Below are 57,167 nucleotides of genomic sequence, written 5' to 3' on the forward strand. Positions count from 1 at the left end.
AAGACACCTCACTGAGCGCGTTAGAATAACGCTTTACTGAGTGTCCGAAATCATTGAGCCACTACACAACCCCATTCAGGAAAGGGCGATTACCGTAAGGTGATCGCCCTTTTCGCATTCTGGGTTTTAGGCAGTAAAGTTTTGGGTCCGGCTCTTCAGAATCCCGTGGTGAAGTGTCTGCATCAAATTACTCGCATTTAAATGCAGTACGCCCACTATGAAGTGGGCGTACTGGGTTCCATGCTTTACATCAGGCAGGGAGTTGACTCTGGAGCTTGCTTTGCTCGGCAGACGGACCGAGTGCTCTGGTCGGAATGGCTGCCAGCCTCAGGAACAGACTGGGGGTCGACAGGACAATCGACTGCTCTTTCTTGTCGAGGAACTTCACAGCCTCTTCAATGGTTTCTGCTTCCTCTATTTTCATCGCTGCTATGGCTTCCACAGCATCAACATGCCCACGTGGTCGGGGGGGGATGCGGTCAATCAGGGCCAGATGCTGCTCAACCAGATCTGCGTGGCTGGCAAGTTGTACCAGGTTGGGGCTGCTACGCACCGTCGCGTGGTATTCGTCATAGATAGCTTCGGTATGCTCGCGAATGGCGGGCTTCTCTGCCTCTTCTGGTGTACGCATGATGCCAGCGGCTTTGAACCAGCGCCCGATACGCATGGAGCCGGTAACCATAGACAGCGGTACTGACAGCAGCATGCCTGCCAGTGCTGGTGACAGCCACGCCAGCAGGTCCAGCGAGTTAAGGTAGGCAGCCAGGGTGAGGAACACGCCCATAGTCATGTGCCAGCGATGGCGGAACAGCACATCAAGGAAGGGCAGGCTGCCATCATCCCGGCGCTGGGGATTCCAGCCACTGTCACGGCCCAGCAGAATGGAGAACACAGCACCGCTGTGTATCAGCATCATCACAGGTGCGACCAGCGCTGACAAAATCACCTCTACAACGAAGCTAATCAGTATGCGGAAGAATCCTCCTGCTGCTTTGCGCTGCTTATTGCTGGTCATAAAGGCAATCAGGCCGAGGATTTTGGGGCCAAACAGAATAGCCATGGTGAAGTAAAACAACTGGAGTGCACGTGCTGCGTCCATGCGTGGCCAGGAGGGGAACAGCGAGAACTCATCGGTGAAATACTCGGGGCGAATAAACTGCGCCTGCAACGCCAGAGCCAGGCCCGCAAGAATCAGGGCTAACCACAACGGTGATGAAAGGTAGGACATGATGCCGGTCAGGTGGTGGCTACGGCTTACCCAGTGCAGGCCTCTGGCCGTCAGCACACGAGAGTGCTGCAGATTGCCCTGACACCAGCGGCGGTCACGAACGGCCAGATCAATGATGGAGGGCGGGCTTTCTTCATAGGAACCTGGCAGGTCATCGGCAATAATAATGCTCCAGCCCGCGCGACGGATCAGTGATGCTTCGACAAAATCATGGCTGAGAATATGACCGCCAAAGGGCGGCTTGCCGGGCAGATCAGGCAAACCCGCAGCATCCATAAAGGCTTCTCTGCGGATGATGGCGTTATGTCCCCAGAAGTTACCTTCCTTATGGACCCACCATGACAAACCTGATCCCACTACAGGTCCATAGATGCGCGATGCAAACTGCTGCAACCGGGCAATCAGGGTTGTACCGTTGATGAGGTTGGGGATGGTCTGGATGAGACCAGAGTCAGGATCTGCCTCCATCCGGCGTGCCAGCTCGATGATCGTGCCCGCTTCCATCAGACTGTCAGCATCCAGCACCAGTAAGTGGCTGTATCCTTTGCCCCAGCGACGGCAAAAGTCAGCAACGTTACCCGCTTTACGTGCAATGTTCTTGCGGCGCCGGCGGTAGTAGATGCGGCTTTTGTCGCCTAGCCGCTCACGGATAGTTATCAGGCAGGCTTCTTCCTGCAGTGCGACTTCTGGGTCGGTGGTGTCACTGATAACAAACCAGTCAAAATGATTGCCTTCGCCGGTCTCGTGCAGCGAGAGTGCCATGGACTCAATCGCCGCAAAGATGCGTTCTGGCTGTTCATTGTAGGTAGGCATCAGTATGGCTGTCTGATGTTGAAGTGGCGTTTCCAGCCGGGCATGACTGCGGTTCGCTCTGCGTAGTACGCAGAAAAAGCCGACGATAGCGCTGGTGAAGGCAACCGTAATCCAGCTAAAGGTAAGGGTAAACAGCGCCAGAATGATGTATTCGATGAACGTTATCTCGCCTAAAGAGATAACCCCATACATTTCACCAATGCCATAAGCGGACAGTGCCATAGCACTACCCAGCACCAGCCAGCGACGCCAGCTGGCGGAGCGTACGCCGCCTTTGTTAACAGGTTTCCGGCGTTGCTCCGCGGCATTAAAGCGCTTCAGGTTCTGTGGGGGCATATCACCGGGGGTTTCCGGTGGCGTGCCTGGAGCGGGAGAGTTGTCCAGGTTATCCATACAACGGCTTAGTTGGTCCATCTGTACATCCAGGTTTCAGCTTTGCGGCCGTCATCGAACTTCAACTCCATGCGCAGTTCCACCAGATCGGCATCAGTTGGGTCCAGTTCAAAGCTCACACGATAACCTCCTGTCTGAGGGTTATCACGAACAACGACATTGCTCACGCTGCCTTTTGATGCTTTGACCATGGCCTGGGGGCGATTGGCTGGCATGCTGACCCCGGTAGTATTGGGGATGGTGTAATCAACCACGAACAGGCGCTTGTTGCCGGTGCCGTCAGCCTTACCGCTGCGAGTTGACTCCACTCTGGCCTCGCCGGGAGCAATCTGTGGTCCCTGCCCCCAGGTAAGACGGTATGCAAAGCTGTATTCTGAGCCTGCGGTAATTGGAGAAGTGGGTGCCCAATAAGCAATGATGTTGTCATGAATTTCGGCACTGGATGGTATTTCGGTCAGCACCACTGCACCTTTTCCCCAATTGCCAACAGGCTCAACCCAAAGGCTGGGGCGCTGCTGGTATTCAGCGTCAAGATCCTGATAGTTGTTGAAGTCGCGGTCGCGTTGCATCAGACCGAAGCCAAGGGGAGCAGTATCCTGGAAAGCGCTGATTTGCAACTCCTTGGGATTGGCCAGCGGACGCCAGAGGCGTTCGCCGCGGCCATTGACCATCAGCAACCCATCCGAGTCATGGACTTCGGGGCGGAAGTCATCGACATCCTGACGGCCATTGGCTGAGAACAGATACATGCTGGACTCTGGAGCCAGGCCGATCTTGCTCAGATCGACACGAGGGAACAGGGTTGCTTCGACGTCCATGGTGGTATTGGTGCCAGGGCGAATAGTAAAGCGATAGGCCCCTGTCACACTCTGGCTGTCCAGCAAGGCATAGATGACGATGGAGTTACTTTCCTTGCTGGGCTTCTCAATCCAGAAGGCGCGGTAAATAGGGAATTCCTCACCTTCGGGATCAGCTGTCTTCAATGCCAGTCCACGGGCTGACAGGCCATAGACTTCGTTTTTACCTAAGGCACGGAAGTAACTGGCGCCCTGAAATACCACGGTTTCGTCATAGAAGTCCGGTCGGTTGATCGGGCTATGCAGATTGAAGCCAGCAAAGCCTATGTCATCGATAGGCAGCGGCCTGGTCATGACATCACCCGTCTTGAACAGCGTGGGTGAGTAGGCAAGATGGCGCGCGGTGCCGTCCTCTACAATGGCGACTTCAACAGGATCCTTGTAGTAGGCGCCCCGATGGAACATCTGCATCTCGAACGGTAAGCCCTCATTGGCCCAAACGGCCTGGGTAGGGTCAAACTGGATGTCACGATATTCGTCGTAGGAGAGAGACTTTAAACTGTCTGGCAGGGCTGATTTCGGCGGAGAGTAAGGGCTGGCAGCCAGCTTTCTGGCAAGATCGACGACGGTATCACGGTTGAACTTGCTGTTCACTGCGTAGTTCTCTGCCTTGTCGGCAGCGAAGGAGGGGGCGGAAATCAGAAGCAGGATTGCCAGGCTGGGTATCATCCAATTGACTATCCCGGCGCTCAATGGGCGACCACTACTTTCCTTCTTTCGAAACATCAGCCATACCTTAATGTGAAAAAACAAACAAATCGTTGCCACTTAGCCGCTTTTTATTAAAGCAGTATTTCAGTGCTTCGATAACATGGTTTTTTTGCTTTATATTTCAGTGTACTGCCATCACCGCCGAGCTTGCCGCCCGCACCTGCAGCAAAGTCTCTGTCCAACTCGATTCTGATCTTATTCCTGACACATTAGTGCCCACTGTGAATAACCAGTGTTTTAGCTATGGCAGGAAAAAGTAAGAAAGCAGGAAGGCACGTTACGTGTGACCGGAGTAACTGTCAGGCGCCGGTTTCTTTTCCCTAAGACGTTGTAACGGTTCAAGGCGAAGCCCCAAACACCGTGGATTATAGCAATCGCCCAGATGCTTACTCAATTCCCAGATGACAAAGCCTTTACTGATCTGTTGCCTTCCAAAGCGTGCCTGAGCGTTTTCTGTGCAACGCGACGAATGGTTATATTGCGTTGGGAATAAAGACTGCTAGGGTAAAGCGATTAAATCGTGAATTGAGTTCATTTAAATGGATCTGGATAAATACTTTGCTGATGTACGTGTCCATGATGAGCGGTCAATCGTAAATATGCCTGAAGGATGGGGGCAGGGGCGTGCGGTGTTTGGCGGCTTGGTTGCTGCAGTGATGATGCATGCTGTGGCGCAGAGGAGGCGTGATGGTGAGAGGGTGCGTAGCATCTTGCTAAACTTCATTGCTCCAGTGCAGCCTGGGCAGCTTGATATCTCTATTACATGTTTGCGCCAGGGCAAATCTGTATCGTTCTATAAGGTTGAGGCGGGTCAGGACGGTAACATAGCCGTTATCATGCAAGTCACTCTGGGGCTGGCGCGTGATGAGCAACTACAGATGCAGGCGTTACGACCTCATAACCTCACCTCGCCTGAATCGGCCATGGTGCTGCCTTACCTCCCGGGAGTAACCCCAGAATTTACCCGGCACTTTGACTACCGATGGGCTGAAGGCCCTATGCCCTATACCTCTTCCAAGGAAGCGCATATTAGTGGTTGGATCAGGTTCCGCCAACCGCCCGGGACAATACTGCCCGCCTATTTACTGATGCTGTCCGACGCCTGGCCACCGGCTTGCCTGAGTCTGTTGTCAGCACCTACTGCGGCCAGCAGTATGAGTTGGTCTATGGATTTTCCTCAGCAGACCTCTGTACTTCCGGGGCAGGACTGGTTGCGCTATCAGTCCAGACTTGATTATGCCGAGGAGGGCTTTGCCTGTGTGGATGACGCACTCTATGCCCCTGATGGACAACTGCTGATGCGTTCGAGGCAGGTAGTTGCCGTCTTTGTAAAGTAAGAGTGGCCAGAGGCGAAGAAAGCGCAGGTGCTATTCAGGTCTTGTGGCTATCAGCGTGCAGACTGAACATGCTCGGTATGTATATACAGACAAGCCCTCCGAAGAGGGCTTGTCTGTTGCTGCGGTGGATTAATGTCCGCCGAGGTAGGCGTCGCGCACTTCTGGATTGACCAGCAGCTCCTGACCTGTACCGGTCATTCTGATCTGACCGTTAACCATGACGTAGCCACGATCAGACAGTTTCAGAGCATGGTTTGCATTCTGCTCAACCAGGAAGATAGTCATGCCAGTGCCCGACACATCTTTCAGGATAGAGAAGATCTGTTTAACGATAATGGGCGCCAACCCCAGGCTGGGCTCATCAAGCAACAGCAGGCGAGGGCGGCTCATCAAGGCACGCGCAATCGCCAGCATCTGCTGCTCACCACCCGACATAGTGGAAGAGCGCTGATTACGGCGTTCCTTCAGGCGAGGGAACAGGTTGAACATGTGCTGAATGTCTTCATCAGCATGAGCCATCCCAATGGGTATGGTGCCCATCAACAGGTTTTCCTCAACGGTCATGTCGGGGAAGACGCGGCGTCCTTCGGGAGACTGGGCGATACCGTTGGAGGCGACGAAGTGGGCAGATTTCTTGGTTATTTCCTGACCACAATAGATGATCTGTCCAGCACTTGCGCGAGGCTGACCGAAGATGGACATCAGCAGTGTGGATTTACCCGCACCGTTGGAGCCAATCAGACTGACAATCTCGCCTTTGTTGATGTGCATGGACACCTGGCGTAATGCCTGAATCGGACCGTAGAACACGTCTACGTCTTTGAACTCCAGCATCTTTTCGGAGGCTACGTTACTCACAGGGTGACCTCCTCATCGTCTTCTGCACCAAGGTAGGCGGCGATAACTTTCGGATTGGACTTGATGTCATCGGGGCCGCCGCGGGCGATAACCTCACCGTGATCGAGCACCACAATGTGCTCGGAAATATCCATTACCATTCCCATATCGTGTTCGATCAACAATACCGTAGCGTTATGTTCTTTCTGCAGAACGCGAATCATGCTGCTAAGAGCGTGAGTTTCTGCAGGGTTCAAACCGGCAGCAGGTTCGTCAAGGCAGATCAGTTCAGGGTTGGTGCACATGGAGCGGGCAATTTCCAGTCGGCGCTGCTGGCCATAGGACATGCTGCCTGCCAGTTTGTTGGCGTGATCAACCAGATCCATTACCTCCAGCCAGTAGAAGGCGCGCTCCAGAGCACGGCTTTCTGCCTTGCGATAGCCTGGGGTATTGAAAATACCCGCGAGCAGGTTGCGATTGACCTGCATGTGCTGGGCTACCAGCAGGTTTTCCACTACGGACATTTCTTTGAACAAGCGGATGTTCTGGAATGTACGAGCCAGACCGGAGCGGTTCACCAGATGCGAGCCACCGAACATCTTGTAGCGCAGTCGGCTGGCAAAGGCGGCTGGATTGACATAGTCGGATGACTGGAAAGGCTCACCCAGTACCTTGCCCACACGGGTCTGTTTACCATTGGCAAACAGCGTGATGGCACCACCGGTAGCCTTATAGAAACCGGTCAGGCAGTTGAATACCGTGGTCTTCCCTGCCCCGTTGGGGCCAATCAGGGCGGAAATAGAGCCACGTTTAATTTCAAAGTTAACGTCGTTCAGGGCTTTGATACCGCCGAACTGCATCTCCAGATGCTCAACGGTGAGGATGTTGTCCTGCTTCATTTATGCGACCCCTTTCCGAACAGCAAAGCCAGTACGAGTGATGCGTACCAAACCACGGGGACGCCAGATCATCATGACTACCATCAGCAGACCAAAAATCAGTACACGGAAGTCTGCTACTTCACGCAGCATTTCGGGGGTTACAGTCAGAACAAAGGCGGCAATAACCACACCCACGGTCGAACCCAGACCACCCAGTACCACGATGGCCAGAATCAATGCGGATTCGAAGAAGGTGAAGGAGGTCGGGTTGACGAAGCCTTGATAGGTCGCGAAGAACACCCCGGCCAGACCGCCCGTCGAGGCGCCCATCATGAACGCTGACAGTTTGATCAGGACGTGGTTGAGGCCCAGTGAGCGACAGGCAATCTCATCTTCACGCAGGGCTTCCCAGGCGCGACCGATAGGCATCTTGACCAGGCGGTGCTTGATGTACAGCACGGCGCAAACCACCATGAACAGAGACAGGTAGATGAAGACATACTTCAAGCCTGAATCGTACGGCAGATTGAAGAACTCATGGAAAGGTGTGCCGCCTTGTTTGGCGCGGCGCTCAAACTCCAGACCGAACAGCGTGGGCAAGGGAGCGTACACGCCGTTGGGGCCGCCAGTGAAGCTGGTCCAGTTGGTCAGGATCAGGCGAATAATTTCCCCGAAACCCAGTGTCACGATAGCCAGATAGTCACCGTGCATGCGCAGTACCGGGAAGCCCAGTATGGCTCCGGCAACGGCAGCCATGATGGCTGCCAGAGGCAGCATCGACCAGAAGCCAAAGCCCAGATACTGGTAGCCCAGCGACAGGCCGTAGGCACCAATAGCGTAGAAGCCGACGAAACCCAGGTCCAGCAGACCCGCCAGGCCAACCACGATGTTGAGGCCAAGGCCCAGCAGTACGTAGATCAAGCCGAGAATCAGTACGGTCAGAATGTATTTGGTGGCAACGAAAGGAGCAACCAGACCAATGATGATGGCGATGGGGACAATGTAGACCATTTTGGATTTATGGCCGGGAGGCAGAACGATAACGCCGTCATCATTGTTCTGATGCTTGTACAGCATCATCTGGCCTTTCTCGCTCTGCACGAACAGGGAGATGGCAAAGCGCCCAACCATAACGATAGCCACCATGGTCAGCAGCAGCGAAGGGCGGGTGGTAAAGTCGTAACCGTCGAGCAGAATGCCGATAACGGGACCGAATACAATCAGTGACAGCAGGCCTGCCAGCAGGGTGTCTATGACACTCTTCTTGATATTGATAGATGAAGACATGGAGTTACACCTTTTCTACTGCAGGTTTGCCGAGCAGACCACTTGGGCGGAAGATCAGGATGGTGACCAGCAGACCGAAGGCAAACACGTCCTTGTAGTCGGTATTGACCAGACCCGAGAACAGTGACTCGGCGAGACCCAGAATGACCCCCCCCAGCATGGCACCCGGCAGTGATCCGATGCCTCCGAGAACGGCTGCGGTGAAGGCCTTGACGCCAATGACGAAGCCAACAAAGAAGTCAAAGCTGCCGTAGTCCAGAGTGATCAATACACCTGCCAGGGCTGCCATGGCTGCGCCGATAACAAATACGTAGGAAATGATGCGGTCGGTGTTGATGCCCAGGATGGACGCCATCTTGCGATCTTGTTGGGTCGCACGGCACATCCGGCCCAGAGTGGTTTTCTGGATGATGTAGGTCAGGATGCCCATGCCGGAGAAGGCAGCAACCAGAATGAAGACTTTCATGTAGGTGAGCTGTACGTAGCCATCACCAATATGCATGCGCAGGGTGCCGTCCAGCAGGGTAGGAACACCTTGTGAACGTGCGCCCTGAGCAATCTGTACGTAGTTCTGCAAGATCAGCGACATACCGATAGCAGAGATGAGCGGAGCCAGACGAGTGGAGTTGCGCAGTGGACGGTAGGCAACGCGTTCAATGGTCCATCCATAAACGCCGGTAATGATGATGGTTAAAAGTAGTGTGAAAAGAATAACCACCGGAAAGGAGTGGATGCCAAAGAAGCTTAGCAGTGCAAGAACAATGGCTGTGATGTAAGCGGACACCATGTAGACGTCGCCATGGGCAAAGTTAATCATGCCGATGATGCCGTATACCATGGTGTAGCCAACGGCGATCAGTCCGTAAACGGACCCAAGCGTCAAGCCGTTAACCAGTTGTTGCAGAACAATGTCCATTGTCTGACCTCATGTACCTTATAGTAATTCTGTAACTAAAAACCCTGCCCGCCTGAGGCGTGGCAGGGTCTTGTGCTGCGGCGTATTAGTTAGTGGTTTCGGTGTACTTGCCGTCAGCGTGCCACTCGTACATTACATAGTCAGAAACAGTCAGGTCGCCTTTGGCGTCGTACTGCTTGTCACCCATTACGGTCGGAACGGTGTTGCCGTGGATCCACTCAGCAACCTTGGTCTTGTCGCCGTTAGCGCCTTTCAGGCCAGCAGCCAGTACCTGCAGAGCAGCGTAGGAGTACAGCGTGTAACCTTCAGGCTCGTAACCAGCTGCACGGAATTTGGCAATAACGTCAGCACTGGCTGTGTTGTTGCGTGGGTCAGCACCGAAAGTCATGTATACGCCGTCGACGTACTTGGGGCCGCCTGCGGCAGTCACGAACTCTTCTGAAGTGATACCGTCACCCGACATGAAACCACCGGTGAAGCCCTGATCGCGCAGCTGGTGAACCAGAGCCCCGGCTTCGGCATGCAGACCACCGAAGTAAACTACTTCAGCACCGGATGCACGGATTTTGGTTACCAGAGCGTTGAAGTCTTTTTCACCACGGGTCAGACCTTCATACATAACTTCGGTCACGCCGCGTTTGTTCAGCTGTGCTTTGGTGGCATCAGCCAGGCCCTGGCCATAGGTGTCTTTGTCGTGAATAACGGCCACTTTGGTGGCTTTCAGTTTGTCGATGATGTAGTCAGCCGCTACGGTACCTTGCTGGTCGTCACGACCACAGGTACGGAACACGCCAGGCAGACCGCGCTCGGTGTACTGAGGGTTGGTGGAAGCTGGGGTGATTTCGCTGATGCCGCCTTCGTCATAGATTTCGGAAGCAGGGATAGAAGAAGAAGAACAGAAGTGACCGATTACACCGGCAACCTGGTCCGAGTCGACCAGACGGTTGGCTACAGATACGGCTTGTTTGGGTTCGCAAGCATCGTCAGCTTTAACCAGCACCAGTTTCTCGCCGTTGATACCACCCGCTGCGTTGATGTCTTCCGCTGCCTGAGATGCACCTTTCCACAGCTGCTCACCGAACGCAGCATAGGCCCCAGTCATGGGGCCGGCGATACCGACTTTGATGTCGGCGTGTGCAGCGAAAGCTGCAAAAGAAGAGGCTACAGCAAGAGAAACTAAGGTTTTCTTCAGAACGGATTTAGACATGAGAATAACTCCAACAGGTTGTTCCGTTTCTTTAATTAAGCACCTTCTACTACCGTCAGTAGTGCGTAGCAGCAGTAGTACGCTTTAAGTTTAGCAAGAACTATTCCAGTTTTTTTCAAACTGTTTTGTTCGAATGCGTATTTAGTTGTAGCAGAAAAGCTTTATGGCTGCCGATGCGAGAGTGAGATTCTTCACCGGAGTATTTTGTTGAGTTTGTGTCGTGAAAATGTGTGTGCTCGGTGCAGTGAAATGAATTGCTGACTTTCTTTGTTAAATAAAATCAACAAATTGTGCGCGTATGTGGTGCGAGTAATTGAAATATGCACCATCAGCGGTTGTGCTTGATTATCTGGATGTATTGATTTTTTTATGGTGATTTCACGGTGTAAAAGTTAAAAAAATAGCGATTACCTCTTTTTTGAAATGTTTAAAAAAATGCAATTTTTAGCCAAAGGTGGACTTGATCCTGTAGTTCTTTCCGGTGTATTCGCGGTATTAACCAGGGGGTGGGGAGTTTTGGTAACAAGTTGTCGAAGTCGGGTGTGTAGTTTCAACTCTCTGCTGAGTTGCTCCTTTTGGTAACACGTAGAAAGTAACACCTTGGTGCTAAGGTGGTATTCCTTTCACTTTTTTAGGTTATATCGATTTTTAATCGTTCAACGATTAATGGTTTAAGAGGTGCAACCTTTATTGCGGATGGTGCAACTTCATGAATGGCGCGATTTGTTCTGACCGATGTGTATAGCTTATGAAGCCTGGGTCAGACACGGTATTGGGATTGGCGCAGGGGTTAGTTTGTCGCCAATATGGTGCAGCGTCGGTGTTGTGTGTGCTTCTTTATGAGGCGTAATTGTATCGAGTAATACGCTGGCCTTTACTTTTTGCGGAGGGCTCACAAGTAAAGGCCATTGGGTTATGTGAGTATTTGACTTGGCACCTGTTCACGATCTCAGATAAGGCACTGCCTGGCGTGATATACCCGTGCCCCGGTTTCATAGAACGCGTGACGTAAATCTCGCCAGCTTATGGTGTCAACGCTGGTAGGGGAGATTGGCATGGCGTCCTTGTCGCCAAGCAGGTAGCCTGCCATCGCTTTGCCCAATGTAGTGCCCGGACCAATGCCGCGACCACTGTAGCCCATACAGGTGTAGATACCATCAGCCAGCTGATGGAAGTGGGGCAGGTGATCATTGCTGTAGGCAATTTGTCCGACCCAGCGATAGTCCCACGCTACTGGTCCCAGCCAGGGGAACAGTTTGCTCGTCATGCGATCACTCCAGTGCCGCAGTTTGTCACCTTGCAGCAGGTTGCCCATGCTGCCTAATACTAACCGACCGGCCTGATCCATGCGGAACGAACACATGACGGTTCGGGTATCCCAGCAGCCCTGGCGCTCGGGCAGGATGCGACTCAGCTGCTGCTCCGTCAGCGGTTTGCTGGCGTACTGGAAATAATAAATGGGGACAAAGCTCTGCTTCAATTCCGGGAACAGCAGCTCTGTATAAGCATTGGTAGCAATGACAACCTTGTTCGCTTTGACCTGCCCTTGTGGGGATTTAAGTAACCAATGTTCACCCTGGCGCTGAATATCGGTAACCGGACTCTGGGTAAAAAGCTGCGCGCCAGCACCAATAGCGGCTGTTGCCAGACCACGGGCATAGGCCAGAGGCTGGATAGTGCCCGCTCGAGGGTCGAACAGTGCTCCCTGATACAGGGGAGATCCGGTCAGGCGCTGGGTTTCGGCTCGGTCCTTCAGTTCAACTGGCGCGCCACGAGCCACCAGCTGGCGGTGGCGTCGTTCCAGTTCCTGCACTCCTTTGGCGGAATGGCCCAGATGCAAGGTGCCATTGCGGACTGCTTCACATTGAATCTGATGACGCTCAATCAGCCCGTACACCACATTGGGCGCATCGGCGAGAAAGCGATACAGCCGATCAGCAGCAGCCTTGCCCAGTGCAGCATCCATCTGATCAGGTTCGAGCCACAGACCTGCATTGGCGAGGCCGACATTACGACCTGAGCCACCATGTCCAAGGCCCTGGGCTTCCAGTATCGCAACCTTGCTGCCCTGCTCAGCCAGATGCAATGCGGTGGAAAGGCCGGTAAAGCCCCCCCCGACAATGGCGACATCTACATCAATGGACATGACTAGAGGGCTGGTTGCTGGCGCAGCAGGAGCGCTGGCAGACCAGAGTGAAAGCGGGCTTTCTGTAACACCTTTGAACATCGATTGCTTCCGTATCTCGAGATGCTGGCAGCAGGTCTGGCCAACCTGGGTCGCAGGTGATTGCGACAAATGAGGTGAGGTGGTCAAAAACCTTATGGGATATGTCCACTCTAGCGTTATCGGGATATAAGCGCTTATACAGATTTTCTGCGCTGGCTCTAGTTTATGGCTATAGCGTCCATCCACTGCCAGACCACTTTTCGTGAACGATGGTCGACTAATGAAGTCGTTGAGCTGTCGTGTTTTGTTGTGTTTATGGCATGGTTTCTGCTCGTGTCAGATTGTTGAGCAAATAATGCATGCAATTTGTGGTCTGACGTTACAAAGCGTCGCTGCCAGAGATGTGGGCGGCGCTGTCAGCTAAATCTGTCCAACCGGTGGCGCGTTTAGTTAAAGGCCAAGAGCCAGAAGCTGCACCAAGAGGTGTCGCCGATACTCCCGATGATTATCAACGTAGTGACAGAGAGGGAAAATTTGTGAAGAGCAGCACAGCAAAAAAAGCCGGAAAGGTGTTGTTGGGTGCCGTTGGCGTTCTGGCGATCAGCGTGAGCCAATATGTCTGGTCGGCAGATACCTGGGATATGCCGTTGGCGTATCCGGCAACGAACTATCACTCTGAAACAGCTGCCGCTTTCGCCAAAGAGGTGAATGAAAAAGCGGGCAGCGAAATCAACATCGTTACCCATCCTAATGGTTCGTTGTTCAAGGGCGGTGAAATTTTTGGTGCTGTTCGTCGTGGGCTGGCACCGATTGGTGAGCGCCTGATGTCTTCTCTGGGTAACGAAGATCCTATCTTTGAAATTGATGCGGTGCCCTTCATTGCGACCAGTTTTGATGCCAGCTGGAAGCTGTATCAGGCCTCCAAGCCTGCACTGGAAAAAGTGATGGCAGAGAAGGGGGTCAAACTGCTTTACACCGTACCCTGGCCACCACAGGGTTTGTACACCAAAAAAGCACTGACCTCGCTGGATGACATGAAAGGCGTCAAGTTCCGTGCTTACAGCCCGATGACTGATCAGGTGGCCCAGCTGATGGGAGCGGTACCGACCAAAATCGAAGCAGCTGAAGTTTCACAGGCATTTGCCACTGGTGTTGCTGAAAGCATGATTTCTTCCGCTTCGACCGGTTACGACACCAAATTGTGGGAGTACGTTAACTACTGGTACGACGTGCAAGCCTGGCTGCCGAAGAACATGGTCTTCGTCAACCTGAAAGCCTGGGACAAACTCAGCCCCGAAACACAGAAAGTGATGCAGGAAGCGGCTGATCATGCGGAAAAGGCTGGCTGGGACAAAGCCAAAGAGCTGACCGGCTGGTACAAGGACCAGCTGAAAGCCAATGGCATGCAGACGCTGGCAGCACCTGAGGCTGTGACTACCGGCTTCGAAAAGATTGGTAAGGAAGTGCTGAGTGACTGGCTGAAAAAGTCCGGCAGCAATGGTCAGGAAGCGATCGACGCTTACAACAAGATGTAATCCTGGTAGCCCCATCAGTGATATCAGTCGTCGGTGATGGGGCGTGGTATTACGTTCTCAGGCCGTGTTTGGGGGAGCTGTGCTTTCCTGACATCAATACGGTGCCTGCCTCCAGAATCACTGGACATGTATCAGCTTAACAGCAATACAGGCTCCAGAAAGGGGGGGGCGGGTATCTGCATCGCGCTTCAGTCTGCTGGAGCAAGAAGACGGGAGAGCGCCCATGGGGTGGTTGTGCCGGGTCCAGTCAGTACTGGATGGGTTCTATCGTTTTTGCGGCGCATTGGCAGCCCTGTGTCTGATGGGCATGGCGGCGTGCGTCATCATCAGCATCATCGCGCGTATCTTGGGTAGCTACATCGGTGGTATCACCGAATATTCGGCCTATCTTATGGGCGCAGCCAATTGTCTGGGCCTGGCCTATACCTTCCGCGCCGGAGGGCACATTCGCGTCAGTCTGGTAATTGAGCGTTTTGGCAGTCAGACGCAGCGCTGGATCGAGCTGGGCTGTCTGGCCTTCGGCAGTGCCGCTGCACTTTATCTCGCCTGGTATCTGGTTAATCTCTCCTATATGTCCTGGGATTTCGGTGAAGTCAGTGAGGGGGGGGATCAGATGCAGCTCTACATTCCTCAGGCCGTTACCGCTTTTGGTGCGGCGGTGCTGGCTCTCAGCGTCGTACATTCCTTTTTCGAGCATCTTTGCCGGTTGATTACCGGACGCTTTGTTGGCTCGCAGCTGACTGCCGCTGAAGCGGAGTTGCGCGCCCATGAAAAAGCCATCGGAGGTTAATACATGAACGAAGTCATGTTGACGGTGGTGTTCCTTGCAGCACTGTTCTTTTTGTTGGGTTCCAGCGTGTGGGTGGGTTTCAGCCTGCTGGGATGCGCAGTCGTAGGTATGGAGCTGTTTACCAATCGTCCGGTGGGTGACTCCATGGCCATGACCATCTGGGGCGTCAACTCCTCATGGACGCTGACCTCGCTGCCGCTCTTTGTGTGGATGGGGGAAATCCTGTTCCGCTCCAAGCTGTCAGATACGTTATTCAAAGGGCTGACGCCGCTGATGAGCAGGCTGCCTGGTGGTCTGCTGCATGTGAATGTCGCGGGTTCGGCAATTTTCGCCGCCATTTCGGGCTCGTCTGCAGCAACGGCGGTGACTGTCGGCAAGATGTCCATCCCCGAGCTGCGTCTTCGTCATTATCCTGAGGGCATGATCGTCGGTACGTTGGCCGGTGCCGGTACCCTGGGGCTGCTGATTCCGCCTTCCATTACCATGATCATCTATGGTGTTACGGTTAACGAGTCCATTGCCAAGCTGTTTATGGCAGGTATTCTGCCGGGCATTATGCTGGCGGCCCTGTTCATGAGCTATGTGGCAATCAGTGCCTGGCTCCGTGGAGATCAGTCCAATCGTGAAGAGCTGGCCTTTACCCTGAAAGACAAACTGCTTGGCCTGTATCATCTGCTCCCGGTGTTTGCCCTGATCCTGATGGTCATTGGTTCTATCTATACCGGTGTAGCTACGGCGACCGAGTCGGCGGTGCTGGGGGTAGTCGGTGCTCTGATCATGGCCACATTACAGGGCGGCTTCGGCTGGGAAGGATTTCGCCAGTCCCTGATGGGGGCGGTGCGCACCAGCTGCATGATCGCCTTTATCCTGATGGGCTCCAGCTTCCTGTCGCTGGCCATGGGTTTTACCGGACTGCCTCGCAATCTGGCAGAACTGATCGCGGGCATGCATCTGTCACCACTGATGCTGATCGTGATCCTGACGGTGTTCTACATCATTCTGGGCTGCTTCCTTGATGGTATTTCTTCCATTGTGCTGACCATGGCCGTTATCGAACCGCTGGTGCGACAGGCTGGTTTTGACATGATCTGGTTTGGTATCTACCTGATGCTGGTGGTGGAAATGGCGCAGATTACTCCGCCTGTGGGCTTTAACCTGTTTGTGCTGCAGGGCATGACGGGGCATGACATGGGCTTTATTGCGCGCGCAGCCTTCCCAATGTTCCTGCTGATGGTGCTGGCGGTGGTGTTACTGGTGTGGTTCCCGGGTATTGCTACCTTCCTGCCCAAGGCCATGTAGTACAGGGGCTGATGGCGTGTGATGTGTAAATAAAGCAGGGCAGCTCATACGCTGCCCTGTTGCTATGAGCGTTAGCCTTTGGCCGCCAGAAGCCAGTGGATGGCCTGAATCAGATCGAACACAGGCAGGCCGCTATGCTGGCGGATAGCCTCGATATAGGGTGATAAATTGGTGCACTCCAGTAACAGGGCGGCTGGATTATGGTGCAGCAGGCGATCCACCGCAGCGAGGACGTCCGCTTCTGCCCGCAGAGGGTCAAGCGCTGGCAAGTCCTGGCTGATGACCCGGTGCAATTCCTGCCCGCCTTCAATTCCCTCAATATCGATCCATTGATCATGATGGCCGTTGAAGTGCAGTGGCTTGAGTTTTCGGCTGTCGAAGGTCAGGACTCCTAGCCTTGCCTGACGACCGAATACATTGCGTAGCAATGGCACGAGCATCAGTGAGCTGCTGAGCAGTGGCGTATGGGTGCGTGATTCGATGGAGCCCTGCAGCTCACCGAGAAAGCCGCAGGAAGTGACGATCAGCTCCACGCCTTGCTGTTCAAGCTGTATGGCTGCCTGCAGGATTGCCTCGGCGACATCTGGTTGCACCCCCTGAGCACTGATGACCCGGTCCACGGTAGCTGTCTGGACGCGGACATACTGGCTGGGGAAGGCAAAGGTCTGCGGATTGCCAACGTCGCCAGGTAGTCGCGGAAAGTGGGTGTTCAGCATAATGACCCCCAGACGGGGCTGGGTTGCACCTTCTGGAGTGGTGATACTTCCGAAAGGTTGGCTGGGCTCGATAGTTATCATGGCGGAGTAGTCGTCATTAGGGAAAATAGTGGGTGGCTGAGACAAAATGCCAGGGAAATGGCATGCCTGGAACGTGAGGACGTTCTTCGGGGTCAGGATGACTCAAGACAACGCGTCACAGCCAGCAGGCCGACCTCATGCAGGGCGCCTTCCAGGATGAGACAGGGTGTAGGGCAATAACCGACAGTAGCGGTTCAGGATTCCAGGTGCAAATGAAAGGAAAAGTGGTAGTCATTGGTGGCGGCATGGTGGGTGTGTGCTGTGCCTGGTTCTTATTGAAGCGTGGCTGGCAAGTGACGCTGGTGGAGCGGCGTGAAATTGGCGTAGAAACCTCCTATGGCAATGCCGGAGTGATTACCCGAGGCTCTATTCTGCCGTTGAATAATCCACGACTGTGGAAGAGCTTGCCCGGCTATCTGGGGAACCACTCTGCGGCGGTACGTTACGACCCCCTGTATCTGGCTCGCCACAGCTGGTGGCTGGCACGTTTTCTGGCCAATGCCCGTGATGAACAGACATTGCGCGCTGCGGCAGCGCTGAATGAGCTGATGACGCGTGCCTTACCAGTTCATAAAGCGCTGATGCAGGAGGCGGATGTGTTGCCACGCCTGCGGGAAAATGGCTGGCTCAAGCTCTATCGCCATGCCGAACGTTTCGACTCCAGTGCCTACGAGCGCCGGATCTACGATCATTTCGGCGTCAGCTATCAGATCGTGGAACGCGAACAGATCCAGGCGCTGGAACCTGCGCTACAACCGATTTTCAACAAGGGCATTCTGGTGACCGATACGGCTTCCGTGGATAACCCGGGCGCGGTGGTTCAGGCCTATGCCGCTGCGTTTGTAGCGCAGGGCGGCGTGATACGACAGGGGACGGTGACCGATGCACGACAGGTCGGCGGGGAGTTCGTCGTATCCATCCAGCAGGGGGTGAACAGTTTTGCCGAGCACGCTGACCAGCTGGTGCTGGCTGCCGGCCCATGGAGTAATCAGCTGCTCAAGCCTTATGGCTGGCAGTTGCCGATCTGCTACGAGCGCGGTAGTCATTATCACTATCTGCCCCAGGCCGGTGTGTTACCCCATCGACCGTTTTATGACGTCGAGTCTGCTTATGTGATGACGCCGACCGACAACGGTGTGCGGGTGACTTCCGGAAGCCATCTGTTGGACATCGCCAGGCAGGCAGAACCCTTGCAGTTGCAACAGGTATTGCCACGAGTGCAGGAGGCTTTGCCTCTGGCGTCTCAGCCGGTTTCACCGCTCTGGCAGGGAAACAGGCCATCAACGCCGGATGCTTTGCCCATTCTTGGCGCCTTGCCGGGTGTGCCGGGCGTCTGGCTGGCGACGGGGCATCAGCATGTCGGTTTCAGTACCGGCCCTGTCAGTGCCAAGGCGCTGGCTGCATTGATTGATGGTGAGCAGCCGGAGTTTGACATGCGACCGTTCTCACCATCGCGGTTTCGGTTTTGAGACCGGCCAGGTCTGAAGGGTAGTTGCGTGTCTGTAATACAGATGTCTGCCAGGTAGGGAGTGGTCGTCCGTGAACCAGGGAGTGACAGGTATGCGCAGGCAGGTTGCCGCCTACGCTATTTTTGCCGGGATCGTCTTGAGTTGTCTCAGCGCTTGGCCGGGATCGCCAGTGCCGATCTGGACTGCCGGGCTGTGCCTGTGGGGAGGAGCGCTGTTACTGGCTGCTAATGTCGCCTCCCGCAACTTGCGCCAGTCGCTGGTGCTGATGGCCGTCGGCCTCGCGGGGATAGGATATGGCGCGCTGCATGGTCAGCCTCTGACGCTGGAGACCTTTCTGTCGGCCAATGTCAGTCTGGTAGGTATGGTTGCGGCAGTCAGCTTTCTTGCCCTGATCGCGCCGACCAGCACGCTAGTACGTCAACCCGGTCAGGGAAGGAGCATATTCACAACGTTGCTCGGGGTACATCTGTTCGGTTCGGTCATCAACATGTCTGCTGCCTTTATTTTTGGTGACCGCATGGCCGCAGGTGGCAAGCTTAATCTCGGGCAGTCACTGATTCTCAGCCGGGCATCCTCACTGGGAGCATTCTGGTCGCCGTTTTACGCTGCCATGGCGGTGGGGCTCAGCGTAGCGCCACATGCCAATGTCTTTCAGGTAATGTTAACGGGTATTCCGCTGGCGATATTGGGGATGGGGCTCTCCTTCTGGCAGTTGCAGCATAATGCCGAGAGCATGGATATTCAGGGAGTCCCCGTTTCCTTTGCGGCTCTGGCCCTGCCCATGAGTATGGCCGCTGCGGTACTGCTGCTACATCATTGCTACCCACCGCTGCCTATTCTAACTCTGATTACCTTGCTTGCTCCGCTCATGGCCGTGATGGTCGGGCTGCACAGAAGTGCTGGGCAGGTGCGGGTGGTAGTGCAGCGTGTCAGCGGCCATATCGAAGACAGGCTGCCACGGATGGTGAATGAAATACTGCTGTTCCTGTCCGCCGGGTTGCTGACTCAGGGCGGGAAGGCGGTCATCGCTGGCTTGGGCGACTGGCGGCTGTTTGACAGCTTTGCTGGTGTGCAGGCGGTCATCATGTATCTGGCTATTGTTGCCAGCTCATTACTCGGGCTGCATCCGATTATCGGCATATCCATGTTTGCCGCGATGCTGAATGGTCTGGATGTCGATCCCAGCCTGCTGGCGCTGGTGTCCATCTGCTCGTGGGCGGTGGGGACTGCGGTCGGGCCTCTGTCGGGGATCAATCTGGCGCTGTATGGCCGCTATGGTATTGATACCTACCAGATTACCCGTCATACCCTGCTGTATGCACTGGCTATGAGTGTGCTGGTTTCGGTCATGCTGTTGTTGGTCAGCTAAGGTGTTTCAGCGAAGGGGAGCGCTACAGCAAGCCTGCAAGCAGGCTTGCTGTACAAGGCAACTGATCAGCTCAACGCTTCCTGCAGTGATGTAGCCAGCTCTTCAGGGGTAACGACCACACCATCTTCATCATCACCCGGGAATACTGCCAGCAGGGTGCCATCTTTCTTCATGCCGGGGATCCAGCGCGTCATCCATTCGTCCAGTTCGATAGCTTTGGGCTGACAATCGGCCCAGTCACCGGTCGCCCAGGCTGAGGCATAGTCAGGATGTGGCCAGATGGGCAGACAGGATTCGTCATCCTCGGTCATCAGTACGACCCAGCCATCCTCGCTGTACAGGCTCCATACCTCACCAAAGTCGGCCACCTTGTCGATCAGGTGCTGGTAACGCTGATCGGCTTTCATGCCGAGCACCTTGGTGTAGTCTTTTTTGTTCAGGGGATATGCCATGGGATGATCCTGCTGGAGTTAAAGTGTGGTCTGACAGCCGGTCTGATGCCGTCACAGGCTAGCAAATGCTGCTGAGTGTGCGGGAGGCGCTGGGGTATGGCAAGGAGTTCATCGGGGTGATCCGCTGCATGGCGGATCGATATACGGAAGTGAGCTATGGTAGAGTGCCAAAATCAGTGCTGTAGCCGATCCTGACCATCTGTTATTTCACGTTATAAAAAGAGTGTCTTATGACTATTTTCAGCAAAATTATCGCCCGTGAGATTCCCGCCGACATCGTTTATGAGGATGACCACGTACTGGCCTTTCGCGATATCAACCCACAGGCTCCCCTGCACCTGCTGATTATTCCCAAACAGGAAATCCCTACGATCAACGATATTGAAGAGCAGCATGAAGTGCTGATTGGCAAACTGTTTACGGCTGCTGCCCGCATTGCCAAAGCGGAGGGCATTGCCGAGGACGGCTATCGTGTGGTGATGAACTGCAACCAGCATGGTGGCCAGACGGTTTACCACGTGCACCTTCACATGCTGGGCGGTAAGCCGATGGGGTGGCCACCTTATACCGAGCACATGAAGCAGGGCTGAAGAGTGATGGCTCAGCGGAGCCGGATCAAACGCTGAGCAAATTATATTCATCAATGGCACCGTCGGGGCTTGATGCCCGACAGGTGCACTTGTACTCTAGTTGTGCGTTGCACAATAGAGAGGTTGTGCGTTGCACAATAGAGAGGTTGTGCGTTGTACAATAGAGGCAGTTTGTAACGTTTTTGATCGATCCAGAAGTACCGGGCGTTATGCCTACCTCCCCCGCCACCTTGTGTCTATGGGAGTACGTATGTCCTTCAGTATTCTTAATGCTCCGGCCCATGGCCAGCTGGAGTATTTCATTGATCTGGCCAGACAAACGGCCCCCATGCCCACTGCCATTATTCATCCGGTGGATGACAACAGTTTGCAGGCCGCCCTGGAGGCTCATCAACAACGCCTGATTGAGGCTGTACTGGTCGGGCCGCGGCAGAAAATCGAGGCCTGTGCCGAGCGCTGTGATCTGGATATCTCGGCACTGCGGCTGGTCGATGTGCCACACAGCCATGCTGCCGCCGCAGAGGCCTGTACGCTGGTGCACCGGCAGGAAGTCAGGGCGCTGATGAAAGGCGGGCTGTCTACTGACGAGGTGCTCAGTGCCGTACTCGATAAAAGTAACGGCATTCGTACTGATCGGCGCCTCAGCCATCTGTTTGTGTTCGATGTCCCGCTTTATCCCAAACCCCTGTTTCTCACCGATGCCGCCATCAATATCAGCCCTTCCCTGGCAGACAAGAAAGACATGGTGCAGAACGCTATCGATTTCTGTCTGGCCCTCGGTATCGCTCAGCCCAAGGTTGCCATTCTGGCTGCGGTAGAGAAGGTTAATCCCAAGATGCAAAGCACGCTGGATGCAGCGGCACTGTGTAAGATGGCTGACCGTGGTCAGATCTGTGGTGGGCTGCTGGATGGCCCGCTGGCACTGGACAATGCCATTTCTGCCGAGGCCGCCGCAGACAAGCATATTCGCTCAGCGGTGGCGGGAGATGTTGATATCCTGCTGGCACCTGATCTTGAGGCGGCCAATATGCTGGGCAAACAGCTGATCTATCTGGCAGGGGCCAAGTCAGCGGGACTGGTGCTGGGAGCGCAGGTGCCACTCATTCTTACCAGTCGAGCAGAGAAAACCCAGGGGCGTCTGGCTTCCTGTGCTCTGGCCGCGTTGTTTATGCAGCCAAAGGAGGCAGCATAATGCGAATTCTGACTCTCAATGCTGGCTCTTCCAGCGTCAAGGCGAGCCTGTTCGTTTACCGTGACCAGCAGTGGTTGTGTGAGCTGACGTACCAACTCAGCCAGCTCAACGACAGCCCACGGGTACGCTGGCATTGGCATGACCAGGTGGAAAATAACCAGCTGTTGTCATGGAAGAGTCTACCGCTGGAAATGCGCCACAGTGCTGCGTTGTCGCAGGTGATCGGGCTGGTTAAGGACGCCGGACTGTTGGAGGAAGTGGCAGCCGTAGCTCATCGGGTCGTGCACGGAGGTAGCCAGTTCACCAGGCCTGTCATTGTGGATAAAGAGGTCATGCAGCAACTGGGGGCACTTGAGCCTCTGGCCCCGCTGCACCAGCCCTACAATCTGAATCTTATTCGACTGGCACAGGAAGCGTTGCCGAATGTGCCGCAGGTTGCCTGTTTTGACACCATGTTCCATGCCGGACAGCCCCGCATGGCACGACTGATGGCCATTCCGCGCAAGTATCTCGATCAGGGGGTGCTGCGCTATGGCTTTCACGGCCTGTCCTACGAGTACGTCTATTCCCGATTACAGGAACTGGCTTCCCGTCAGGCGGACGGACGGGTGATTATTTGCCATCTGGGCGCTGGATCCAGTATGTGCGCTATCCAGCACGGGCAAAGTGTTTCGACCTCCATGGGCTTTACTGCACTGGAAGGGCTGCCGATGGGTACCCGCTGTGGCCAGATTGATCCGGGGGTGCTGGTACATCTGCTGCGTGAGGAGCAGTGGGATGCTGACCAGCTGGAGCGTTTTCTCTACAAGGAGTGCGGTTGGCTGGGACTGTCTGGGGGCATCAGTAGCGACATGGTCAAACTGCATCAGGCGGGCGTGCCTGAGGCCGAGGAGGCCATCGATTATTTCGTGCATGCCTGTGTGAAGGAAATAGGCAGTCTCACCGCCGTGTTGCGTGGACTGGACGCCATCGTGTTCACTGCCGGTGTGGGTGAGCATGACGCCGTGATCCGGGAAAAAATTCTCTCGCAATTAGGCTGGCTCGGTGTCGATTGGGATACGGACGCCAACCAGCAGCATCGACACTGTGCTCACAAGCCAACCAGCCGGGTCGGTGTGTGGATCATACCAACCAACGAAGAAATGATGCTGGCAGAGCACGGCAGTCGGGCAGTCAAGGCGTTACGCCTGTTCAAGTGATCTCCTGACTGCTCTTCATTTAGCGATAGCCCGGTTGTGCGCGGGTTGTTGTTGAACATCTGGCCTCTTTCAATCCCTCGCTCGCCAGCTACAATCAGGTGACCTGTTGTTGGCCGTCATGCGTGAACATGTACGATGACCGCCAACAAAATCTGACGATGCATATTGGCTGATGCTTCTGCCCTGCGCCCAGTGTGATTCAGGAGGGGAAGGGGGCGGATAAGCCAGCGCTCAAGGTATGCGTCACCTTGCCAGGATGCCCAGACCAAAATGAATTATCCATCGAGTAAACTGCCCCAGGTTGGTACGACCATCTTTACCCGCATGTCACAGCTGGCGGCAGAGCAGGGTGCAATCAACTTATCGCAGGGGTTTCCCGATTTCGATGGCCCGGCACTGCTGAAGGAACGGGTCTGTCACTATCTGCTCAATGGTCACAATCAGTATGCGCCGATGACGGGTGTTCCTGCCCTGCGTCAGGCCATCGCCAGCAAGATCAAGTCGTTATACAGCTACAGTGCCAATGCAGACAGCGAAATCACGGTGACCTCTGGGGCGACGGAGGCTATCTTTGCCGCCATTGCTGCCCTCGTTGGCCCGGGTGATGAAGTCATCGTGTTTGACCCAGCCTATGATTGCTATGAACCAGCGATCAGCCTCAATGGTGGCATTACCCACCATCTGCCCTTGCTGCCCCCCCATTTCGTCATTGACTGGGATCGCCTGAAAGACGCGCTGCACCGCAAAACGCGTATGGTGATTGTGAATAACCCTCACAATCCGACCGGAGCCGTGTTCAGCCGTGCGGATCTGGATACGCTGGCCGAACTGCTGCGTGGCAGTGATACGCTGCTGCTGGGCGATGAAGTCTATGAGCACATTGTGTTTGACGGCCAGCCTCATCTGAGTTTGCTCTGCCATCCAGAGCTGGCGCAGCGTTCGGTGGTCGTGTCGTCATTTGGCAAAACCTATCACACCACGGGCTGGAAGGTAGGCTATGTCGTCGCCCCCGCGTTATTGTCGGCCGAGGTGCGCAAGGTGCATCAGTACCTGACGTTCAGCACCAGTACGCCGTTCCAGCTGGGGCTGGCCGATTTTCTGGAGGCGGAGCCGGATCACTATCTGCAGTTGCCGAACTTTTATCAGGCCAAGCGTGATGAGTTCTGTCAGCTGCTGGCGGGGAGCCGATTCAGGCTGACACCCACGCGGGGGACATACTTCCAGTTGCTCGATTACAGTGCCATCAGTGACAGGGTCGATGTCGAGATGGCTGAGTGGCTGACTCGTGAAGTGGGGGTGGCGGCTATTCCGATCTCTGTCTTCTATTCGCAGCCACCAGCCGATTTGCGCTGGTTGCGTTTCTGTTTCGCCAAGGGTTCTGAAACCCTGCAGAAAGCCGCGGAGCGTCTATGCAAGATTTAACGACTCAGACTGACGGGCGTCAGGATCTGCGGATTGCCATAGTGCAGTCTGCTCTGGTGTGGCAGGACTGGGCTGCTAACAAAGCGCAGTTCACTGCCAGAATTGAGTCACTGGCGGGGCAGGCCGACGTTATTGTTCTGCCGGAAATGTTCACCACCGGATTCAGCATGGATACGGCCACCAGTGCACAAAGCATGGATGGCGACGCGGTGAACTGGATGCGGGCTATGGCAGAAAGCAGTGGTGCGGTGATTTGCGGCAGCATGGTCATGGAGGAGCCGGGAGTAGGCTTCACCAACCGTTTCCTGTGGATGCCGCCTGCCGGAGCTTACAGCTACTACGATAAACGGCACCTGTTCCGCATGGGGGCAGAGCACCAGCATTACCAGAGTGGCGACCGGCGTGTGGTGATCGATTATCGCGGATGGCGAATCTTGCCGCTGGTCTGTTACGACCTGCGTTTCCCGGTGTGGAGCCGTAATCGTCAGGATTACGATCTGATGGTGCTGGTTGCCAACTGGCCAGCCAAGCGCAGTATGCACTGGAAGGTGTTGAGTCAGGCGCGTGCCATCGAGAACCAGGCCTATGTCGCGGTGTGCAATCGCGTTGGCGAGGATGGCAATGGCTGGTCGTTCAGTGGTGACTCTCGCATCATTTCGGCTGAAGGAGAAATCTTGGCTGAGCTGGAGCCAAATGCAGACGGGGTATTGCTGCACACACTGAGCAGTGACAAGCTCACACAGTATCGGGAAGGCTTTCCCGCCTGGCAGGATGCCGACAGCTTCACGCTGTCCTGACAGGAGCTACCTTGAACCATTGCTGGCAGTAACACTGCCAGCAACCTTCTTCTTAATATCCGCCTGTCGCAGAGCGTGTTCACGCTTTGCTGTGCGTTGTGACACGTCGCAGAGATCGATCTCCGCTGTGCTCATTCGGGTATGCTGGCTCATGATTTTCCAGCCGCAAACGCCGCTTCGTGTTGGGCCACTCAGCGAAAGACATCCAGATGCAAACTACTGGGCTGGCCTAGCCATGAGGCGTGTGCCGTGTGATCCAGCAGATTGTCGCCAGTGACACCGTGCACCAGTACATCCAAACCCTGACGATGTTGCTCCAGCCACCGGATCACTTCTTCAAAATTGTGCTTATCGAAGGCCAGCTGGCAGCTCCACTGAGGGTGAGGGCCTACTAACTTCTGATGAATGCGCCCCACCTGTACTGCCAGCTCGGCACCCGCTTGCTGAACCAGTGCTGTTGCTTGCGCCAGTGAGCTGGAATCAAAGTAGACATGGGCATGGTAGTGGTCGAAGTCATTTCGCGGGCGAGGGATGACTTGCGCAGAGGTGGTTGAGGCGCTCATGGCTTGGAAGTTTCTTCATTTATGGCGTTGGGTAAGTATGGCTGTGAGAGGGGAGCAGACCAAGGCCAATGCAGGAAAGGCACTATTGCACAGCAATGAACTAATGGCAGAAATAGTAACGGCCGGAAGTCCGGCCGTTCCCAGAGGTTGCAAACAGCGATAGCGTTCCTGAAAACGCCGGTTACTGCTGTTCTTCGCGGGCAATGGCACGCCAGGCAATATCAGTACGGAAGAACATGCCTTCCCAGCTGGTCTGGTGTACCAGCTCATAAGCACGTTGCTGAGCTTCCTTGACGCTGTTCCCCATGGCCGTCACACACAGTACCCGGCCACCGTTGGTGACAGGCTGACCATTTTCCAGTCGGGTACCCGCATGGAATATCTTGGTTCCCTCGGGCAGAGTTGCGGGCAGACTGATGACATCCCCCTTGGGATAAGAGCCGGGGTAACCTGCTGCGGCCAGGACCACACCAATGCTGGCCCGTTCGTCCCACTCGGCATGGGTCTGATCCAGACGCTTATCCAGCGCGGCCTGACACAGTTCCAGCAGTGAGGATTGGAGGCGCAGCATGATGGGCTGGGTTTCTGGATCACCGAAACGGCAATTGAATTCGATCACCTTGGGTGTGCCGTCGGCGGTAATCATCAGGCCCGCGTAGAGGAAGCCGGTGTATTCATTGCCTTCGGCGGCCATGCCTCGCACGGTAGGAAGAATCACTTCGTTCATGGCGCGCTGGAAAACGACGTCGGTAACTACCGGGGCTGGGGAGTAAGCTCCCATGCCGCCTGTGTTGGGACCGGTATCACCATCACCGACACGTTTATGATCCTGGCTGGTGGCCATGGGCAGGACATGTTCGCCATCGACCATGACGATAAAGCTGGCTTCTTCACCTTCGAGGAACTCTTCAATCACTACCCGGCAGCCTGCTTCACCAAAGGCGTTACCTGACAGCATATCGCGCACGGCTTCTTCGGCTTCAGCCAGCGTCATGGCAACAATGACGCCTTTGCCTGCGGCCAGACCGTCGGCCTTGATAACAATGGGAGCACCTTTTTCACGCAGGTAAGCCAGCGCAGGCTCGACTTCGGTGAAGTTCTGGTATTCCGCAGTAGGAATCTGATGGCGGGCAAGGAAGTCTTTGGTAAAGGCTTTGGAGCCTTCCAGCTGCGCAGCCCCTTTGGTCGGGCCAAAGATGGGCAGATCACGTGAGCGGAACAAATCCACTACACCTGCTACCAACGGCGCTTCGGGACCAACAATCGTCAGATCGACATTATTCTGTGCAGCAAAATCTGCCAGTGCATCCAGTGCCAGCACGTCGATGGCGACGTTTTCTAGCTTGGCTTCGAGTGCTGTGCCCGCGTTTCCGGGGGCTACGAAGACTTTCTCTACCTGCGGATGCTGAGCTACCTGCCAGGCGAGGGCGTGTTCACGGCCACCGTTGCCAATTACGAGTACTTTCATCTGTTTGCTCTCTTCAGCAAGACAGCGGGAGGCAGAGTCTGCCTCCCGCAGGGTGGATTAGTGACGGAAATGACGCATGCCGGTAAAGACCATGGCAATGCCATGCTCATTGGCTGCATCGATCACTTCCTGATCACGCATTGAACCACCGGGCTGGATGACGGCAACGATGCCTGCTTTGGCTGCTGCATCAATACCATCGCGGAAGGGGAAGAAGGCATCGGAGGCCATCACTGAACCGGGAACGGTCAGACCTTCGTCTTCTGCCTTGATACCCGCGATACGGGCACTGTACACCCGGCTCATCTGTCCGGCGCCAATACCCACGGTCATGCCGTCTTTGGCGTAAACAATGGCATTGGACTTGACGTATTTGGCGACTTCCCAGGCGAATAGCAGGTCACGCATTTCCTGCTCGCTGGGCTGACGCTTGCTGACGACTTTCATATCTGCCAGTTCAACCATGCCCAGATCGCGATCCTGAAGCAGCAGACCGCCGTTGACTCGTTTGTAATCCAGCTCTGGCGCACGGTCACTGTCCCAGTCGCCACAGGCCAGCAGGCGCACGTTTTGCTTGGCTGCGACGATAGCGCGGGCTTCGCTGCTGACACTGGGAGCAATAATCACTTCAACGAACTGACGGTCGATGATGGCCTGAGCGGTCTGGGCGTCCAGCTCACGGTTGAAGGCAATGATGCCACCAAAGGCAGAGGTCGGGTCGGTTTTGAAGGCGCGGTTGTAGGCATCCAGAAGGGTATCGCCAATGGCAACGCCACAGGGGTTGGCGTGCTTGACGATGACGCAGGCCGGATCCTTGAAGGGCTTGACGCATTCCAGAGCCGCATCGGTATCCGCCACGTTATTGTAGGAAAGTTCCTTGCCTTGCAACTGATTGGCGGTGGAGACACTGGCTTCCTGAATCACTGGCTCAACGTAGAAAGCGGCACGCTGATGAGGGTTTTCCCCGTAGCGCATATCCTGCTTTTTCACCAGCTGAGTGGAGTAGGTGCGAGGGAAGTCGCTGACCTGAGTACCCATTTCGTTACGCGCACCGAGGTAATTAGCAATCATGCCATCGTAGCGAGCGGTATGTTCAAATGCCTTGACGGCCAGATCATAACGCAGGGCCAGGGTCAGCTGATTGTCGTTGCTGTCCATATCGCTGAGGATGCGATCATAGTCGGCAACATCGGTGACGATAGCGACATGGGCATGGTTCTTGGCAGCTGCACGAACCATAGTGGGGCCACCGATATCGATGTTCTCGATAGCGTCTTCCCAGCTGCAGTCAGGACGGGCTACGGTCTGGGCGAAGGGGTAGAGGTTGACGACAACCATGTCGATGGGGGCAATGTTGTGTTCTGCCATCACTTCGTCATCCTGGCCACGGCGACCGAGGATACCGCCATGCACTTTAGGGTGCAGGGTCTTGACGCGACCATCCATCATTTCCGGGAAACCGGTATGGTCAGAAACTTCGGTCACTTCTACACCGGCCTGTTTCAGCAGCTTATAGGTGCCGCCTGTCGACAGCAGGGCGACGCCACGTGCCTGCAGGGCTTGGGCAAACGCCAACAGTCCGGTCTTGTCGGAGACGCTGAGAAGAGCGCGGCGAACAGGAGAAAGATGTTGGTCAGACATGGTATGCAATCCAGATTCTAATGGGGCAGCAAGTAAAAGCATGGGGTGACTGGCTGGGCTGGCACTGCCCGGCAGTGGAACAATCCACTATGTGCAGTCAAATTTGACCAAAAGGTCAAAAAGAAAAAAGGCGGACAATGCCGCCTTTCTACTTACAGTAATCCGTACTGTTTGAGTTTCTTCCGCAGGGTGCCGCGGTTCAGGCCCAGAACCTGTGAGGCTTTGGTCTGATTGTCCTTGGTGTAGTGCATAACGGTCTCAAACAAGGGCTGTTCGATCTCCGCCAGCACCATCTCGTACACATCGCTTACGGGTTGGCCATCTAACTGTTTGAAGTAGTTATCCAGAGACCGTGCCACGGTATCACGCAGGGTCTGGGCAGTTTCCTGAGGAACCACTGCTGTATGCACCTTGGTGGGCGATTCATTGAGCGTGTCTTGGGTATTCAGTTTAGTCAGTGCCATATTCATTTAAGCCGCTACCTCGTTATCGGCATCTCGCTCACTAAAGAAGTGCTCGAGCGCCTCTATTTGCGCTTCGGAGGTTTCTATCTGATTAAAAAAACGTCGAAATTCGTTACCGCCTGGCTGAGCTGCCAGGTACCAGCCAACATGTTTTCGCGCTACACGCGTTCCAAGCACGTCACCGTAAAAGGTGTGTAGCCCTCGCAGGTGCTCAAGTAAGATCGAGTGCAACTCTGCGAGTCGGGGTGCTGGTAGTGCCTTCCCAGCACGAAGAAAGTGATCAATCTCGCGAAAGATCCAGGGCCGTCCTTGCGCTGCCCGGCCAATCATCACCGCATCGGCTCCGGTATGCTGGAGCACCTCACGGGCTTTGGTCGGGCTGTCGATATCGCCATTGGCAAATACCGGAATACGGACACTCTGCTTGATCGCCGCAATGGTGTCGTACTCGGCATGCCCGGTAAATTTGTCCTCACGTGTCCGGCCGTGCACCGCCAGAGCCTGGATACCCAGGTCTTCAGCCAGTCTGGCAATGGTCATGCCATTGCGCAGCTCCTGACTCCAGCCAGTGCGGATCTTCAACGTCACAGGAACGTCAACGGCAGCGACTACGGTCTGCAGAATCTCGGCAACCAGCCTTTCATCTTTCAGTAGTGCCGAACCTGCCGCCTTGTTACATACCTTCTTGGCCGGGCAACCCATATTCAGATCAATGATCTGGGCACCCTGTTCCACGCTCAGGCGGGCGGCATTAGCCATACTTTCAGGGTCACCACCTGCAATCTGCACGGAGCGAGGTGCTGGTTCATCAAGATGAATCATACGCAGCTGCGACTTGCGCGAATGCCAGAGGTGATGATTGGCCGTCAACATTTCAGAAACCACCAAACCCGCGCCCATACGCTTGCACAAAGTCCGGAACGGTAGATCGGTAACCCCTGCCATGGGGGCCAGGATGACCCGGCTATCAATGGTATAGGGACCAATTCTGAACACGTATTTTTCCCGGATAGATAAGGCTGGCTAAGCGCCTGAAAACCCCAAAAAATGAGGGTCAGGTGGGCAGTTTCTGAACAAGGGGGGCTATTCTACTCTTTCAGGCTTGGGTGGGAAAGAGGGAATTCGGGCGTCTGCCGCATAGAGGTGCAGGGCATATCCGACCGAGGGGGCACCCGGATCCTGCAGGGTAAAGCTGATGTTGACCGGCGTGTTGACGGGCATTTCCTTGGCGTCTTCCAGATCGCCACCCAAATAGTCAGTGGAGGTGATATAACGCTGTGCGCGTGGGTGTCCCTGCAGATCATAAAATACCAGTCCGAGTACTGGGTAGGGCTGGGTATAACTCGCCTGATTAAGCAGCGTCAGATTGACCTGCAACAGATTACTGTATTCCTGATGGTCGCGAATGGATAAGGCTGTGCTGCTGATCTTGTCGACATCACTGCGAGGGTGCAACTGGCAGGGAAGTGAGCTACAGCTCCATTGAATAAAAGCCCCAAGGGGGGGCTGCCAGGCCAGCTGCTGACGCTGCCACCAGATCCATTGCAGAGGGAGTGCCAGCAGCAATAGCAGGGTCCAGGCCAGCAGGCCGTTACTCAGTTTGGGCACGGGTTCATGCCAGTGCAGATGTTCCTCGTCATGCAGATTTTCCAGCGCCTGCAGGGGGCTCAGCGTCAGCACATCACTGTCTGGTCTCGAGCTTTGAGTATTGTTCGGTGCAGGAATGCCTGAACTGACCTTTGCCGCTGCGTGCGAAGCAGTCTCAGCCATGTTCTGGCGCCGCGTCGGCGCTGGTTTGCTGTTAGCCGGTATCGCCGTTGGGTGCGCGGGTGCTGCAGGCTGTGCCTGTGCTGGTGCGGGTCGCTTGTCATCGTGCACAGGTGTCGACTGTGCTGATGCTTGCGGCGAGGGTGTGGCTGCAGCGTCAGGTTCTCTGGATTTGGGGGCCACCACAACGTGATGCAGACTGGGTCGATCTGCTGATGGCCTGATGGGAGGACGGCTATTGGCCTGGGGCGTGGCGCTGGCCGGTTCTGGCTGGCTGCTCAGCATATGCTGAGCAGCCATGAATACATGATGGCAGACGCCGCAACGGACTCTCCCCCCGGCCTGCTGCAGTTGCCGTTGTTCCAGTTTAAAGGCGGTCTGGCACGCCGGGCAGCGGGTAATCAGGTGGGAGAGTGGCATCTCAGAAGCGTATTCCTTCCAGGCGACCCCAGTCTTCCACAATCACTGGGGGCGACATTGTGTAATAGGGCTGGTAGGCAGCACTGACCTCTTCTGCCTGATGAGAAAGAATGCCTGACAGCACGATCTTTCCTTCAACATGACACAAGGCGGCCAGGGTGGGCGCAAGGCTGACCAGCGGACCTGCGAGAATATTAGCTACCACAACATCAGCCTGCAATTCCGGCATCTGCTCGGGGTACAGTGTCATCAGTCTGGAGGAGTGAATGCCATTGCGCTGGGCGTTGTCGCGAGTAGCTTCCAGTGCCTGTGGATCAATGTCCACGGCATAGACCATGCGCGCTCCCAGTAGTAGTGCAGCGATGCCGAGTATGCCTGAACCGCAGCCATAATCGATCACTACCTTGTCTTTCAGGTCCTGAGCTGCGAGCCAGCGCAGGCACAAGGCTGTGGTGGGGTGGCTGCCGGTACCAAAAGCCAGGCCAGGATCGAGAATCAGGTTGGCTGCTTCGGGATCAGGTGTGGGCTTCCAGCTTGGGCATACCCAGAAATGCTCGCCAAACTGAATGGGCTCAAAGTGCTCCATCCATGCACGTTCCCAATCTTTGTCTTCCAGAATTTCTACTTTGTGTGCAGGGAATGTCTGGCCAGGGTGGCCTGCCAGGTAGTGTAGCTGCAGGGTAGTGAGCGCTTCTTCGATATCCGTATCGGCAGTGAACAGGCCAGTCAGTGTGGTATTGCTCCACAGTGGAGTGGATCCTAGTTCGGGCTCATAGATAGGTTGGTCCTCATTATCCTGAAAGGTGACTGATACGGCACCAACGGCCAGTAGCAAATCTTCCAGTTCTTCCGCTTGCTCAGGTTTGATTTCCAGACGAATCTGAAGCCAGGACATGATTAGTCTCCTGTAAAAAGAAAAAGCCTCTTTGCCACCGCAGTAGCAAAGAGGCGGGAGGCTGGACTGCGCAGCATCAGCATGATGCCAACAGGCCAGGGGCTCCAGGAAATACCGGAATCAGTGTTCTGAGCCCAGCTTCTTCTCTAGGTAGTGAATATTGACACCGCCTTTGGCGAACTGGCTGTCACGGACCAGATCCTTGTGTAGCGGGATGTTGGTCTTGATGCCGTCAACAACCATCTCATCCAGTGCAACTCGCATACGTGCCAGGGCGGTTTCACGGTTGTCACCGTGAGTGATCAACTTGGCAATCAGCGAATCGTAATAGGGTGGGACGGAGTAGCCACTGTACAGGTGAGAGTCGACACGCACACCGAAACCGCCAGCAGCATGGTAGGTTTTTACCAGACCGGGGCAGGGCATGAAGGTGCGTGGATCTTCTGCGTTGACGCGGCACTCAAAGGCATGACCCTTGATCTTTACTTCTTCCTGACGGAACGACAAGGGCATGCCGGAGGCAATGCGCAATTGTTCCTTGACGATGTCGATGCCAGTGATCATCTCGGTAACGGGATGCTCAACCTGAACACGTGTGTTCATCTCGATGAAGTAGTAGTTGCCATCTTCGTAGAGAAACTCGAAGGTGCCCGCGCCGCGATAACCGATGGTGATACAGGCATCCACACAGGACTGCAGCACAGCCTGACGTGCGGTTTCATCTACCAGTGGTGCAGGAGCTTCCTCCAGCACTTTCTGGTGACGACGCTGCAAGGAGCAGTCACGGTCATACAGATGAATGGCGTTGCCCTGGCCGTCAGCCAGTACCTGCACTTCAATATGACGTGGGTTCTCGAGGAACTTCTCCATATACACGGTGCTGTCGCCGAAAGCCGCCTTGGCTTCGGTCTGGGTTACGCTGACTGAACTCAGCAGATCGGCTTCGGCGTGCACCACGCGCATACCGCGACCACCACCGCCTGCTGCCGCCTTGATGATGACAGGGTAGCCAATTTCGAGAGCAATCTTTTTCACTTGCTCAGCGTCGTCTGGCAGAGGGCCATTGGAGCCGGGAACGGTGGGGACACCAGCTTCTTTCATGGCTTTGATGGCCGAAACCTTGTCACCCATCAGACGGATGACACTGGCGGTTGGGCCGATAAAGACAAAACCGCTTTTCTCTACCATTTCGGCGAAGTTAGCGTTTTCAGCCAGAAAGCCGTAACCGGGGTGAATGCCGGAGGCATCGGTAATTTCCGCCGCCGCAATCAGGCGAGGAATATTCAGATAGCTTTCCGTTGATGAGTTCGGGCCAATGCAAACGGCTTCGTCTGCCAGACGAACGTGTTTCAGATCACGGTCGGCTTTGGAATGGACAGCTACTGTCTTGATGCCCAGCTCTTTACAGGCTCGCAAAATGCGCAACGCGATTTCGCCGCGGTTCGCAATCAGGACTTTTTCCAGCATGAGCGTTTCCTTTAGCGGTAGCGTGTATTAAGCAATAACGAACAGGGGCTGATCGAACTCAAGTGGCTGGCCATCTTCCACCAGAATTTCCACAATGGTGCCGGCCTTGTCTGCTTCGATGTGGTTCATCATCTTCATGGCTTCGATAATGCAGATCTTGTCGCCAGCATTGACGCTGGAGCCCACTTCCACGAATGCCTTGGTGCCTGGCGCTGGTGAGCGATAGAAGGTGCCTACCATTGGGGAGGTCACAATGTGACCCGCGGCGATTGCCTTGCCGGCTTCAACAGGTGCTGCAACAGGTGCAGGTGCGGCAGCCTGGACTGGCGCGGCCTGCACAGGCATTGGCGCGGGCGCGTAGGCAGGAGCATAGGCTGCGGCAGGTACTACATTGGAGACACGGCTGATGCGTACCGACTCCTCGCCTTCTTTAATCTCGATCTCGTTGATATCGGATTCTTCCAGCAGTTCGATAAGCTTTTTTACTTTACGGATATCCATGAGCATCTTTCTCATTCAGGGAACGTTAGTCCCGCTCCAGCATTGACAGTGCAGCTTGCAGGGCGAGGGAGTAACCTTGAGCACCCAGTCCGCAGATCACCCCGACCGCCACATCGGAAAAATAGGAATGATGACGGAAGGGTTCACGTTTATGCACGTTGGACAGGTGAACCTCGATAAAGGGAATCGCAACGCCACTCAGGGCGTCTCGGATGGCAACACTGGTGTGGGTGAAAGCCGCCGGATTGATCAGAACAAAGTCGACCTTTTCCGTGCGTGCCTGGTGAATACGCTCTACCAGCAGGTGTTCAGCATTGCTCTGAAAAAAGTCCAGGCTGTGGCCGCTGGCTGTGGCCTGGGCTTCGAGCATGGCTTGGATATCGGCCAGCGTGGTGTAACCGTAGACCTCCGGCTCACGTGTGCCGAGAAGATTAAGGTTGGGACCGTTGAGGACCAGAATCTTTGCCATAAATTCGCCGTTCCTGACATGCATTAGAACATCACCTGCACCTGACGGGGAGACTGTGGGTCTTCAATCAGGCAGAGACGTTTGCCAGCATTGCTGATATTAGTTAATGAGCTGCACCAGATATTGCTACTGCAACCTCCTGGAGCCGGGGCTTCCGAGGTTGCGTCACACCGTTGGCCTAGGCCGATGCGAATTGGCGGACTAGTTTGCCGAAAATTATCTTTATAGTCTAGTTACGCCTAATTTCACTTCAATGTTTGGCTGTTTCCTTGCAAGTTTCTTATTATTTTCCCCACGAAGCGAGGTTGGAACTGAGCAGAAGGGCTGTATTCTTGGAAACTCTGAAACAGTATTTTGGCGCGGATGGCTATATCAGTCCGGGTGATGGCAGACGTGTAAGTCTGTCGCGCAGGGGTGTGCAGTCAGCTGCAGTGTTCTATAGTTGCTGTGCCTATATTTAAGCTTTCCCTCATTTCAAGGCGGTTGTGCGCCTGTGTATGGGGTAAGGTTGCTGATCAATGCTGAGTCAGCCAGTTAGTCTAATCTAAGAGCAGCGTGTAATGACGGATAGCGAGATCAAAATGGTCGAGGATGGAAAGAGGGGAGCAACAGGAGGAACCCATGAGTTTGCGTAATGTGCTGTTCTCGTTCCTGGCCGGGGTGATGCTCGCGTTGTTGGCTTTGACCCTGTTTTCTGCGGTGCAGAATTATCGCAGTTATCTGCAGGCTCAGTTGCAGGCTCATGCCCAGGACGCTGCCACTTCTCTGGGGATTGTGCTGACCAACTCTGCGGCGTCCCAGGATGAAGTCACCATGCAGCAGATGATTGATGCTGTTTTTGATCGCGGTTACTACCAGCGTATCGAGTATCTGGATGTCAACGGTGAATCAAAGATCGTCAAGCAGACAGGCGGTGGTGTAGATGATCTGCCGGATTGGTTCGTGCGTTTTGCTGATCTGCCAGCGCCCATTGCGGAGGCGCATGTGACTAACGGCTGGATGCAGCTGGGGATGGTGCGAGTGCAGAGTCATCCGGCCGAGGCTTATCACGATCTCTGGGACTATCTGCAGAAGGTGTTTTTCCAGTTTCTGGCGGCGTTGGTGGTGGTGTTTCTCATCATGCGCTGGGTGCTCAATCGCGTTGTTATTTCTCCTCTGCAAGTGCTGGAACAGCACAGTAGTGCCTGGGCCGAGCGGCGCTTCAGCACTATCGATATCAAACCCTCTACACGTGAGCTGTCCAGTCTGGTCGGTGCCATGAATCGTATGGTCAAACGGTTGGAAAGCATTTTTTCTGAACAGTTGGGGCTGATTGAGCATTTACGCCGGCAGGTCAGTGAAGATGGCCTGACGGGGTTGCTCAATCGCTCTGCCTTTGATCAGCGTATCAGGCTGATGCTGAGCCTTTCCGAAGAAGGGGCGCGCAGTGGCGGTCTGATGCTGCTGCAGGTGCGGGGTCTTGAAGAGCATAACGTCCGCTATGGTCGGGAAGCAGGCGATGACATGCTGAAAAGGATTGCGCTACGCCTGCAGGAAGGAGTGCAAGCTTATGATGGCGCCCTGTTGGCACGGCGCTCCGGGACAGATTACGCGGTATTTATACCCGGATTGGCAGAGAATGATTTTGCCAGCCATGTGGAGAAACTGTTCAATCACGTTTCACGCATGGAGTCGGTTACTGCACCTGAATGGCGTGATCGGCTGCATTTGGGGGCGGTTTATCTCTATCCACAAACTACATTCGATTTGGGTGCAGCCTTCTCCGAAGCTGATGTGGCGTTGAGGGAGGCGCAGCAGAAGGGGCTGAATGCATGTCATATCAGTCGTTCACAGAGTAATAGTCGCTCTGCCAATGAGTGGCGCCACTTCCTTGAGGGGGCTATTGCCCGGGACGAACTGCTGCTCTATTACCAGCCTGTGTACTCGGCGAAAAAGGTTGTACTGCATCATGAGGTCTATGTGCGGCTGCAGGATGAGCACGGTGTGCTGGCCGCTGGTGAATTTCTGCCCATGGCTGAGCAGTTTGACCTTTTGCCGGCACTGGATCGTCAGGTGCTGCACAATTTGTTGCGACGCATGAGTTCCAAGGATGATGATGGTGCAGCTGCTTACTGCGTCAACATTTCCATTGCCTCATTGCAGGATGAAGGCTTCTGCTCCTGGTTGAAGGAGACTTTTCAGAGCCGCGCCAACGAAGCTGCGCGTATTGTGTTGGAAGTACCAGAGTATGCCTTGCGGCAGCATATGGATCTGCTGTTGTCGCGCATGCATGGACTGCGCTCGCAAGGTGTACGCTTCTCCATCGATCACTTCGGTGTTGGCGGGGTGCCTTTCGCCTATCTGAAGACAATGTCGCTGGAGTACGTCAAGGTGCACCGCAGTTTCGTACAGAATGTTCAGGACCGGCGGGAAAGTCAGTTCTTCGTTATTTCCATGGCTCAGATTGCTCATGGGCAGGATATTATGTTGCTCGCTGATGGTGTTGAAACTGAGGCGGAATGGCAGCAATTGCAAAGTCTTGGAGTCGATGGCGGTATGGGGTATTTCCTCGGCAGACCGCAAGCTCAGCCCAGTTGAGGGGCAGTAATGCCAACTCATCGGGTGATGTGTACTGGATACTGTTTGGATAAAAGGAAGTCTTGATGTTGGATCGTTTGTTGGTGTGGTTGTTTCCTGAGGAGGGACGCCTGTGGCTGCGCTGGGGTATCGCAGCAGTTGCTATTTATCTGCTAGGAGCTGTACTGGTCGGTTTGTACTGGTCTGCGAATCCTGACAGCTTTGACCCGGTGGCAGAGGCCAAGGTCATGGCTGAACAGCGTGGGCAGGAAAAGGTAGTCAATGGCTATACGACTACGGCGACTCTAATCAACGTGGCGGATATCCTGCTGCATAAACCTGGTGGTTACTTGCACAATGACATCTTTCCGCCGGGAGTATGGCTGGACAACACCCGTGCCTGGGAGTTCGGTGTGGTCGTGCAGGTGCGCGATATGGCTCGTGCATTGCGCAAGGACTTTAGCCGTTCGCAGTCACAGTCACGCGAGCAGACCGATCTGACCGTGGCCGAACCTCAGTTCTCTTTCAGCACCGATAGCTGGATGCTTCCTTCTACTGAAAGTCAGTATCAGGAAGGTATTAACGCGCTGTACCGCTATCTCGACAAGCTGAGCAATCCTACCAACGGTAACGCCGAATTTTTTGCTCGTGCAGATAACCTCAATAACTGGCTGGGTGATGTCTCTACGCGGCTGGGCAGCCTGTCACAGCGTTTGTCTGCCAGTGTTGGTCAGCGCGTGGTCAATACTGATCAATTGGAGCCGGGCAGTGATGAAGTGGCGACCGAAGATCAGACAGTGAAAACCCCCTGGCTGGAAATCGACAACGTATTCTATGAAGCGCGCGGAACGACCTGGGCATTGCTCGAATTCCTGCGGGCGGTTGAGCACGATTTTGGCCCAGCGCTGGCCAAGAAGAATGCACTGGTTAGTCTGCGTCAGGTAATTCGTGAGCTGGAGGGTACGCAGGAAACAGTTTGGAGCCCGATGATATTGAATGGTTCAGGCTTTGGCTTATTCGCTAACCACTCTTTGGTCATGGCAAATTACATCTCTCGAGCGAATGCTGCGATCATTGATTTGCGCGAGCTGTTGTCCAAAGGTTGATTGCAGATCCACACGGGGCCTCATTCGAGGCCCTTGTTGTATCTGCTGTTGGCGGCTTCCAGTCGGTCCAATCATTGCAGGTAATGCTGCGCCAATGTTATTTCTGGCAGTACGGGTGAGGGATGGAGGGGTCATGAAAAGGGTTGTCTTCAACCAGAAGGGTGGAGTGGGTAAATCAAGTATTGCTGTCAATCTGGCGGCAGTTGCTGCGCAGCAAGGGCGTCGCACGCTGGTGATTGATCTTGATACGCAGGGGAATGCCAGCCACTACCTGCTGGGCCATGACTACCTGCAGAAGGAGGAAGAGGGGCGGCATTCGTTATTTGACTTCTTTGAGTCCACGCTCAGTTTTCGCCTGCACGCTCCCACGCTGGATAGCTGTGTGTGGCCCACAGGCTACGACAATCTGTTTGTGGTGCCTGCGCATCCTGAGCTGCCGTCCTTGCAGTCCAAACTCGAAGCCAAGCACAAGATTTATAAGCTCAGGGATGCCCTGAATGACTTGTCGGGCTTTGACGAAATTTTTATTGATACACCGCCGGCTTTGAATTTTTTCAGCTTATCCGCGTTGGTCGCGGCAGAGGGGTGCCTGGTGCCCTTTGACTGTGACCAGTTTGCCCGGCAAGCACTCTATACCCTGCTCGACAATCTGCAGGAGACCCGAGCGGATCATAATCCACAGTTGGCGCTAGAAGGGATCGTTGTTAATCAGTTCGTGCCGCGGGCCAGCTTGCCGAAAAAGCTGGTGGCCGAGCTGAAAGGGGAGGGGCTGCCTGTTCTGGAGACAACCTTGCCCAGTTCAGTAATGATGCGTGAGTCGCATCAGTCGGCCGTGCCACTGGTGCATTTGGCTCCCAGGCATAAGCTGACTCAGGCGTTTGTGGGCTTGTGGCAGGATTTACAGCAGGGTTGAGCGGGGCTCTGTGTAGCGCGAGCGGAAGCAGGTTGGTATATGCGGACACGAGTGTAATCAGAAAAACAGCCCAGCTATATCTAGCCGGGCTGATAGCCTGTCTCTGTCGGTCTGCGGGAAGTATCAGCAGCCGTCAGAAAACCCAGGCGGTTATTACTGCTTGGCTTCGTAGTTCTTGACTGAGGTCAGAATAGCCTGGCGTGCAGCTTCGGCATCTGCCCAGCCATCAACCTTGACCCACTTGCCTTTGTCCAGGCCTTTGTAGTTTTCAAAGAAGTGCTTGATCTGCTGCAGCTGCAGTTCGGGCAGGTCAGCGATCTCTTTCACTTCTTTGTACAGCGGGCTCAGTTTGTCGTGTGGCACGGCTACCAGCTTGGCGTCTTCACCGGCTTCGTCGCTCATGTTGAGGATACCAATGGGACGGCAGCGAATCACAGAGCCGGGAACGACAGGGTAAGGAGTGATGACCAGCACATCCAGGGGATCGCCATCATCAGCCAGGGTGTTATTGATATAGCCATAGTTGGCTGGATAGAACATGGGGGCAGACATGAAACGGTCAACAAAGAGTGCATCGGCATCTTTGTCGATCTCGTATTTGACCGGGCTGCTGTTGGCGGGGATCTCGATGATTACGTAGATATCATTGGGCAGGTCTTTGCCAGCCGGTACGTTTACAAAGCTCATGGATGTAGCCTTCTGTGGTTAGCGGGTTTTGAACCCTGTACAAAAACATTTACAGAAACTGGGTGGGCAGTGATTATAAAAGGCCGTGGCGGGAAGACCAATACGACCTCTGGCTTTGTTATTGCTGTCTGCCTCTGTTTTCCTGCCTTTTCTCGTCCAGGCCTGAAGTTGTTGAGCATTTTGCTATGCCGGTTTGGTTAAAAACGATCGTTCTTATTACCCTGGCGGTATGTGCTGTTGCCTTTGTTTTGTTGTGGTGGCTGCGCCATCGTCGACAAATGCAGGCACGTCAGGCGACGTTGCGTTTTTACCTGAAATATCACCCCTTGTTAGTTGATGCTCTGGATGCCTTGCATGACTGTACGGTTGATCGGCGAGTTATTGAGCCCTATCGTCAGGCTTTGCAGCGATTAACCCAGGCACTGCGCCAGTACGGCCAGTTGACTGATGCCATGGAACGTGAGGCGGTAGATGTTATCAACATGGAGGTGCTGGAAAAGGACGAGTGGTTGTTGCTGGCTAAACACTCGCTACGGGAAGTGGAGTTTTATTCGCAACGTTTTCAGCTTGGTCTGAAAGCGCTGATTGCAGTCAGTGGCCAGGTTGGAGCCAGCCGGGAGGAGTTGATCCCGCTCAAGCGCAGTCTAATTCAGCTCACGTCAAAAATGCGGGTGTGTACCCTGATGCAGGTTGCGACGCATCTTGAGCATGAGGGCAAGCTGGATCAGGCATTGAACTGTTTTCATCAGGCGCAGCGCGAACTGAGCCGCTGGCGGAATCCGGATGCCATGCTGCGTGAGCAGTCGCGACGGGTAATGGAGGCATTGCAGCGATTACGCGATGTGGTAGATCAGAGCAATCCGCTGCTGCAGGCACTGCAGAAAGAAGAGCAGGGGGACGGTCTGCCGCAGGCTGCTCCCTATGATCTTTGAAGCCTTACAAGCTTCAGCGAAGAGGGGGCGTTTCGGTGGAGCAGGGTTAAAACGTCATGAATAGTAAGAAGGGAGCCAGGGCTCCCTTCTTACGAGTGTGTTTCCGCTTAGTCGCCCTGCTGGCTGCCAGCCAGACGGCGGTGGTAATCCAGAGCGATGTTTACTTCTTCTTTTGAACCGAGCACAACAGCGACGCGCTCGTGAATCCCTTTAGGCTGGATGCCCATGATATGGGTATAGGCATTGGTGCTCAGCCCGCCTGCCTGTTCAATCAGGAAGCTCATGGGGTTGCCCTCATACATCAGGCGCAGTTTGCCGGGTTTCTTCGGTTCACGGTAATCGTAGGGGTACATGAAGATGCCGCCACGTGTCAGGATGCGGTGCACTTCTGCAACCATGGAGGCAACCCAGCGCATGTTGTAGCGCTTGGCCAGAGGGCCTTCTTCACCTTTGAGCATGTCATCTACATAGCTCTGCATCGCATGTTCCCAGAAGCGCTGGTTGGACATGTTGATGGCAAATTCCTTGGTTGTAACCGGTACCTGAACCAGCTCGCGGGTCAGGAAGAAGTCGCCGGTATTGGCCAGGGTAAACATGTGGGTGCCCTTGCCCGTGGTCATGACCAGAATGTTGGAGGGGCCATAGAGCACATAGCCTGCGGCGACTTGTTTGCTGCCTTGCTGAAGGAAGGCACTCTCGTCATCGCCAGCCAGGTCAGTGGGTGCCTGCAGAATGGAGAAAATGGTACCGACAGATACGTTGACGTCGATATTGGAGGAGCCATCCAGCGGGTCAAAAGTCACCAGATATTTACCGTTGGGGTTGCCAGCAACGGGAAAGTCTTCCTCTTCCGAGGCGATGCCCTTGACCAGACTGCATGATAGTAAGGTCTTTTTCAGCAGATCGTTGGACAGTACATCCAGCTTCTTCTGAGTCTCTCCCTGAATGTTTTCTGCCCCGGCAGAGCCTAGAATACCGGCCAGTGCACCCTGCTTCAGCAGGTAGGCGACTTCTTTACAGGCCACCAGGAGCGTATCGATCAGCTCTATCAACTCCGGGGAGGTATGTTGTTCGCGCAGAAACTGATGCAGCCTTTTCATGCAATTTATTCCCTGTGTGTCCTGAGTGAGGCAGTATGTGTTCGAGTGCGGTCTTGATGGGCGCACTATCATACGTTATTAACATGCAATTTTCATGTAATCCCAAGGACGCTTTCTATGTCGGAGCAGCTTTCCGCTCATCCCGAAGTTGATCAACCAGTTATGAGCACCTCTGCTGCGCCCGGCATCGGGCAAGCCAATAAGCCCTTGCATATACATATTCTTGGCATCTGTGGCACCTTCATGGGGAGCCTTGCTGTGCTTGCCAAAGCGCTTGGCTATCAGGTCTCTGGCAGTGATGCCAATGTTTACCCGCCCATGAGCACCCAGCTTGAAGCCGCAGGCATTGCTCTCAGTCAGGGCTACAGAGTAGAGCATCTGCAGCCAAGGCCGGATCTGGTTATTATTGGCAATGCGTTATCCCGGGGTAATCCTGCGGTAGAAGCGGTGCTGGACTTGGGCATTCCCTACATTTCCGGCCCGCAGTGGCTGGCTGAGCACGTGTTACCGGAGCGCTGGGTGCTGGCCGTTTCAGGTACCCACGGTAAAACTACCACGGCGTCGATGCTGGCCTGGATTCTTGAGCATGCCGGCATGGCGCCGGGCTTTCTTATCGGCGGTGTGCCGCGTAATTTCAGTCAGTCAGCGCGTCTGGGCGATACTCCTTTCTTTGTTATTGAGGCTGATGAGTACGACAGTGCTTTCTTCGACAAGCGTTCCAAGTTTGTCCACTACCGTCCCCGTACCTTGATCATGAACAACCTCGAATATGATCATGCCGATATCTTTCCTGATCTTGAGGCGATCCAGCGCCAGTTTCATCATCTGTTACGTACGGTGCCTGCATCTGGGCGACTGATTTTTCCTGCTGAAGATGAAGCCTTGCAACGGGTGCTGACAATGGGGTGCTGGAGTGAGCAGGCTGCCACGACGATGGCTGCTGATCCGCAGAGTGGCGCCGTCTGGCGAGCGGAAAAACTGCGTGCTGATGGCGGCCATTTTCGGGTCTGGCATCAGGGGCAGGATGTGGGAGAGGTGCAGTGGTCGCTAACAGGTGATCATAGTGTCAGTAACGCGCTAAACGCAGTGGTCGCGGCGCACCATGTAGGGGTGTTGCCGCAACAGGCTTTGCTGGCGCTGGCAGAGTTTCAAACGCCGAAGCGGCGAATGGAAGTGCTGGGGGCGCCAGGTGGTGTAACGGTTTATGACGATTTTGCTCATCACCCTACGGCCATTGCGACCACCTTGCAGGGGCTGCGCCAGCGTATCGGTGAGGCCCCCCTGCTGGTGCTGATTGAGCCTCGCTCCAATACCATGCGTATGGGCGTGCACAAGGCCAGCTTGCCTGCATCAGTCAGCACTGCTGATGTGGTCTATTGGTATCAGCCTGAAGGATTGGACTGGCAGCTGGATGACGTGGTGGCCGCATGCCCGAATGCGGCTTCCCTGCTGCAGGACATTTCTGCCTTGGTTGAGCGGGTTGCCGCTGAGGCAACCCCCGGAAGTCATGTCGTTATCATGAGTAACGGCGGATTTGGTGGGATTCACGGCAAGCTCCTGTTGGCATTGCAACAGCGCTTCGCCGGGCAGGAGTGTTAATGATGTGGCAGCCAAACCCATCTATCATCACTCTGGCTATGACAGGGGCCTCGGGGTTGCAGTATGGCCTGCGCTTGCTGGAGTGCCTTGTAGCAGCGGATAAGCAAGTGTTTGTCATGGTTTCCAAGGCGGCCCAGGTCGTTGCCGCGACGGAAACCGACTGGTCGTTGCCGGGGCAGAGTACGGCGCTGGAAAACTATCTGATCTCACGTCTCAGCGCCAGGTCAGGGCAGATTCGTGTCTTCTCCCGTGAGCAATGGATGGCGCCGGTTGCTTCTGGTTCAGGGGCGCCAAGTGCCATGGTGGTTTGTCCTTGCAGCACGGGTACGCTGTCTGCGATCGCCTGCGGCGCCAGCAATAACCTGATTGAGCGGGCTGCCGATGTGGCGCTGAAAGAGCGTCGTCAACTTATACTGGTACCACGAGAAAGCCCATACTCCGAAATCCATCTTGAGAATATGCTCAAGCTGACACGTATGGGCGCAGTTATCTTGCCTGCCAGCCCCGGTTTCTATCACCGCCCGCAGTCTATCAATGACCTTATCGACTTTATTGTTGCTCGTATTCTCAACCAGTTAGGTATTCCGCAGCAGTTGATGCCAGGCTGGGGTGCAGCTTTACATCATGATGAGCTGGAAGAATCCCAACATGAGCCCCATGAATGATGGCATAGCGATCAGGAAGTGAAGTGCTGAGCTATGGATATTTTTCCAATATTTCCATTGAGAATGACGGCTTTCCCTTACGCCAACCTGAGTCTGCGCGTTTTTGAGCAGCGTTATCTGCGGATGACCTGCGAAGTGATGAAACGGCAGCAGTGTTTTGTCATTACCCCGTTGCTGGATGGTGCAGAAGGGAGTCCTGATGAGCAGCAGTTCGCTCAGGTAGGTTGTCTGGTCAGGGTCGATGACTTCCATAAGCAGGCCGATGGTTTGCTTGAGTTGGAGGTGCAGGGTCTGGAGCGTGTCAATATAGGCAGGCGCTGGCAGGAGGCCGATGGTCTCTGGCGAGGGGAGGTGGAGCGGTGGCCTGAGGCAGAGGAACCTCTGGGGGTTGATCACGGCTGCCTTATCGAGTTGTTTGAAGCCATGTGTGCTCACCCGCTGATTTCCCGCGACAGTCCGGTGCGATGTCAGCAATTGCCTAATGCCAATGTCCTGAGTTGGAAGCTGGGAAGCTGCCTGCCGTTGCCGCCAGTCTGCCAGCTGCAATTGCTGCAGGCCGAATCGGCAACGCAGCGACTGGCACTGATACATAGCTGGCTGGATCATGACATGGAGTGTTGAGCACTTGAGGGAGCTGTTCGGAGTAGTCCAGAGTGCTTTAGTAACATCATGACGGATGGAGAGTGAGTTGTCCTCAGGCTATAATGGCCGATTCTTGAGGACAGGGCGGGTATCCCTGTCTGAATGCCGGACGAGTTGAGTGCCATCATCAATAAGGTGATGGGCTCAATACGTCACTTTGTCAGCCGAGGAATGCCGTTCCATGAACGCGAATGAAGACCGCTCATCCCTGAGCGTGGAAAGTTACATGCAGTCTGTGGGTCAACAGGCCCGCACCGCATCCCGTGCGATGGCACGAGCGGAAACAGAACAAAAGAATAAGGCCCTTCTGGCCATGGCAGAAGCGGTTGCCAGCAAGCGCGATGAGCTGATGCAGGCCAATGAAGAGGACCTGCAACGTGGTCGCAGCAATGGCCTGGATGCCGCAATGCTGGACCGTCTGGCACTGACACCGGCCCGGATCGATAACATGATCGAAGGCTTGCGTCAGGTTGCGTCCTTGCCTGATCCCGTAGGCGAGATTTCTGACATGGCTTACCGACCTTCCGGCATTCAGATCGGTAAGATGCGTGTCCCTTTGGGTGTCATCGGCATCATTTATGAGTCCCGCCCTAATGTCACCATGGAAGCAGCCAGCCTGTGTCTGAAGTCTGGCAATGCAGCTATTCTGCGTGGTGGTTCAGAAGCTATTGCCTCAAACCAGGCACTGGCTGCCTGTATTCGTCATGGTCTGCAGGTTGCAGGGCTGCCAGCAGAGGCTGTGCAGGTCATCGAAACTACGGATCGCGCGGCGGTTGGCTACCTGATCACCATGCCCGAGTTTGTGGATGTCATCGTCCCCCGAGGCGGCAAGGGCTTGATTGAACGTATCAGTCGCGAAGCGCGTGTCCCTGTGATCAAACATCTGGATGGTATCTGTCACGTTTACATTGACAGTGAAGCGGATCTGACCAAGGCGATCAACATTGCTATCAATGCCAAGACCCATCGTTACGGTACTTGCAATACCATGGAAACCCTGCTGGTAGATGGCATGGTCGCAGACGTTGTATTGCCTCAGCTGGCTGAGCGCTATCACGAGCTGGGGGTGGAATTGCGCGGTTGCTCCCGTACCTGTGCCATTCTTGGCGATATACAGGCGGCCACCGAGGAAGACTGGAGTACTGAGTATCTTGCCCCTGTGCTGGCCATTCGTATCGTCGATGGCCTTGATCAGGCGATGGATCACATCAATACCTACAGCTCTCAGCACACCGACGCGATTGTTACTGAGAACTACAGCAAAGCACGTCGTTTCCTGCGTGAGGTGGATTCCAGCTCAGTCATGGTCAACGCTTCTACCCGTTTTGCTGATGGCTTCGAATATGGACTGGGGGCTGAAATCGGTATCTCCACCGATAAAATCCACGCCCGTGGCCCGGTTGGCCTGGAAGGTCTGACATCCCAGAAATATATCGTGCTCGGCGATGGGCAAATCCGTCGCTGAGTCTGCCATTGTGCTGCTGGGAGGGACGTTTGACCCAGTGCACAATGGTCACCTGCGCGTTGCCATGGAGTTGGCCGACGCGCTGCCTGAAGCCCAAATTCGTTTGTTACCCTGCCAGCAGCCTGTGCATAAGGCGGCCACTGGTGCTGATCAGCATCAGCGGGTGGCCATGTTGCAACTGGCCATTACAGGTGAGCCGCAGCTGTTAATCGATCAGCAGGAATTGCAGCGTCAGACGCCGTCTTACACGGTACTGACGCTGGAAGCGATGCGGCAGCAGGTCGGTAATGAGCGTTCGCTGTGCTGGGTGATCGGAATGGATTCGCTGCTGTCGCTGCCTCGCTGGCATCGTTGGCAGGAGCTGCTTGAACTGGCCAATTTGATTGTTGTGGCCCGCCCCGGATGGGAATGGCCGAGTCAGGGTGAAGTAGCAGAATGGCTGCACGGTTGTGCAGTGCATGATATGGGAGCCGTGCCACTGGCAGCTCATGGGCAGGTTCTGCGTTTGACCATGCCGACACTGGACATCAGTGCTACCTATATCAGAAACCTAATTCGTCTGCGGCGCTCGGCACGCTTTCTGCTGCCGGATGCGGTGTGGTCGTACTTACAACAACAGCGCCTGTATGGCGCTGAGCCCATGTAATCAGAGGCAAGATGGAAACAACAGTTTTACTCAGCGAGATTGATAACCTGCTGGCCGATATGAAGGCCAAAGAAATCAAGGTATTGGATGTCCGTGGTCTGTCCAGTGTGACTGACTATATGGTGATTGCTTCCGGTACATCAAACCGTCACGTCAAGGCCATTTCCGAATACCTGACTGAAGAGGTCAAGAAGCGTGGTCTGCAGCCTATGGGTGTGGAAGGGCGTGAGGCTTCAGAATGGGTACTGGTTGACCTGGGTGATGTGGTGGTGCACGTCATGCAGCCACAGGCTCGTGCCTTCTATGATCTGGAGCGTCTGTGGGCACGTCCTGAGGGCGCTGCACACTAATGAAGATTCGCCTGTTGGCCGTAGGGTCGAAGATGCCTGGCTGGGTTGAGCAGGGCTATCAGGAATATGCCAAACGGCTGCCGGCGGAGATGTCACTGGAGCTGATTGAGCTGCCTATGGGGCACCGTGGCAAGAACGCCGACCTGGTGCGGGCGATTCGCCAGGAAGGCGATGCCATGCTTGCCGCCATCGGTGCTCAGGACCGGGTCATTGCGCTGGATGTCAAAGGTAAGCCCTGGAGCACCGAAGATCTGGCGCAGCAACTCAGTGACTGGCGCATGGAGGGGGTTAACATCAGTTTGCTGGTCGGTGGCCCTGACGGACTGGACAGCCGCTGCTTGCAGCGAGCTGATGCCAAATGGTCGCTGTCGGCGCTGACTCTACCCCATCCTCTGGTCAGGGTGGTTCTGGCGGAACAACTGTATCGCGCCTGGACCATTCTGCAGGGTCATCCCTACCATAAGTAAAGGTTTATGCCCGGCTCCTTTCAACGCGATCAGCTGACAATACGCAATCACGGACAGGAGAAGCGCCTGTTCAACAGCCGGGTAGTGACTGCCTGGCTGCTGATCATGGTGCTTATCCTGGTGTTGATCGGGCGGCTGCTTTATCTGCAGGTCTACCAGTACGACCGCTTCGTCACGCTGTCTGATCAGAACCGGGTACAGCTGGTGCCTATTGCCCCCACCCGTGGACTGATTTATGACTCCAAGGGCGATTTGCTGGCGGATAACCGGCCGAACTTTACTCTCACCGTAACCAAGGAAAAGGCGGATGACATTGATCAGCTGATCGATGACATCGGTCATATCATTACGCTCGATCAAACTGACGTGGACCGCTTCAAGCGTCGCATGAAGCTGCGTCGCCGGCCCTACGAGTCAGTACCTCTGAAGCTGTCACTCAGCGAAGAGGAAATCGCGGCCATCTCTGTGAATCAGTACCGTTTGCCGGGCGTTCAGGTTGAGGCTGATCTGGTGCGGCATTACCCCTATTCGTCAGATATCGTTCACGCCATGGGGTATGTCGGGCGAATCAACGAGCGTGAGCTGCAGCAGGTTAATGCTGAGAATTACAGTGCCACCCACTACATCGGTAAGCTGGGTGTTGAGCGTTACTATGAAGATGCCCTGCATGGCCAGGTCGGTATGCAGAAGGTTGAAACCAATGCCCGTGGACGCATCCTGCGGGTACTGGAAAAGGAAATGCCCAAGCCGGGCCTGGATCTGACGCTGTATCTGGATCTGGATCTGCAGCATATGGCAGAAAAGGCGCTGGCAGGGCGTCGTGGAGCGGTAGTTGCTCTGGATCCTAAGACTGGCGGTATTCTGGCGCTGGTCAGTGTGCCGGGGTATGACCCCAATGAGTTTGTCACGGGGATCAGTTTCAACCGTTACAAGGCCCTGCAGGATGACCCGGACCTGCCCTTGTTCAACCGTTCTCTGACCGGTCGCTACCCACCTGCTTCTACCGTCAAGCCGATGATGGGTATTGCTGCCAACGAGTCAGGTACCATCAATCTGGGCTACAAGGTGTTTGACCCGGGCTGGTATCAGATTAATGGCAAGGGACGTAAGTACCGTGACTGGAAGCGCTGGGGGCACGGCCTGCTGGATCTTGATCAGGCGATCGCGCAGTCCTGCGACGTTTTTTTCTACGATGTCGGCCACAAGATGGGTATTGACGTCATGTCCGACTGGTTCCATCGCTTCGGCTATGGTCAAGTGGGCAGCCTTGACCTGCCTGAAGCCAGCAAGGCCATCTTGCCTTCCCGTGACTGGAAGCAGCGCATGTATAAGCAGGCCTGGTTCCCAGGGGACTCGGTCAACATGAGCATCGGTCAGGGGTATTTTCTCGCGACGCCGATGCAGCTTGCCACTTCCACTGCGATTATTGCCAACCGCGGCAAGTGGGTCATGCCACGCATGCTCAAGCATTTTGGCGACCCGGAACATGTGATCACCGCGGATATGGACCCCATGGTGGCAGAATATGAGCGCCGTGCTGCGGAGCAACGGGCGCAGCTGCCACCGGATATCGATCTGAAAAATCCGCAGCTGTGGGACTACATCACCAATGCCATGGTCAACGTGGTCAATGGTCGCACCGGGACTGCCCGTAAAATCGGTAAAGATGCGGCTTACAAGATCGCAGGTAAGACCGGTACTGCGCAGGTAGTGGGGATCAAGCAGGATGAGCGCTACGACGCCAGCAAGCTGGATGAGCGCCACCGCGACCACAGTCTGTTCATTGGTTTTGCTCCGGCGGATGATCCCAAGCTGGTCGTTTCCGTCATTGTAGAGAACAGTGCCGGGGCGGCAGCAGGTGTTGCCAGGCAGGTGATGGATGCCTATCTGCTGGGTAAAGACCCGGACGACAATCCCATCGGCGATATTCCTCATGATGCTGACTGAGCCAGCATCATGAGTCGTTACAGTAAGCCTCTGGCGGCAAAGGTAGTGCTATGAAACAGGTGGACTTTCAGCGGTCATTGCAAGGCGGTGCAGATGGTTTTGCACCGCCTCCGACAATCTGGCAGAAGCTGCACCTGGATCCTTGGCTGATGCTGCCTTTCCTGCTGCTGATGGGATATGGCCTGATCATTCTCTACAGTGCCTCGGAAGGCGACATGGGATATGTCGAGCGTCAGGCGCTGCGTTTTCTCATGGCCTTTATGGTGATGTGGGGGTTTGCCTGGATACCACCGCGTTACCTTCGCAATATTGCGCCCTGGCTCTATGTCTTTGTCGTGGGATTGTTGCTGGCAGTGCTGCTGGTCGGTGTGGGGGCCAAAGGCGCGCAGCGCTGGCTGGAGATCCCGGGCCTGCCACGCTTTCAGCCTGCCGAGTTGATGAAGCTGGTACTGCCGATGACCATTGCGCTGTGGCTGTCGAACAAGAAGATCCCTCCGCGCTTCAGTCATATCATTATCGGCCTGCTGATTATTGCTATCCCGGTGCTAATGATCGCCAAGCAGCCTGACCTTGGAACATCGATCCTGATTGCTGCATCCGGGGTCTTTGCCATTTTGCTGGCAGGCGTCCCCTGGCGCTGGGTGTTACTGGCGCTTGGTGCTGCTATCTCTGCTTTGCCTGGGTTATGGATGGTGATGCGAGAGTATCAGCGTCAGCGTGTACTGACCTTTCTTGATCCTGAAAGCGATCCTCTGGGTTCTGGCTGGAATATCATCCAGTCGAAAACGGCTATTGGTTCCGGCGGCCTGTTTGGCAAGGGCTGGATGGCTGGGACTCAGTCACAGCTGCACTTCCTGCCAGAAAGTCATACTGACTTTATCGTGGCGGTATTAGGTGAGGAGTTTGGCTTCGTTGGTATTGCCCTACTGCTATGCCTGTACATGATGATTCTGGCGCGTGGACTGTATCTGTCGACACAGGCAGAAGATCTGTTCGGCCGGCTGCTGTCGGGTAGTCTGGTGCTGACATTCTTCGTCTATATCTTCGTTAACATCGGCATGGTCAGTGGTCTGCTGCCGGTAGTAGGTGTCCCCTTACCGCTGGTAAGTTATGGCGGGACCTCGGTGGTTACTTTGATGACAAGCTTTGGTATGGTGATGTCCGTGTATTCACACCGCTCGCGGCAGGGATTAATGCATAAGTAGCGACCACAGGCGGTGCTGTTTATTCTGCCAGTCTGGCGGTTGCCCAAAAGGCACGGAACGGCAGGTTCGCAGGTAGCAAGCGCAGGAGCAGTCGTTGCAGTAACGGCTCAGAACAAGCAAAAGGTTTTTATGGGAAAGGCACGGTTATACGCAGGTATGGTTCTGGCCCTGTCACTGATGGGCAATGCCTGGGCAGATGGATATGCAGACTATCCCGAAGCGCAACAGATGGCGCAGCAGCTGGATAAAGAAGGGATCCACAAGGACTGGGTACTTCAGGTGTTGTCTCAGGCGGAACGTAAGGACAGCATCCTTGAAGCCATCAGCAAACCGGCCGAGCGCCGTCTGAACTGGTCGGAATACCGTAAGATCTTTCTAACTCAGGCCCGCATCAACAAGGGGGTTGCCTTCTGGAATGCCAATGAATCCGCCCTGAGTCGTGCCGAAGCCCAGTATGGTGTGCCTGCCGAAGTTATCGTTGCCATCATCGGTGTAGAAACCAGTTATGGCGGCAATATGGGTAATTACCGTGTGGTTGATGCGCTCTCAACACTGGGCTTTGACTATCCGAAACGTGGTGAGTTCTTCCGCAAGGAGCTGGCCAATTACCTGCGTATTACCTACAAAGAAAAACTCGACCCGCTGGCCTTTAAAGGGTCTTATGCCGGCGCGATGGGTTACGGGCAATTTATGCCCAGTAGCTACCTGCAGTATGCCGTCGACTTCAATGGCGATGGCGTTCCTGATATATGGGAAGATCCTGTCGATGCCATTGGCAGTGTAGCCAACTACTTCGCTGGTCACGGTTGGGTCGCTGGTGGGGTGACCGTATTGCCGGTAATGCCACCCGCAGGTGAGGGCTGGAAGTCACTTGTGCAGACGGGGCTCAAACCGAATACGCCACTCAACCAGATACGTCAGGCCGGCATCCGTGTCCCTGATTTTCTTGGCAATCAGAATGGTTTGCTGATGGCACTGGAAACAGACAAAGGGCAGGAATACTGGCTGGGCCTGGATAACTTCTATGTCATTACCCGCTATAACCATAGCCGTCACTACGCTATGGCGGTCTATCAGTTGGCTCATGAAGTAAAGATGGCGCGTGACGCCGCTGGAGAAAAAAGTAAATGAGGTGGTTGCTCGTTCTTTTGAGCATAGTGTCGGCATTGCTGGCGGGTTGTTCATCAACTGGTACGCGCACTGAAAATGCTGGCCGCTATTCCATCAGTAAAGATCGTGGACCGAGCGAATATCGCGATGTGGCGCAAATCCCCGATGCCGTGCCACAGGTCATGCCCTATTCCAAGTGGGGCAATAAGACTCCTTATGAAGTCTGGGGTAAAACCTACACCGTCATGCCCAGCCATATCGGTTATCGGGCTGAAGGTCTGGCCTCCTGGTATGGCGAAAAGTTCCATGGTCATCGCACGTCCAGCGGTGATGACTACGATTTGTATGGCATGAGTGCTGCGCACAAGTCTCTGCCTATTCCCAGCTTTGCCAAGGTAACTAACCTTGACAATGGCCGCAGTGTTATTGTCAAAGTCAATGATCGTGGCCCCTTTCACGAAGACCGTCTGATTGATTTGTCCTATGCGGCTGCGGCCAAGCTGGGTTATGCCGATAAGGGCACCGCTCGCGTGAGGGTTGAATCCATTGATGCAGCCAAATGGCAGCGTGATCACTACCACTCCAGTGTCGCCACTTCGGAACCTTTGGAGACCTCTACGGGTCTTACCGCTGTAACGCTGGAGTCCAAGCCGGTCGCGCCTATCAAAACTTCTGCGACACCGCGTATGGGGAGCAGCAGTGCGAGCAGCCTGCCAGCAGTGTCCTCTACCCGTGTAGTCGGAGCGCCTGCACCTGTTGTGGCGAGTAGCAAGCCCACGTTATCTGCGACCTCTGCGCCACTGGCAGCGGGAAATTATTTGCAGGTAGCCGCTTTTAGCTCGGCGCAGGCAGCTGATCAGCTCAGTCAAAGATTGAAACTGGAGTTGGGGGAGCAACGTGCTAAAGTCGACCCCGCCGAAGTGAATGGCCAGACGCTTTACCGTGTGAAGATTGGTCCACTGCGTGAGGGTGAGGATGTTTCCTCGCTTTCGGCAGGCCTTGAGGGAATCGGTTTAAGTCAGCCCTACCTTGTGAAGTTGCCTTGAGGCCCACAAGGGCGATCAGGGTGAAGGTGCCGAACGCGCCCTCACTCTGAGCGTTGCTGGAGGGCTTTCCGGTTAAATTGTTGTTCGTCAGTGAAATCCAAAGACCGAACCTGTCATGTTGAATACAGTACGTACCCTTAGTGCAAGTTTCCTCACCGTTCCTTTGCTGTTTTCCGCCGTGGGAGTGCATGCCGAAACCGTGCCTCTTCCTACTCCTGCACCTGTCAATCAGGTAATGGTGCCTGCTGCGCCGGACATCGCTGCCAAATCCTATATTCTGATGGAGGCCACGACCGGCCAGATTCTGGTGGCCAGTAACGAGCACGAGCGACTTCCTCCAGCCAGCCTGACCAAGTTGATGACGGCTTACATTGCTGAGTCAGAGATGGATCGTGGCCGTCTGAAGCCCAATGATCTGGTCAATATCAGCGTCAATGCCTGGAAGACAGGCGGCTCCCGCATGTTCGTTCGTGAAGGGACTCAGGTACCGGTCATGGACCTCATGCGCGGTATCGTCATTCAGTCAGGGAACGATGCCACGGTGGCCATGGCGGAACATATTGCCGGCAGTGAAGATGCTTTTGCTGATCTGATGAACCAGATGGCTCAGCGCCTGGGCATGAAAGATACCCACTTCATGAACCCTACGGGCTTGCCCCATCCCAATCACTACTCCAGCGCTTATGATATGGCAATTCTGGCGCGCGATATCATCCAGAACTACCCCGATCACTATGCTCTGTATGCTGAGAAAGAGTTCACCTACAACAATATCCGCCAGCCTAATCGCAACCTGCTGCTGGATCGCGATCCCAGCGTTGATGGCCTGAAAACCGGTCATACCGATGAGGCCGGTTATTGCCTGGTAGCGTCTGCCAAGCGGGATAATACTCGTCTGATCGGCGTGGAGTTTGGTACCGACAGCATTCAGGCTCGCGCTCAGGAAATGCAGAAGCTGCTGGCTTACGGCTACCGCTACTATGAAACTCAGCACCTGTACGATGCCAAACAGTCTCTGCAGAGCCTGCGCATCTGGGGTGGTGATGTTGACCAGCTGTCAGTGGGTCTGGCGACGCCGCTGAATGTTGTAATTCCTCGTGGTCAGGGGGCAAACCTGCAGGCCTCTCTGGAAGTGAACCATGCGCTGGAAGCACCGATTGCCGAAGGTGAGCAGATGGGAACTGTCAGCATCAAGCTGGGTGATCAGGTGGTGCGCCAGGTGCCGCTGGTTGCGCTGAACAAAGTCGAAGAAGGTGGCTTCTTCAAACGTATGAGCGATAGCGTGATCCGTAAGGTTCAGGGCTGGCTGTAACCTATAGATCCGCTCCCCGTGAGTAAGACTTTGCATTTAACTGGGGGAGAATGGATTCTCTTTTAACCGTAATAAATAACTCCCTTCATGCCTTGGCATGAAGGGAGTTATTTTTTTGCCTGATCGCAGGTATCAGCACTGTGTGCTGGCCTTCAACAGCTGAAGCTGGAATGACGATGAGAGGAGAGTGTCCATGTCGACGGTATACCTCAATGGAGTCTTTATGGCGGCGGAGGAAGCAAAAGTCTCGGTATTTGATCGGGGCTTTCTGTTTGCCGATAGCGTCTATGAGCTGATTCCTGTCGTCGATGGTCAGGGACTGGAGATGCAGGCCCATCTGCAGCGTTTCGCCAATAGTCTCAATGCTATCGGGATTACTGTTGAAATGGACTGGCAGCAGCTCTGTCTGCAGCTGGTTGAGCATAACGGCGGTGGCCATCAGGCCGTTTATATCCAGGTATCCCGTGGCAGTGAAGGTCGTCGAAGTATGACCTACAGCGCGGCCATTCAGCCGACGGTATTTGCCTGTTGCCAGCCCATCCCGGCTCCTCTGGCCAGGCCAGTTGAACAGGTCAATGGCGTCAAAGTAGTGTTGACTGAGGATGTGCGCTGGGGGCGTTGCGACATCAAATCGACCATGCTGTTGCCGAACATACTGGCCCGACAACTGGCGCAGCGCGCCGGTGCGGAAGATGCGTTGCTGGTCAAAGGGGGTCTGGTGCTGGAAGGGTCGAGCTGTAATCTCTTTATTGTTCTCAATGGAGAGATTGTGACCCCTCCACTGAGTCCCCATATCCTAGGGGGGACAACCCGGAGCCTTTTGTTGCAGCTGGCAAGGCAGGCAGCGATGCCAGTTTCTGAAACGGATATCAGCGTGGCTGAGCTCTACAGTGCAGAAGAAGTGTGGCTTAGCTCCTCGTCGCGCGGTGTGCTGCCAGTGGTGAAAGTGGATGAGCAGCCTGTTGCAAATGGACAACCGGGCCCCGTTTGGGCAAAAATGGCTGCCCTCTATCAGCAGCATACGGGTACCTATACCCAGCCTTGAGTTTCCGGACTCGCAGGCTCTGTTATGACTGGCATTGTCTAAGATCTATTAGCAGGACAGACGGCATATGAAAGAAAGCGATCCGCAAGCGCCAAAGATCGAGTTCCCTTGCCCCAATTACCCCATCAAGGTGATGGGAGATAACGTACCGCACTATAGCCGGGTCGTTATTGAAATTATTGAACGTCACGCCCCCGGTTTTGATCAGACCATCATTCGCGAGAGCGTTAGCCGTAATGGTCGTTTCGTATCTCTGACCATGGAAATTACCGCCACGGGCACCGCCCAGTTGCAGGCCATGTTTGATGATCTGAAAGGTACTGGACTGGTGAAAATGGTGCTCTGATGCAGGATAGCGAGAAGACTGACTCTGCTGTGGAGCCTACCAGGTCACTGACTGTTCGGGACCTCGGCGTGCAACCCTATGAGCCGATCTGGAAAGCCATGCAGCGCTTTACTGATCAGCGTGGACCCGAGCAACAGGATGAGATCTGGATCGTTCAGCACTCACCGGTGTTTACTCAGGGGCAGGCGGGTAAAGCTGAGCACGTTCTGGCTCCAGGCGATATCCCGGTAGTCAATGTGGACCGTGGTGGCCAGGTCACCTATCACGGCCCCGGTCAGCTGGTGTGTTATTTACTGCTTGATTTGCGCCGTAATCATATTGGTGTCAGGGAACTGGTGACACTGATGGAAAGCGCGGTGGTGACGGTGTTGGAGCAGTATGGCATCAGCTCTTATCCCAAGGCCGATGCACCTGGCGTCTACGTCGATGGCGATAAGATTTGCTCATTGGGGCTGCGTGTACGTCGCGGCTGCAGTTTTCATGGCCTGGCACTCAATGTAGACATGGATCTCAGCCCCTTCCTGCGTATCAACCCTTGTGGCTACAAGGGGCTGCAGATGACACAAGTGGTGGCGCATCGCCCCGGCACCACAGTGTCCGATGTTTCTGCTGCGCTGCAGAAATACCTGACTACAAAGTTAGGCTATACTCACACCTCTTTTTACCAGCATCTGGACCACGTTTATGTCTGAGCATGTACAGCCCCTCGTTGCGGAACCCCACACTGCGGCCAGTGACGCTGCCGTAGTTGTTGAACCCAATACTCCCAAGCGGGTTGAACAAGGCGTCAAACTTCGCGGTGCCGATAAGATGGCGCGTATCCCGGTC

At 54.9% G+C, this 57,167-nt stretch carries 53 protein-coding genes (1 of these 53 running past the window's edge); 31 read left to right on the forward strand and 22 right to left on the reverse strand.

The annotated features are described in order from the left end of the window. Positions 1-250: 250 nt before the first annotated feature. Together mdoH and WH50_RS15545 are read right to left on the reverse strand one after the other, a co-directional pair. A complete protein-coding gene (mdoH, locus tag WH50_RS15540; RefSeq protein WP_207780334.1) occupies positions 251-2,455 on the reverse strand; it encodes a glucans biosynthesis glucosyltransferase MdoH in 2,205 nt (734 codons plus the stop codon). Next, on the reverse strand, positions 2,443-4,017 hold the full coding sequence (locus WH50_RS15545; protein ID WP_207780335.1) for a glucan biosynthesis protein G: 1,575 nt from the start codon (positions 4,015-4,017) through the stop codon (positions 2,443-2,445). The genes mdoH and WH50_RS15545 overlap by 13 nt, the downstream gene beginning before the upstream one ends. A gap of 524 nt (positions 4,018-4,541) precedes the next feature. Between WH50_RS15545 and WH50_RS15550 the strand changes: the two genes are divergently transcribed. Then, positions 4,542-5,339 carry a thioesterase family protein gene (locus tag WH50_RS15550; RefSeq protein ID WP_110188135.1) on the forward strand — a complete coding sequence of 266 codons (798 nt, stop codon included), beginning with the start codon at positions 4,542-4,544 and terminating at the stop codon, positions 5,337-5,339. Positions 5,340-5,468: 129 nt separating this feature from the next. Here the strand turns inward: WH50_RS15550 and WH50_RS15555 are convergent, their stop codons facing one another. From WH50_RS15555 to WH50_RS15580, 6 genes are all read right to left on the reverse strand, one after another. Beyond that, positions 5,469-6,173 (reverse strand): ABC transporter ATP-binding protein, encoded by a 705-nt coding sequence (locus WH50_RS15555; protein ID WP_110188193.1) that lies wholly within the window; start codon positions 6,171-6,173, stop codon positions 5,469-5,471. A gap of 20 nt (positions 6,174-6,193) precedes the next feature. Further along, positions 6,194-7,075, reverse strand: coding sequence for an ATP-binding cassette domain-containing protein (locus WH50_RS15560; RefSeq protein ID WP_104151971.1), 882 nt, complete (start codon positions 7,073-7,075; stop codon positions 6,194-6,196). Beyond that, on the reverse strand, positions 7,076-8,344 hold the full coding sequence (livM, locus tag WH50_RS15565) for a high-affinity branched-chain amino acid ABC transporter permease LivM (protein ID WP_110188136.1): 1,269 nt from the start codon (positions 8,342-8,344) through the stop codon (positions 7,076-7,078). A 4-nt stretch (positions 8,345-8,348) separates the two neighbouring features. Next, positions 8,349-9,260 (reverse strand): ABC transporter permease subunit, encoded by a 912-nt coding sequence (locus WH50_RS15570; RefSeq protein WP_110188137.1) that lies wholly within the window; start codon positions 9,258-9,260, stop codon positions 8,349-8,351. An 85-nt stretch (positions 9,261-9,345) separates the two neighbouring features. Beyond that, entirely contained in the window at positions 9,346-10,467 is a 1,122-nt protein-coding gene (locus WH50_RS15575) for a branched-chain amino acid ABC transporter substrate-binding protein (RefSeq protein ID WP_110188138.1), read from the reverse strand. Between the two features lie 949 nt (positions 10,468-11,416). Further along, positions 11,417-12,613 (reverse strand): NAD(P)/FAD-dependent oxidoreductase, encoded by a 1,197-nt coding sequence (locus WH50_RS15580; protein ID WP_243410126.1) that lies wholly within the window; start codon positions 12,611-12,613, stop codon positions 11,417-11,419. Positions 12,614-13,170: 557 nt separating this feature from the next. Here WH50_RS15580 and WH50_RS15585 point away from each other — a divergent pair. From WH50_RS15585 to WH50_RS15595, 3 genes are all read left to right on the forward strand, one after another. After that, the gene (locus tag WH50_RS15585) at positions 13,171-14,169 is read left to right on the forward strand and encodes a TRAP transporter substrate-binding protein (RefSeq protein ID WP_207780336.1); all 999 of its coding nucleotides are present in this window, start codon (positions 13,171-13,173) and stop codon (positions 14,167-14,169) included. A 223-nt stretch (positions 14,170-14,392) separates the two neighbouring features. Next, positions 14,393-14,959, forward strand: coding sequence for a TRAP transporter small permease subunit (locus tag WH50_RS15590; protein WP_110188140.1), 567 nt, complete (start codon positions 14,393-14,395; stop codon positions 14,957-14,959). Between the two features lie 3 nt (positions 14,960-14,962). After that, a complete protein-coding gene (locus tag WH50_RS15595; RefSeq protein ID WP_110188141.1) occupies positions 14,963-16,258 on the forward strand; it encodes a TRAP transporter large permease in 1,296 nt (431 codons plus the stop codon). Between the two features lie 71 nt (positions 16,259-16,329). Here the strand turns inward: WH50_RS15595 and WH50_RS15600 are convergent, their stop codons facing one another. Continuing rightward, positions 16,330-17,055, reverse strand: a complete 726-nt coding sequence (locus WH50_RS15600; RefSeq protein ID WP_110188142.1) for an aspartate/glutamate racemase family protein — start codon at positions 17,053-17,055, stop codon at positions 16,330-16,332. A gap of 137 nt (positions 17,056-17,192) precedes the next feature. On the opposite strand from WH50_RS15600, the gene WH50_RS15605 reads away from it, so the two are divergent. Both WH50_RS15605 and WH50_RS15610 read left to right on the forward strand, forming a co-directional pair. Then, entirely contained in the window at positions 17,193-18,524 is a 1,332-nt protein-coding gene (locus WH50_RS15605; RefSeq protein ID WP_110188143.1) for an NAD(P)/FAD-dependent oxidoreductase, read from the forward strand. A 91-nt stretch (positions 18,525-18,615) separates the two neighbouring features. Next, on the forward strand, positions 18,616-19,893 hold the full coding sequence (locus WH50_RS15610) for a hypothetical protein (RefSeq protein ID WP_110188144.1): 1,278 nt from the start codon (positions 18,616-18,618) through the stop codon (positions 19,891-19,893). Positions 19,894-19,958: 65 nt separating this feature from the next. Here the strand turns inward: WH50_RS15610 and WH50_RS15615 are convergent, their stop codons facing one another. Next, complete coding sequence (locus WH50_RS15615) at positions 19,959-20,345, reverse strand: DUF2750 domain-containing protein (RefSeq protein ID WP_110188145.1); 387 nt, start codon at positions 20,343-20,345, stop codon at positions 19,959-19,961. 230 nt (positions 20,346-20,575) lie between these two features. On the opposite strand from WH50_RS15615, the gene WH50_RS15620 reads away from it, so the two are divergent. The 5 genes from WH50_RS15620 (at position 20,576) to WH50_RS15640 (ending at position 25,545) form a co-directional block, all read left to right on the forward strand. Further along, a complete protein-coding gene (locus WH50_RS15620; protein ID WP_104151960.1) occupies positions 20,576-20,935 on the forward strand; it encodes a histidine triad nucleotide-binding protein in 360 nt (119 codons plus the stop codon). Between the two features lie 250 nt (positions 20,936-21,185). Continuing rightward, the gene (locus WH50_RS15625) at positions 21,186-22,127 is read left to right on the forward strand and encodes a bifunctional enoyl-CoA hydratase/phosphate acetyltransferase (RefSeq protein ID WP_110188146.1); all 942 of its coding nucleotides are present in this window, start codon (positions 21,186-21,188) and stop codon (positions 22,125-22,127) included. After that, positions 22,127-23,326 (forward strand): acetate/propionate family kinase, encoded by a 1,200-nt coding sequence (locus tag WH50_RS15630; protein ID WP_110188147.1) that lies wholly within the window; start codon positions 22,127-22,129, stop codon positions 23,324-23,326. Before WH50_RS15625 ends, WH50_RS15630 begins: the two co-directional genes overlap by 1 nt. 270 nt (positions 23,327-23,596) lie before the next feature. Next, positions 23,597-24,748 (forward strand): pyridoxal phosphate-dependent aminotransferase, encoded by a 1,152-nt coding sequence (locus WH50_RS15635; protein WP_110188148.1) that lies wholly within the window; start codon positions 23,597-23,599, stop codon positions 24,746-24,748. Then, positions 24,736-25,545, forward strand: coding sequence for an amidohydrolase (locus tag WH50_RS15640; protein WP_110188149.1), 810 nt, complete (start codon positions 24,736-24,738; stop codon positions 25,543-25,545). Before WH50_RS15635 ends, WH50_RS15640 begins: the two co-directional genes overlap by 13 nt. Positions 25,546-25,736: 191 nt before the next feature. On the opposite strand, the gene WH50_RS15645 is transcribed toward WH50_RS15640, so the two are convergent. The 10 genes from WH50_RS15645 to aroQ form a co-directional block, all read right to left on the reverse strand. Continuing rightward, positions 25,737-26,108, reverse strand: coding sequence for a DOPA 4,5-dioxygenase family protein (locus WH50_RS15645; protein WP_207780338.1), 372 nt, complete (start codon positions 26,106-26,108; stop codon positions 25,737-25,739). 181 nt (positions 26,109-26,289) lie between these two features. Continuing rightward, positions 26,290-27,576: a phosphoribosylamine--glycine ligase gene (gene purD / locus WH50_RS15650; protein WP_110188150.1), complete on the reverse strand. Its 1,287-nt coding sequence runs from the start codon at positions 27,574-27,576 to the stop codon at positions 26,290-26,292. Positions 27,577-27,633: 57 nt separating this feature from the next. Continuing rightward, entirely contained in the window at positions 27,634-29,217 is a 1,584-nt protein-coding gene (purH, locus tag WH50_RS15655) for a bifunctional phosphoribosylaminoimidazolecarboxamide formyltransferase/IMP cyclohydrolase (RefSeq protein ID WP_110188151.1), read from the reverse strand. Between the two features lie 152 nt (positions 29,218-29,369). Beyond that, entirely contained in the window at positions 29,370-29,681 is a 312-nt protein-coding gene (fis, locus tag WH50_RS15660; RefSeq protein ID WP_104152005.1) for a DNA-binding transcriptional regulator Fis, read from the reverse strand. Positions 29,682-29,687: 6 nt separating this feature from the next. Beyond that, positions 29,688-30,677, reverse strand: a complete 990-nt coding sequence (dusB, locus tag WH50_RS15665) for a tRNA dihydrouridine synthase DusB (RefSeq protein WP_207780339.1) — start codon at positions 30,675-30,677, stop codon at positions 29,688-29,690. An 87-nt stretch (positions 30,678-30,764) separates the two neighbouring features. Then, a complete protein-coding gene (locus WH50_RS15670) occupies positions 30,765-31,868 on the reverse strand; it encodes a zinc-ribbon and DUF3426 domain-containing protein (protein WP_110188152.1) in 1,104 nt (367 codons plus the stop codon). A gap of 1 nt (position 31,869) precedes the next feature. Next, complete coding sequence (gene prmA, locus WH50_RS15675; protein ID WP_110188153.1) at positions 31,870-32,763, reverse strand: 50S ribosomal protein L11 methyltransferase; 894 nt, start codon at positions 32,761-32,763, stop codon at positions 31,870-31,872. Positions 32,764-32,883: 120 nt separating this feature from the next. Continuing rightward, a complete protein-coding gene (gene accC / locus WH50_RS15680) occupies positions 32,884-34,230 on the reverse strand; it encodes an acetyl-CoA carboxylase biotin carboxylase subunit (protein WP_110188154.1) in 1,347 nt (448 codons plus the stop codon). Positions 34,231-34,257: 27 nt separating this feature from the next. Continuing rightward, positions 34,258-34,731 (reverse strand): acetyl-CoA carboxylase biotin carboxyl carrier protein, encoded by a 474-nt coding sequence (gene accB / locus WH50_RS15685; RefSeq protein ID WP_110188155.1) that lies wholly within the window; start codon positions 34,729-34,731, stop codon positions 34,258-34,260. Between the two features lie 25 nt (positions 34,732-34,756). Beyond that, on the reverse strand, positions 34,757-35,200 hold the full coding sequence (gene aroQ / locus WH50_RS15690) for a type II 3-dehydroquinate dehydratase (protein WP_104151949.1): 444 nt from the start codon (positions 35,198-35,200) through the stop codon (positions 34,757-34,759). Between the two features lie 621 nt (positions 35,201-35,821). Between aroQ and WH50_RS15695 the strand changes: the two genes are divergently transcribed. From WH50_RS15695 to WH50_RS15705, 3 genes are all read left to right on the forward strand, one after another. Continuing rightward, positions 35,822-37,777 (forward strand): bifunctional diguanylate cyclase/phosphodiesterase, encoded by a 1,956-nt coding sequence (locus WH50_RS15695; RefSeq protein ID WP_165838445.1) that lies wholly within the window; start codon positions 35,822-35,824, stop codon positions 37,775-37,777. Positions 37,778-37,842: 65 nt separating this feature from the next. After that, complete coding sequence (locus WH50_RS15700) at positions 37,843-38,862, forward strand: DUF2333 family protein (protein WP_110188157.1); 1,020 nt, start codon at positions 37,843-37,845, stop codon at positions 38,860-38,862. 133 nt (positions 38,863-38,995) lie between these two features. Next, complete coding sequence (locus WH50_RS15705) at positions 38,996-39,775, forward strand: ParA family protein (RefSeq protein WP_110188158.1); 780 nt, start codon at positions 38,996-38,998, stop codon at positions 39,773-39,775. Positions 39,776-39,928: 153 nt separating this feature from the next. Here the strand turns inward: WH50_RS15705 and ppa are convergent, their stop codons facing one another. After that, entirely contained in the window at positions 39,929-40,462 is a 534-nt protein-coding gene (gene ppa / locus WH50_RS15710; protein WP_104151945.1) for an inorganic diphosphatase, read from the reverse strand. 185 nt (positions 40,463-40,647) lie between these two features. Here ppa and WH50_RS15715 point away from each other — a divergent pair, with 185 nt between their 5' ends. Continuing rightward, entirely contained in the window at positions 40,648-41,394 is a 747-nt protein-coding gene (locus tag WH50_RS15715; protein WP_110188159.1) for a hypothetical protein, read from the forward strand. 107 nt (positions 41,395-41,501) lie between these two features. Here WH50_RS15715 and WH50_RS15720 read toward each other — a convergent pair whose 3' ends face one another. Beyond that, entirely contained in the window at positions 41,502-42,494 is a 993-nt protein-coding gene (locus WH50_RS15720) for a class 1 fructose-bisphosphatase (protein WP_110188160.1), read from the reverse strand. 207 nt (positions 42,495-42,701) lie between these two features. Here WH50_RS15720 and mpl point away from each other — a divergent pair, with 207 nt between their 5' ends. From mpl to lipA, 16 genes are all read left to right on the forward strand, one after another. Then, entirely contained in the window at positions 42,702-44,093 is a 1,392-nt protein-coding gene (mpl, locus tag WH50_RS15725; protein WP_110188197.1) for a UDP-N-acetylmuramate:L-alanyl-gamma-D-glutamyl-meso-diaminopimelate ligase, read from the forward strand. 2 nt (positions 44,094-44,095) lie between these two features. Continuing rightward, the gene (locus WH50_RS15730; protein ID WP_110188198.1) at positions 44,096-44,758 is read left to right on the forward strand and encodes a flavin prenyltransferase UbiX; all 663 of its coding nucleotides are present in this window, start codon (positions 44,096-44,098) and stop codon (positions 44,756-44,758) included. Between the two features lie 33 nt (positions 44,759-44,791). Then, entirely contained in the window at positions 44,792-45,379 is a 588-nt protein-coding gene (locus WH50_RS15735; protein ID WP_110188161.1) for an LON peptidase substrate-binding domain-containing protein, read from the forward strand. A 202-nt stretch (positions 45,380-45,581) separates the two neighbouring features. Further along, positions 45,582-46,865, forward strand: coding sequence for a glutamate-5-semialdehyde dehydrogenase (locus tag WH50_RS15740; protein ID WP_412053293.1), 1,284 nt, complete (start codon positions 45,582-45,584; stop codon positions 46,863-46,865). Further along, on the forward strand, positions 46,846-47,511 hold the full coding sequence (nadD, locus tag WH50_RS15745) for a nicotinate-nucleotide adenylyltransferase (protein WP_110188162.1): 666 nt from the start codon (positions 46,846-46,848) through the stop codon (positions 47,509-47,511). Before WH50_RS15740 ends, nadD begins: the two co-directional genes overlap by 20 nt. Positions 47,512-47,522: 11 nt before the next feature. Next, positions 47,523-47,861: a ribosome silencing factor gene (rsfS, locus tag WH50_RS15750; protein WP_104151940.1), complete on the forward strand. Its 339-nt coding sequence runs from the start codon at positions 47,523-47,525 to the stop codon at positions 47,859-47,861. Next, the gene (gene rlmH, locus WH50_RS15755) at positions 47,861-48,328 is read left to right on the forward strand and encodes a 23S rRNA (pseudouridine(1915)-N(3))-methyltransferase RlmH (protein ID WP_104151939.1); all 468 of its coding nucleotides are present in this window, start codon (positions 47,861-47,863) and stop codon (positions 48,326-48,328) included. Before rsfS ends, rlmH begins: the two co-directional genes overlap by 1 nt. 6 nt (positions 48,329-48,334) lie before the next feature. Further along, on the forward strand, positions 48,335-50,275 hold the full coding sequence (gene mrdA, locus WH50_RS15760; RefSeq protein WP_104151938.1) for a penicillin-binding protein 2: 1,941 nt from the start codon (positions 48,335-48,337) through the stop codon (positions 50,273-50,275). Positions 50,276-50,325: 50 nt separating this feature from the next. Next, positions 50,326-51,480 (forward strand): rod shape-determining protein RodA, encoded by a 1,155-nt coding sequence (gene rodA / locus WH50_RS15765; RefSeq protein ID WP_110188163.1) that lies wholly within the window; start codon positions 50,326-50,328, stop codon positions 51,478-51,480. Positions 51,481-51,609: 129 nt separating this feature from the next. Further along, the gene (mltB, locus tag WH50_RS15770) at positions 51,610-52,611 is read left to right on the forward strand and encodes a lytic murein transglycosylase B (RefSeq protein ID WP_110188164.1); all 1,002 of its coding nucleotides are present in this window, start codon (positions 51,610-51,612) and stop codon (positions 52,609-52,611) included. Next, positions 52,608-53,636 carry a septal ring lytic transglycosylase RlpA family protein gene (locus tag WH50_RS15775; protein WP_110188165.1) on the forward strand — a complete coding sequence of 343 codons (1,029 nt, stop codon included), beginning with the start codon at positions 52,608-52,610 and terminating at the stop codon, positions 53,634-53,636. The genes mltB and WH50_RS15775 overlap by 4 nt, the downstream gene beginning before the upstream one ends. A 115-nt stretch (positions 53,637-53,751) precedes the next feature. Then, positions 53,752-54,948: a D-alanyl-D-alanine carboxypeptidase family protein gene (locus tag WH50_RS15780; RefSeq protein ID WP_341476837.1), complete on the forward strand. Its 1,197-nt coding sequence runs from the start codon at positions 53,752-53,754 to the stop codon at positions 54,946-54,948. Positions 54,949-55,141: 193 nt separating this feature from the next. Further along, on the forward strand, positions 55,142-55,993 hold the full coding sequence (locus WH50_RS15785; protein ID WP_110188167.1) for a D-amino acid aminotransferase: 852 nt from the start codon (positions 55,142-55,144) through the stop codon (positions 55,991-55,993). 67 nt (positions 55,994-56,060) lie between these two features. Further along, positions 56,061-56,339, forward strand: a complete 279-nt coding sequence (locus WH50_RS15790; protein WP_110188168.1) for a YbeD family protein — start codon at positions 56,061-56,063, stop codon at positions 56,337-56,339. Then, positions 56,339-57,031, forward strand: a complete 693-nt coding sequence (gene lipB / locus WH50_RS15795) for a lipoyl(octanoyl) transferase LipB (RefSeq protein ID WP_110188169.1) — start codon at positions 56,339-56,341, stop codon at positions 57,029-57,031. Before WH50_RS15790 ends, lipB begins: the two co-directional genes overlap by 1 nt. A gap of 118 nt (positions 57,032-57,149) precedes the next feature. Beyond that, a protein-coding gene (gene lipA, locus WH50_RS15800) for a lipoyl synthase (RefSeq protein WP_243410130.1) crosses the window boundary here: on the forward strand, positions 57,150-57,167 show its start. It continues 885 nt past the right edge of the window; the window shows 18 of its 903 coding nt (coding positions 1-18); its start codon is at positions 57,150-57,152; the stop codon falls past the right edge of the window.

Source organism: Pokkaliibacter plantistimulans, from assembly GCF_003194385.1.
Lineage (GTDB): Bacteria > Pseudomonadota > Gammaproteobacteria > Pseudomonadales > Balneatricaceae > Pokkaliibacter > Pokkaliibacter plantistimulans.

What these genes read in the sequence shown, in the direction of transcription:
- WH50_RS15575 (WP_110188138.1), bottom strand. Translation starts at nt 10,467, where the DNA reads ATGTCTAAATCCGTTCTGAAGAAAACCTTAGTTTCTCTTGCTGTAGCC.
- WH50_RS15645 (WP_207780338.1), bottom strand. Translation starts at nt 26,108, where the DNA reads ATGAGCGCCTCAACCACCTCTGCGCAAGTCATCCCTCGCCCGCGAAAT.
- WH50_RS15640 (WP_110188149.1), top strand. Translation starts at nt 24,736, where the DNA reads ATGCAAGATTTAACGACTCAGACTGACGGGCGTCAGGATCTGCGGATT.
- WH50_RS15705 (WP_110188158.1), top strand. Translation starts at nt 38,996, where the DNA reads ATGAAAAGGGTTGTCTTCAACCAGAAGGGTGGAGTGGGTAAATCAAGT.
- aroQ (WP_104151949.1), bottom strand. Translation starts at nt 35,200, where the DNA reads ATGGCAAAGATTCTGGTCCTCAACGGTCCCAACCTTAATCTTCTCGGC.
- WH50_RS15700 (WP_110188157.1), top strand. Translation starts at nt 37,843, where the DNA reads ATGTTGGATCGTTTGTTGGTGTGGTTGTTTCCTGAGGAGGGACGCCTG.
- WH50_RS15590 (WP_110188140.1), top strand. Translation starts at nt 14,393, where the DNA reads ATGGGGTGGTTGTGCCGGGTCCAGTCAGTACTGGATGGGTTCTATCGT.
- WH50_RS15545 (WP_207780335.1), bottom strand. Translation starts at nt 4,017, where the DNA reads ATGTTTCGAAAGAAGGAAAGTAGTGGTCGCCCATTGAGCGCCGGGATA.
- WH50_RS15610 (WP_110188144.1), top strand. Translation starts at nt 18,616, where the DNA reads ATGCGCAGGCAGGTTGCCGCCTACGCTATTTTTGCCGGGATCGTCTTG.
- mrdA (WP_104151938.1), top strand. Translation starts at nt 48,335, where the DNA reads ATGCCCGGCTCCTTTCAACGCGATCAGCTGACAATACGCAATCACGGA.
- rsfS (WP_104151940.1), top strand. Translation starts at nt 47,523, where the DNA reads ATGGAAACAACAGTTTTACTCAGCGAGATTGATAACCTGCTGGCCGAT.
- WH50_RS15580 (WP_243410126.1), bottom strand. Translation starts at nt 12,613, where the DNA reads ATGTCCATTGATGTAGATGTCGCCATTGTCGGGGGGGGCTTTACCGGC.
- WH50_RS15560 (WP_104151971.1), bottom strand. Translation starts at nt 7,075, where the DNA reads ATGAAGCAGGACAACATCCTCACCGTTGAGCATCTGGAGATGCAGTTC.
- WH50_RS15730 (WP_110188198.1), top strand. Translation starts at nt 44,096, where the DNA reads ATGTGGCAGCCAAACCCATCTATCATCACTCTGGCTATGACAGGGGCC.
- rodA (WP_110188163.1), top strand. Translation starts at nt 50,326, where the DNA reads ATGAAACAGGTGGACTTTCAGCGGTCATTGCAAGGCGGTGCAGATGGT.
- prmA (WP_110188153.1), bottom strand. Translation starts at nt 32,763, where the DNA reads ATGTCCTGGCTTCAGATTCGTCTGGAAATCAAACCTGAGCAAGCGGAA.
- WH50_RS15695 (WP_165838445.1), top strand. Translation starts at nt 35,822, where the DNA reads ATGAGTTTGCGTAATGTGCTGTTCTCGTTCCTGGCCGGGGTGATGCTC.
- mdoH (WP_207780334.1), bottom strand. Translation starts at nt 2,455, where the DNA reads ATGGACCAACTAAGCCGTTGTATGGATAACCTGGACAACTCTCCCGCT.
- WH50_RS15740 (WP_412053293.1), top strand. Translation starts at nt 45,582, where the DNA reads ATGAACGCGAATGAAGACCGCTCATCCCTGAGCGTGGAAAGTTACATG.
- WH50_RS15630 (WP_110188147.1), top strand. Translation starts at nt 22,127, where the DNA reads ATGCGAATTCTGACTCTCAATGCTGGCTCTTCCAGCGTCAAGGCGAGC.
- WH50_RS15555 (WP_110188193.1), bottom strand. Translation starts at nt 6,173, where the DNA reads ATGCTGGAGTTCAAAGACGTAGACGTGTTCTACGGTCCGATTCAGGCA.
- WH50_RS15600 (WP_110188142.1), bottom strand. Translation starts at nt 17,055, where the DNA reads ATGATAACTATCGAGCCCAGCCAACCTTTCGGAAGTATCACCACTCCA.
- WH50_RS15635 (WP_110188148.1), top strand. Translation starts at nt 23,597, where the DNA reads ATGAATTATCCATCGAGTAAACTGCCCCAGGTTGGTACGACCATCTTT.
- fis (WP_104152005.1), bottom strand. Translation starts at nt 29,681, where the DNA reads ATGGCACTGACTAAACTGAATACCCAAGACACGCTCAATGAATCGCCC.
- lipB (WP_110188169.1), top strand. Translation starts at nt 56,339, where the DNA reads ATGCAGGATAGCGAGAAGACTGACTCTGCTGTGGAGCCTACCAGGTCA.
- WH50_RS15605 (WP_110188143.1), top strand. Translation starts at nt 17,193, where the DNA reads ATGCAGGGCGCCTTCCAGGATGAGACAGGGTGTAGGGCAATAACCGAC.
- livM (WP_110188136.1), bottom strand. Translation starts at nt 8,344, where the DNA reads ATGTCTTCATCTATCAATATCAAGAAGAGTGTCATAGACACCCTGCTG.
- nadD (WP_110188162.1), top strand. Translation starts at nt 46,846, where the DNA reads ATGGGCAAATCCGTCGCTGAGTCTGCCATTGTGCTGCTGGGAGGGACG.
- WH50_RS15735 (WP_110188161.1), top strand. Translation starts at nt 44,792, where the DNA reads ATGGATATTTTTCCAATATTTCCATTGAGAATGACGGCTTTCCCTTAC.
- WH50_RS15775 (WP_110188165.1), top strand. Translation starts at nt 52,608, where the DNA reads ATGAGGTGGTTGCTCGTTCTTTTGAGCATAGTGTCGGCATTGCTGGCG.
- WH50_RS15550 (WP_110188135.1), top strand. Translation starts at nt 4,542, where the DNA reads ATGGATCTGGATAAATACTTTGCTGATGTACGTGTCCATGATGAGCGG.
- rlmH (WP_104151939.1), top strand. Translation starts at nt 47,861, where the DNA reads ATGAAGATTCGCCTGTTGGCCGTAGGGTCGAAGATGCCTGGCTGGGTT.
- accB (WP_110188155.1), bottom strand. Translation starts at nt 34,731, where the DNA reads ATGGATATCCGTAAAGTAAAAAAGCTTATCGAACTGCTGGAAGAATCC.
- mltB (WP_110188164.1), top strand. Translation starts at nt 51,610, where the DNA reads ATGGGAAAGGCACGGTTATACGCAGGTATGGTTCTGGCCCTGTCACTG.
- WH50_RS15625 (WP_110188146.1), top strand. Translation starts at nt 21,186, where the DNA reads ATGTCCTTCAGTATTCTTAATGCTCCGGCCCATGGCCAGCTGGAGTAT.
- WH50_RS15785 (WP_110188167.1), top strand. Translation starts at nt 55,142, where the DNA reads ATGTCGACGGTATACCTCAATGGAGTCTTTATGGCGGCGGAGGAAGCA.
- WH50_RS15620 (WP_104151960.1), top strand. Translation starts at nt 20,576, where the DNA reads ATGACTATTTTCAGCAAAATTATCGCCCGTGAGATTCCCGCCGACATC.
- WH50_RS15715 (WP_110188159.1), top strand. Translation starts at nt 40,648, where the DNA reads ATGCCGGTTTGGTTAAAAACGATCGTTCTTATTACCCTGGCGGTATGT.
- ppa (WP_104151945.1), bottom strand. Translation starts at nt 40,462, where the DNA reads ATGAGCTTTGTAAACGTACCGGCTGGCAAAGACCTGCCCAATGATATC.
- WH50_RS15670 (WP_110188152.1), bottom strand. Translation starts at nt 31,868, where the DNA reads ATGCCACTCTCCCACCTGATTACCCGCTGCCCGGCGTGCCAGACCGCC.
- WH50_RS15570 (WP_110188137.1), bottom strand. Translation starts at nt 9,260, where the DNA reads ATGGACATTGTTCTGCAACAACTGGTTAACGGCTTGACGCTTGGGTCC.
- WH50_RS15720 (WP_110188160.1), bottom strand. Translation starts at nt 42,494, where the DNA reads ATGAAAAGGCTGCATCAGTTTCTGCGCGAACAACATACCTCCCCGGAG.
- purD (WP_110188150.1), bottom strand. Translation starts at nt 27,576, where the DNA reads ATGAAAGTACTCGTAATTGGCAACGGTGGCCGTGAACACGCCCTCGCC.
- WH50_RS15780 (WP_341476837.1), top strand. Translation starts at nt 53,752, where the DNA reads ATGTTGAATACAGTACGTACCCTTAGTGCAAGTTTCCTCACCGTTCCT.
- accC (WP_110188154.1), bottom strand. Translation starts at nt 34,230, where the DNA reads ATGCTGGAAAAAGTCCTGATTGCGAACCGCGGCGAAATCGCGTTGCGC.
- WH50_RS15790 (WP_110188168.1), top strand. Translation starts at nt 56,061, where the DNA reads ATGAAAGAAAGCGATCCGCAAGCGCCAAAGATCGAGTTCCCTTGCCCC.
- WH50_RS15615 (WP_110188145.1), bottom strand. Translation starts at nt 20,345, where the DNA reads ATGGCATATCCCCTGAACAAAAAAGACTACACCAAGGTGCTCGGCATG.
- purH (WP_110188151.1), bottom strand. Translation starts at nt 29,217, where the DNA reads ATGTCTGACCAACATCTTTCTCCTGTTCGCCGCGCTCTTCTCAGCGTC.
- WH50_RS15595 (WP_110188141.1), top strand. Translation starts at nt 14,963, where the DNA reads ATGAACGAAGTCATGTTGACGGTGGTGTTCCTTGCAGCACTGTTCTTT.